This is a genomic window from Amycolatopsis acididurans (assembly GCF_012328925.1).
Taxonomy (GTDB): Bacteria; Actinomycetota; Actinomycetes; order Mycobacteriales; family Pseudonocardiaceae; genus Amycolatopsis_E; species Amycolatopsis_E acididurans.
The window spans coordinates 1-56,894 of record NZ_JAAXLS010000044.1; the positions used below are offsets into that span (position 1 = coordinate 1).

Here is a 56,894-nt window from a genome sequence, read left to right on the forward strand (position 1 = left end):
GGCCGACACCATCGCCTCGGTCCGCCAGGCCGGCGCCACCGTCGCCGTCGCCGGCGGCGCGATCTACAACGCCACCGACCCCGGCGCAGCCGCCAAGGAACTCAAAAAACGCGCCACCGCCTAACCCCCGCAGGAATTCGCGAACAAATCGAAATCATCAGGAGTGCGCGTCCATGGCAGCAAAAGAATCGATCTCCAGTCGCCGCGCGACCGAATCCACCGACGAGGTTGTTCGCTTGACCAGCAAGCGCGTCCCTGAAGACTGGACCGAGCTGGACGAGCGCGCGGTGGACACGGCTCGCGTGCTGGCCGCGGACGCGGTCGAGCATTGTGGGAGCGGGCATCCCGGCACGGCGATGAGCCTCGCGCCCGTCGCCTATACGCTGTTCCAGCGGGTCATGCGGCATGACCCCGACGACGCGCAGTGGATCGGGCGGGACCGATTCGTGCTCTCCGCCGGGCATTCGAGCCTCACCCTCTACATCCAGCTGTTCCTCTCCGGCTACGGCCTGGAGCTCGACGACCTGAAGTCGTTGCGCAAGTGGGATTCGCTGACCCCGGGGCATCCCGAGTACGGGCACACCAAGGGCGTGGAGACCACCACCGGGCCGCTTGGCCAGGGCCTGGCCAACGCGGTGGGCATGGCCATGGCCGCCCGCCGCGAGCGTGGGCTGTTCGACCCGGATGCCCCGCAGGGCGAGAGCGTGTTCGACCATCAGATCTACGTGATCGCCTCGGACGGCGACATCGAGGAGGGTGTCACCTCCGAGGCTTCGTCGCTGGCCGGAACCCAGCAGCTCGGCAACCTCACGGTGATCTACGACAGCAACGAGATCTCCATCGAGGACGACACCCGCATCGCGCTGTCCGAGGACACAGCCAAGCGCTACGAGTCCTATGGCTGGCACGTCCTCACGGTCCACGGCGGCGAGGACGTGACCGGGTTCCTGGAGGCGATCGAGCAGGCCAGGGCCGAAACCGCCCGCCCGACCCTGATCGTGCTGCGCACCGTGATCGGCTACCCGGCGCCGACGAAGATGAACACCGGCAAGGTGCACGGCGCTGCACTGGGCGCCGAGGAGCTCGCCGCCGTCAAGCGCGCCGTCGGCCTGGACCCGAAGAAGAATTTCCAGGTCGACGACGAGGTCCTGCGCCATGCCCGCGAGGTGGCCGAGCGCGGCAGGGCAGATCACGAGAAGTGGCAACTCGAGTTCGACGCCTGGGCGCAGGCCAACCCGGAGCGCAAGGCGCTGCTGGACCGCCTCGGCAAACGCGAGCTGCCGGCAGGCTGGGCCGACGATCTGCCCGTGTGGGAACCCGGCGCCAAGGGCGTGGCCACGCGCAAGGCGTCGGCCGCGGTGCTGGCCAAGCTGGGCGAGGTGCTGCCCGAGCTCTGGGGCGGGTCGGCGGACCTGGCCGAGAGCAACAACACCACGATCAAGGGTGCGGATTCCTTCGGGCCCGCCGACATCTCCACCAACGCCTGGAAAGCCCAGCCCTACGGTCGCACGCTCCACTTCGGAATCCGCGAGCACGCGATGGGCTCGATCCTCAACGGCATCGCGCTGCACGGCGGCACCCGCCCGTACGGCGGCACCTTCCTCATCTTCAGCGACTACATGCGCCCGCCGGTGCGTCTGGCCGCACTGATGAAGCTGCCGACGATCTACGTGTGGACACACGATTCGATCGGCCTCGGCGAGGACGGCCCGACCCACCAGCCCGTCGAGCAATTGGCCTCGCTGCGCGCTATTCCCGGCCTGTCGATGGTACGCCCGGCCGACGCGAACGAGACCGCGCACGCGTGGAAGGCCGTGCTGGAGGACACCAGCGGCCCGGCAGGTCTCGCGCTGACCCGGCAGGATGTGCCGACTCTGGAAGGGACCTCCGCCGAGGGCGTGGCCCGTGGCGGGTACGTGCTCGCCGAGGCATCCTCCGGTAGCCCCGAGGTGGTGCTCGTCGGCACCGGGTCCGAGGTCCAGCTCGCGGTGGAGGCCAGGAAGGTTCTCGAGGCCGAAGGCATTGCCACCAGGGTGGTCTCGATGCCGTGCGTGGAGTGGTTCGACCGGCAGGACCGGTCTTACCGGGAACAGGTGCTGCCTCCGGCGGTGCGTGCCCGGGTGGCCGTCGAAGCGGGAACGGCCCAGCCGTGGCACCGTTTCGTCGGCGACGCGGGCGAGATCGTGTCGTTGGAGCATTTCGGTGCTTCGGCGGACTTCAAGACCCTGTTCCGCCGGTTCGGCATCACCACCGAGGCCGTCGTCGAAGCGGCACGCCGAAGCCTGGCCTCCGCGCGATCGCGTTGATGCCAACCCGAAGGGGGTAGGAGGCGCCCGTCGTCAACCGGCAACCCATCGACGAGGGATGATCGGCCCTCCGAAAGGCGCGTTTTCGCGCCGGCGGCCCCGGCCAGCAGCCGGGGCCGCTCCTTTTTGCCGGTCAATATTTGTTATCCCAATTAGGGAATAGTGGTTCTCAATGTCGCGAACCTTGTTGGTCACCGCGCGCGTGGACAATCATATTGTTCTACGTAGCTGACCGGTTTTCCCGGCCCGCAAATGGAGGACGATCTCGTTGACGCAATCGACTGCGAAGAAACTCGAGGCCACACATTTCACGGACGCGACCCGTGCTGTGCTCGGTGAGGTGGACCAGGTGCGCGCGGGAGTGCATTCCGCGGCCTGGGTCCGGGCCGGCGCGTTGTTGCTCAAGGCACCGGCCGTGTTCACCATCGGCACCGGGCGCAGTGGGCTCGCCCTGCAGATGGCCGCGATGCGGTTCATGCACCTCGGACTCCCCACGCACGTGGTCGGCGAAGTGACCGCGCCGGCGATCGGCCGGCGCGACGTCCTCGTCGCGGCATCGGGCTCGGGGTCGACGGCCCGGGTGGTGCGGGCCGCCGAGACCGCTCGTGAGCAGGGCGCGGATGTGATCGCGCTGACCACCGCGGCGGACTCGGCGCTGGCCAAGAACGCGACCGAAGTGCTCATCATCCCGGCCGCGGACAAGCAGGACTTCGACGGCACCAGCTCGATCCAGTACGCGGGCAGCCTGTTCGAACAGTCCGTCCTGCTGATCACCGACGCGCTGTTCCACACGCTGTGGAAGAACAGCGGGACCCGGGCGCGTGAACTGTGGCGCCTGCACGCGAATCTTGAGTGACCGCCGCGCATCCCGAGCCACCGGCGGTTTTCCCGAGCCTGCCGCCGGGGTCGCTCGAACGCGCCGGTGCCGCGATCTCTCCGTCCTGATGCCACAGACAAGAAGAGGAGTCCGAAATGGAGTGTCAGAGTGAGGTCGCGCCGCGAACGTGCGTCGATATCCATGTTCTGGAGGCGGTAGCGCTGGCCGCCACCCGTCGCGCGGCGGTGGCCAGCTACGCCTGGGTCGGGCGGCACGATCAGAAAGCCGCCGACGCCGCGGCCACCACGGCGATGCGTCAGGCCTTGGCCGACGCCCCTGGGCGCGGAACGGTCGTGATCGGGGAGGGCGAAAAAGACGACGCCCCGATGTTGTTCAACGGTGAGATCGTAGGCACCGGCCACGGTCCGGACTTCGACATCGCCGTGGATCCCCTCGAGGGAACTTCGTTCTGTGCCAAGGATCTGCCCGGCGCGCTGGCGACGATCGCGTTCGCTGAGCCGGGAACCCTGTGGTCGCCCGGACCCGGGTTCTACATGGACAAGATCGTGGTGCCCCCGCAGGCGAAGGATGTCATCGATCTCGACGACCCTCCTGAGCGCACCCTGCTCAAAGTCGCCACCGCTCTGGGCAAGCAGATCAGCGAGCTCCGCGTTGTCATCATGGACAAGCCGCGGCACCAGGACCTGATCGCGCGGGTGGTGCGGGCCGGCGCCGCCGTGCAAACTCCGGCGGGCGGCGACGTCGGGGGGAGCCTCGCGGTGCTCCTGCCGACACTCGATGTCGATCTGCTGCTCGGAGTCGGCGGCACACCCGAAGGCGTGATGACCGCGACCGCGGTCCGTGCCCTGGGGGGCGGCATGCTGGGCCGCCTGGCCCCGCAACGTGCCGAGGAGGCGGACGCCATCCGGGCAGCGGGCATGTCCCTCGACCGGATCTACACCTGCGACGAGCTGGCCGGCGGCGATGGCTTCTTCGTTGCCTCCGGCGTCAGCGGAGGGCCGATTCTCGGACGTCCACGCCTGTCCGATGACAGGACGATCGTCGAATCGCTCTTGATCTCCCAGGGACAGGTTCGGCACCTCACCCAGACCACCTTCGAAAAAATTCCCGGATAGTCGCGCCGCGATACGGAATCCATCCCGAAGCGGGCACCAGATGACCATCACGATCAAGGAGATTCGGTGACGTTACACCTGGACGACCTCCGCGTTCGCCACCTCGGCGCGTGCCGTTACGACTCGCCGTTCTCCGAGATGCTCTCCAGCAAACAGACCTCTCCGCACTACGTCGCCGAAGGTGACCGCGTCCTGCTGGAGGACACCGTTTCCATGATTGCCGGGCACGATCTCCCGGCGGGCCTGGTGCCGAGTTTCGAGGCCGCCGGGCCTCGCCGGAAGATCTATTTCGACCCCTCGCGGGTCACCGCCGGCATCGTCACCTGCGGTGGGTTGTGCCCCGGTCTCAACAACGTCATCCGCGGTCTCGTCCAAGAGCTTTCCGTGCATTACAAGGTCAAGCGGATTCTGGGCTTCCGGAACGGTCTGCAGGGACTGACCGCCGAACACCGCGATGACACGATCGAGCTGACGCCCGAACGCGTTCGCGATATCCACAAGGCCGGCGGCACCATTCTGGGCAGCTCACGCGGCGGCCAAGATGCCGACGAAATGGTCGACAGCCTCGTCCTGCGAGACGTCGACATCATGTTCGTCATCGGTGGCGACGGGGGGATGCGCGCCGCGACGTTCCTCAGCAAGGCGATCAAGGCGCGTGGCCTCGACATCGCCGTCATCGGGGTGCCGAAGACGATCGACAACGACCTGCCCTTCACCGACCAGTCGTTCGGGTTCCAAAGCGCGTTCGCGCGGGCTACGGACTTCATCTCCTCGGTCTCCGTCGAAGCCGCGGCGAGCCCGAACGGTGTCGGGATCGTGAAGCTGATGGGCCGCCATTCCGGGTTCATCGCCAGCTACGCCGCGCTGGCCGCCAACGGGGCGGACATCGTCCTGATCCCCGAGGTTCCCTTCACCCTCGGGGGACCCGACGGCCTGCTGGCCCATGTCGAGCACCACGTGCGAGCCAAGGGTTACGTGGTCATCGTGCTCGCCGAGGGGGCGGGCCAGGACCTCTTCGACGAACACGGCCAGCCGCAGCACAACGGCCGCGGCACCGACGCCTCGGGCAACGTCAAGCTCGGAAACATCGGGGAGCTGCTCAAGGAGCGCATCACCGACCACCTGACCGCGGTCGGTCTTGCCCCCACGATGCGCTACCTCGACCCGAGCTACGCGATCCGCAGCATCGCCGCCAACGCCTACGACAGTGTCTATTGCCTGCGGCTGGCGCATGCCGCGGTGCACGCCGCCATGGCCGGTCGTACCGAAGCCGCCGTCGCGCGGTGGCGGCGGCGTTTCGTCCATGTCCCGTTGTCGTTGATGACCAGCCGGCGCAACCAGGTCGACCCCGACGGTGACCTGTGGATGTCCGTGCTCGAAACGACCTGCCAGCCGGCCGAATTCGGTTCGGCGCCGGACCGGGAAAGCATCCGCTCTTCGGTGTTCTCGGCCTGAGCGGCCGGGCCTGTCCTGCTCGGTGGAAGGAGTTCCATGCAATCGGGCAATGACCACGACCGGGCCAAGCGGGCCGCGGCGAGGTGTGCGGTCGAGACCTACGTCCTGGATGGCATGAAGCTGGGGCTGGGGTCGGGAACCACGTCGCATTGGTTCGTCCGCGCGCTGGGTGAAGCCGTGGCGCGAGGGCTCGACGTCGTGGGTGTGCCGACCTCGACGGCCACCCGGGATCTCGCGCTCGAGGTGGGCGTACCGCTGACCACGCTCGTGGAGGCCGTCCGGCTCGACCTGGCGATCGATGGCGCCGACGAGATCGATCCGCAGGGCGCCATGATCAAAGGTGGTGGCGCCTGCCTGCTGTGGGAGCGCATCGTCGCCGACGCCGCCGACCGGATGGTCGCGGTGGTGGACGAAGGCAAGCTCGTGCCCACGCTGGGCGCGTTCCCCCTGCCGATCGAGGTCATTCCATACGAGTGGGAGTCGACCCGGCGGTCGATCGCGCGCCTGCTGGAGAAACTCGGTCAGCCCGCCGCGGAACTCTCGCTGCGGATCCGCGATGGCGCGCCCGTCGTCACCGACAGCGGCAACTACCTGATCGACGCCGACCTGAAATCGATCATCGATCCGCTGGCGATCGACGGCAGGCTGAACTGGATTCCCGGCGTGGTCGAAAACGGGCTGTTCACCGGAATCGCGGACGAGATGGTGATCGGCCGCGCCGACGGCACGTGCGAGGTCCGCGATTGCAGCAGGGCGCTCACCGCCCGGCCGTCGACGACCCCGCGCGGGGACCGTTGACGGCTCCGAGCGCACGGATTGGGCAACCCGGCTAGGTGTGCTCGGCCGGTTGGAGTGTGGCTTGTCTAGGACCGGCTCCAACGCGGAGGCTCTCGTGTCACACGCTCACGCCCGCACCACGTTCCAGGGACGCCTACTGATCGTGCGACGGCATCAAGCTGGCTGGCCCCAAGCCCACATCGCGAAAGCAATGGGGATCGCCCGCCGGACAGTCAAGAAGTGGCTGGACCGCTACAACGCGGAAGGCCCGGCCGGCCTGCTCGATCGCTCCTCACGCCCACACACCGGCCCGACCCGCACCGCACCGCGGACAGAGCAGCTGATCGTCGCGACCCGCCGGCGCGAACGGCGCGGCCTGACCGATATCGACACGACGCAGGCGATCACGTTCTACCGCACCGAGCGGGGTCGCAGCGAGCACTCGACGAACCGCCGCCTCTCGCGTGGCGACTCGCCGCTGCTGGGCTACGACGCCTTCCATCTGGTCGATCGGCTCATGCCCAGCCGCTGCTCTGGAAGCTCGTGCCGAACCCGGTCGATGTGATGGTGATCGAGGGCGCCGGCCACTACGAAATTCCGACCACCTGTAATCCGGATCTCAGGTGACCGCGTTACCGTCGCGTTAACGATAAGTTCTCCGCTTCGCTGACGGTGCGTGACGGTGAACTGCTGAAAGCCGCGTTTGTCTGGATCATCGTTCCAACCGGCTTGTTTCCACCATGTTTAGACCTCCCATCAGGACGCTTCCGGTTCCGCCCCCGCCGCACCACGAACGGTGGAATCGGTTGAAGAGCAACCGGCTTATCGGCTAGCTTCACGTGCCCCTTAGCCCAAATGGCTGTACCACAGTCGGGCTGCTGCGGATCGGTGTCGCCCCGCAGAGCAAACCTGGCCGTGGAGCCAAGCTCGGAGGTCTCCCTTGACCTACCCGTCCGCCGACCATGAGGTCGTCATCGCGATGAGCCCGCTCGGGCGGCCGAACGCACGGCTGCTCGCCGCCGCGTGCCGGGCCCGCGGGCTCGGTGTGCTGGATCTCGGGACCGGTGACGTGCGGGCCAGAGAAGAGCTCGAACTCGCCCAGCGGTGGGTGCCGGGCCGGTTCGCCGTGCGGGTGACGCACGGCTGCCGGATGGATCCTCAGGATCTGCCGGATCAGGTGGACACCGTGGTGCTGGGCTGGAACTCGCCGTGGCGGATCGCCGATTTGGCCGGTGTTCACCGCGTACTGGTCGAGGTGACAGGCCTTGCCGAGGCTTCGCGGGCGGTGGACGAGGGCGCGCACGGGCTGATCGCCCGCGGGAACGAAGCCGGTGGCCGGGTCGGCGAAATGAGTTCCTTCGTTCTGCTGCAACAGCTTGTCGCGGAAAACCGGGTGCCGGTATGGGTGTGTGGCGGTATCGGGCCGCACACCGCCCCGGCCGCGGTCGTGGGTGGCGCGGCCGGGGTCGTGCTCGACACGCAACTCGCGCTGTTCGCCGAAACCGGGCTGCCGGTGGACATCACCGCGGCGATCACCGGCTCGGACGGGTTGGACACGGCGGTGGTCGACGGCTCTCGCGTGCTGAGGCGGCGCGGCTTGCCCGGCGCCGAGGCGCTGCCGGTGGGGCAGGATGTCCATCTCGCAGGCCGGTTCGCGGACCGGTTCGACAGCGTTGGGCAGGCCGTTCGCGGCATCCGCGAAACCGTGCTGGCGGCGCTGGACGAGGAGCGCGCGGGCGCCGCTGCCGCGGTACTGCATCCGAATTCCTTGCTGTGCAGGGCGATCGGCACCGAACTGCCCGTCGCGCAAGGACCGATGACGAGGGTCAGTGACCAGCCCGCGTTCGCCGCGGCCGTGGCCGCCAACGGTGCGCTGCCGTTCGTCGCGCTGGCGCTGGCGGACGAGAAGCAGACACGGACGCTGCTGGACCAGACCCGCGAGGCGATACCGGATCGCGCATGGGGCGTGGGTGTGCTGGGGTTCGCGCCGGAGGACGTGCGTGCGGCGCAGCTGAAGGTGATTCGCGCGCTGCGCCCGTCGTGCGTGATCGTCGCCGGCGGGCGTCCGGCGCAGGCCGCGGCCCTGGAGGCCGACGGGATCCCGGCGTTTCTGCATGTGCCATCGCCGGGACTGCTGCGCCAGTTCCTCGACGCGGGGGCACGCCGGTTCGTGTTCGAGGGCGCCGAATGTGGCGGGCATGTGGGGCCGCGCGCGAGTTTTCCGTTGTGGGAAGCGCAGATCGGCGTGCTGAACGACTATCTTGAACAGCATCCGGGCATTGCGCGCGACGTTCAGGTCTTCTTCGCGGGTGGCGTGCACGACGCGCGGTCGGCGGCGATGGTCGCGGTCGCGGCCGAATCCTTGGCGGCGCGGGGTGCCGGGATCGGCGTGCTGATGGGCAGTGCGTACCTGTTCACCGAAGAGGCCGTGGCACACGGCGCGGTGCGGCCGGTGTTCCAGCGTCAGGTGCTGGCGGCCGAGGCCACCGCGCTGCTGGAAACCGCGCCCGGGCACGCGACTCGCTGTGTGGCCAGCCCGTTCACCGAGCGGTTCGAGACGCTGCGCGAGGATCTGCGCGCCCGCGGTCTGCCGGACCGGCAGGTGTGGCAGGAACTGGAGGAGGTCAACGTCGGCCGGCTGCGTATCGCGAGCAAGGGCGTGCGCAGGCAGGGCGGCGAACTGGTGTCCGTAGCGGAGCCGGAGCAGCTCGCGGAGGGCTTGTTCATGGCGGGCCAGGTCGCCGTGCTGCGCTCGGCGGTCACCACGATCGGCGAGCTGCACCGGACGGTGACCGCGGACGCCGCCGGGTTCACCACGAAACGCACGCAGGCGCTGCGCGAGTGGTTCGGCGTCACCCCGGTCACCGAACCCGCCGCGCCGCCACCGCTGGACATCGCGATCGTGGGGATGGCTTGCGCGTTCGGTGACGCGCCCGACCTCGCGGCGTTCTGGGCGAACGTGGTCAACGGCGTCGACGCCGTCACGGAGGTGCCCGCGCGCCGCTGGGATCCGACGGTCTACTTCGGACACGGGGAGGGCCGCACACCGTCTAAATGGGGCGGATTCCTGCCGGAGATCCCGTTCGACCCGCTGCGGTACGGCATTCCGCCCTCTTCGCTCGCCGCGATCGAACCGGTGCAGCTGCTGTCGCTGGCGATCGCGGACCGTGCCCTCGCCGACGCCGGGTACGCCGAGGGCGGCTTCGACCGCGACCGCACGAGTGTGGTGTTCGGCGCGGAGGCGGGCAGCGACCTGTCCAACGCGACGGTCCTGCGTACGGTGCTTCCGTCCTATCTGGACAACGTTCCGGATCGGCTCGGGGAGCAGTTGCCGCGGCTGACCGAGGACACCTTCCCCGGTTCACTGGCGAACGTCATCGCGGGACGGATCGCGAACCGGCTGGATCTGGGCGGGGCGAACTACACGGTCGACGCCGCGTGCGCATCCTCGCTGGCCGCGCTCGATGCGGCGTGCAAGGAACTCGTCGCCGGAACCAGCGACGTGGTCCTCGCCGGTGGCGCGGATCTGCACAACGGCATCAACGACTATCTGATGTTCGCCTCGGTGCAGGCGTTGTCCCCGACCGGGCGCTGCGCGACGTTCGACGGCTCGGCCGACGGGATCGCGCTCGGGGAGGGCGTCGCGTGTGTCGTGCTCAAGCGGCTGGCCGATGCGGAGCGCGACGGCGACCGGGTGTATGCCGTGATCAAGGGCATCGGCAGCGGAAGTGACGGCAAATCGCTCGGTCTGACCGCGCCGCGGCCGGAAGGGCAGCGTCGAGCGTTAATGCGTGCCTACGCCAACGCCCGCGTGTCGCCCGCCGAGGTCGGACTGGTCGAAGCGCACGGCACGGGCACCGTCGTCGGCGACCGGACCGAACTCGCCACGCTGGCGGGCATGTTCGGTGAGGCCGGGGCGGGTCCGGGGCAATGCGCGATCGGTTCGGTCAAGTCGCAGATCGGCCACACGAAATGCGCTGCCGGGCTGGCGGGGCTGATCAAGACCGCGATGGCGCTGCACACCTCGACGCTGCCACCGACCCTGCACCTGTCCGAGCCCAACCCGGCCTGGGAGGCCGGGAGCAGCCCGTTCTCCTTTTCGGACCGGGCAAGGCCATGGCCCGCTCCGGCCGCGAAACGGATCGCCGGGGTGAGCGCGTTCGGGTTCGGCGGCACCAACTTCCACGTCGTGCTCGGGGCAGCCGACAGCGAGCCGGGACCGCGGCACGGCCTTGACCAGTGGCCGGCCGAGTTGTTCACCTTCACGGGCACGCGCGACGTCGAATGGCTGCTGGAACTGGCCGGCACCGGTTCGTGGCGCCTGCGAGATCTGGCGAAAACGGCGGCACGGCGGGCAGAGCGCAGTGCCGAGCCGGTGCGGGTCGCGATCGTCGCGTCCGATGTGGACGAACTGACCGCGTTGCTGCGCCGGGCGGCCACCGGTGAGCACGACCCGGCACGCGGGTTGTTCCAGGCCTCGGCGTATCCCGGCGGCAAGGTCGCGGTGCTCTTTCCCGGGCAGGGCAGTCAACGGCCGGGCATGCTGGCCGACTTGTTCGTCGCGTTCCCCGAGATCCAGCATTTCCTGCGGCTCGGCCGCGAATGGGCCGACGCGGTGTTCCCGCCTGCCGCGTTCGGCGCCGGTGCCCGGCAGGAGCAGGACCTGCGGTTGCGCGACACCCGCCGCGCACAGCCTGCTCTCGGCATCACCGGGCTCGCGGTGCACCACCTGCTGACCCGCATGGGCGTGCGCGCGGACATGTTCGGCGGGCACAGCTACGGTGAACTGGTCGCGCTCTGCGCGGCGGGCTCCTTCGACGGGGCGACGTTGCTGGAGCTGTCGGCGGCCAGGGCGGAGTCGATCCTGTCCTCGGCCGGGGCGGACCCCGGCGCGATGGCGGCCGTCGCGGCGAGCGCCGACGACGTGCGGCAGGCGCTGCGCGAGTTCGGCGACGACGTCGTGCTGGCCAACCACAACGCGCCACGCCAGTGCGTCATTTCGGGACCGACCGAGTCCATCGAACGCGTGGTCGCGAAGTTGCGCCGGAACGGGGTGTCCGCGAAGGACATCCCGGTGGCCTGCGCGTTCCACAGCCCCGTGCTCGCGGGCGCGGGGGAGAAGTTCGCCGAGGTCCTGGCCAAGCACCGGATCCGGCCGCCGGAGACCGCGGTGTGGGCCAACCGCACGGCCGCGGCCTACCCCAATGAGGCCGGCGCGGTGCGAGCGGAACTGGCCGCCCAGATCGGCGCGCCCGTCGGTTTCGTGGCCGAGATCGAGGCCATGTACGAGGCCGGCGCCCGCGTGTTCGTCGAAGCCGGGCCCGGGCGCGTGCTCAGCCGCCTCGTGGACGCCGTTCTCGGCGATCGTCCACATTCGACGATCAGCTGCGAAGGCAAGCCCGGCAAGGGGATCGCAGGCTTCCTCGGCGCGCTTGCCCAGCTGGCCGTCACCGGCGTGGACCTGCGCACCGGCTGGTTGTTCGACGGACGCGACGCCCGCGACGTCAGCGGCGAGCGCCCCGCCGAGCCCGCGGGCTGGACGATCGACGGCCACACGGTGCGCACCGCCGACGGCCGCTACCTCGCGGGCGGTCTCACGCCCGCGCGACGTGTCGAGGAGGCAGTCATGGCTTATCAGGCACCGGATGGCCGGGACGAGCTGGTGCGCGAATTCCTGCGCACCAGCCGGGAAACCGTCGCGGCCCAGCGCGACGTGCTGCTGAGCTTCCTCGGTGCCGCTCCGGCCGTACCTCCGGCGCCGGTGGCCGCGCCGCCGGTGCAGCAGCCCGCCGTCCCCGTGATCACGACCGCCCCCGCGCCGCCGGAACCCGAGGACACCGACGTGCTGGGCACGGTGCGTGCGGTGATCGGTGACCGGACCGGCTATCCGGTCGACATGATCGAACCCGAGCTGGATCTGGAGGCGGACCTGTCCGTCGATTCGATCAAACGCACGGAGATCGCGGGAGAGCTGCTGACCCGCTTCGGTCTTACCGGCGCCGATGCCGACGAGCTCGCGAAGATCCGCACGACCAGCGCCATCGCGGACTGGTTCGCCACGCGGCTGGGTACCGGTGAACCGGCGACGACGAGTCCGAGCGCGCCCGAGTGGACGAGCTCGCCGCCCCAGCGGTTCACTGTGGAGCGGACCGGGATCGACGGCGGCACCGCGGATCCCGGCGTGCTCGCGGGGCGGACGCTCACCGTCGCCGGTGGTGCGGCGGACCTGGTCGCGGCGCTCACCACGCGCCTGACGGCGCTGGGCGCGTCGGTCATCCGCGACGGCGAGTCCGACGGCTTGATCCATCTCGGTGCGCTGACGCCCACCTCGGGGGAGACGGTGCCGGACCTCGTGCCGCTGTTCCAGACGGCGCTGTCCACCGGGCCCCGATGGCTGCTCGCGGCCGCCCCACAGCGGGGTCCGGCGCACCTGGTCGGACTGCGCGGGCTGTTCCGCACCCTGGGGCGTGAGTACCCGGACATGACGGCCCGGGTCGTCGAAGTCGATCCCGCCGCGCCCGCCGATGAGCTGGCGTCCCTGCTCGTCGGCGAACTGCTCGCCGCCGACCCGGCGCCGGTGGTGATCAGCGGGAACGGCGTCCGGGAGACGCTGACCATGACGCGGACACCGCTCGGCTCGCTGGGCAGCACCGGCGCGGGACCGGCGAACGACGGCGCGGCCGAAGCCGCCGCACTCGGCCTCGGCCGCGAGTCCGTGGTGCTGCTGGCCGGCGGGGCACGCGGAATCACCGCCCGATTCGCCGGAACCCTGGCCGCCGCGAGCGGTTGCCGCATCGAACTCGTCGGCCGCACACCGCTGCCGACGGCTCCCGAGCATCCGAAGACGGCCGCGGCGGGCGATCTCGCCGGGCTGCGTTCGGCGCTGGCCGGGCTCGGCCACGGCTTGCCCGCCGAGATCGAGCGCGAGGCGAACCGGATCCTCGCCCAGCGCGAGGTGGCCGCCACCCTCGAGGCGCTGCGCGGCCACGTCCGTTACCACCCCGCCGATGTCCGCGACCGGGAAGCGGTGCACCGGGTGATCAAGGACGTCTACGCCGAGTACGGCAGGCTGGACGGTGTGGTGTGCGCCGCCGGGATCATCGAGGACAAGCTGTTCTCGGCCAAGGAACCCGGCTCGTTCCGTCGCGTTTATGAGACCAAAGTGGACGGTGCGAAGACGCTGCTGTCGGCGATCCCCGACGACGTGGAAGCCCCCGGCTTCGTCGTGTTGTTCGGCAGCATCGCCGCCGTGCTCGGCAACCGCGGCCAGGCCGACTACGCGGCCGCCAACGACGCGCTCGAGTCGATCGGTGCCGAGTGGGCGCAGCGCACCGGGAAACGGGCGCTGACCGTCCACTGGGGACCGTGGGCGCCCGACACGCGTTACGGCGGCATGGTTTCGACGGAGCTCGGGCGCAGCTACGCGCAGCGCGGCATCGAGCTGATCGACCCCGAGGAGGGTGCGCTGAGCCTGCTGCGTGAGCTGGCCTACGGCGACCCGGCGCTGCGGTCCGTGGTGTACACCGCGTCGGGATGGTGAGCGTGGTGCCGCCGGTCGCGATCGTCGGGATGTCGGTGCTCCTGCCAGGGGCGCCGGATCTGGGCACGTACTGGCGCAACGTGACCGACGGGGTGGACGCGATCACCGACCTGCCCCCGCACCGGTGGAACGACGGCTTTCCGGGCGAGGTGTACTGCCGGCGCGGCGGCTTCGTCGACCAGTTCGCGACGGTCGACGCGGCGCGTTTCGGCATCATGCCCGCGTCGGTCGAGGGCACCGAGCCCGATCAGCTGATCGCGCTGCGGGTCGCCGCCGCCGCGGTCGCCGACGCCGGGGGAGAGCTGGGCGATCGCGGCCGGGCCGGGGTCATCCTCGGTCGCGGCGGGTACCTGACGCCCGGGATCGCTCGCCTCGACCAGCGGGTGCGGACCGCGCACCAGCTTGTCCGGACGCTCGGCGAGCTGATCCCGGGTCTCGGGGCGGAGCAGTTGTCGCGGGTACGGGAGGCATTCACCGGCGCGCTCGGCAGCGACCAGCCGGACGCGGCGATCGGCCTGGTGCCCAATCTGGCCGCCTCGCGGATCGCCAACCGGCTGGACCTGCACGGCCCCGCGTACACGGTGGACGCCGCATGCGCGTCCTCGCTCGTCGCCGTCGATCAGGCGATCGGCGAGCTGGCCTCGGGACGATGCGACGTGATGCTCGCCGGCGGCGTGCACCACTGTCACGACGTCACGTTCTGGAGCGTGTTCAGCAGGTTGCGTGCGCTGTCGGCGCGCCAGCAGATCCGCCCGTTCGACCGGCGGGCCGACGGCATCCTGATCGGGGAGGGCACCGGTGTGGTCGTGCTCAAACGCCTCGCCGACGCGCGGCGGGACGGAGACCGGATCTACGCGATCATCCGGGGCTCCGGCGTGTCCAGCGACGGCCGCGGCGCGAGCCTGGTCAACCCGGACCCGCAGGGCCAGATCCTCGCCGTGCGGCGGGCCTGGGAAGCGGCCGGTCTCGACCCCGCGGAGCCGGATTCGGTCGGTCTGCTCGAAGCGCACGGCACCGCCACCCCGGCCGGTGACGAGGCCGAGCTGACGACGTTGCGCCACGTGTTCGGCGAGGGTGGCGAGCGCGCGGTGATCGGCAGCGTGAAGTCGATGATCGGGCATACGATGCCGGCCGCCGGGATCGCCGCGCTGGTCAAAGCCGCGCTCGCGGTGTACCACGGGGTGCTGCCGCCCACGCTGCACTGCGAGGATCCGAACCCGGCGCTGGCGCGGACGCGGTTCGAGCCGATCTCCACCGCCCGTCCCTGGACCGGACGAGTCCGCCGCGCCGGGGTCAACGCCTTCGGCTTCGGCGGCATCAACGCGCATCTGGTGCTCGAGCAGGCGGCGGAAGTCGCGCCCGCCCCGGTGGTGACCGTGTCCGAGCCGGAGCGAGTGTTGCTGCTCGCCGCGGACGGCCCCGGGCAACTGGCCGCCCTGCTGGACGAGCCGGATCCCGAAATCCAGGGCGGACGCTACCGGCTCGGGATCGTCGCTCCGACCGCGAAAAAGCTCGCCACGGCAAGAAAAGTCGTGGCGAAGGGGAAGGCGTGGCGAGGACGCGGCGACATCTGGTTCAGCCCGCGGCCGTTGCTCGCCGATCCCGGAGCCGGGGTGGCGTTCGTCTTTCCCGGATTGGAGGCGGAGTTCGCGCCCCGGGTCGACGACGTCGCCGACCTTTTCGACCTGCCAAGGCCCCGGCTGTCCGTGGCGGGTGTCGCCCGGCACGGTGCGGGAGTCATCGCGGTCGGCCGGTTGCTCGACACCGCGGTGCGCAAGCTGGGGATCGTGCCGGACGCGGTCGCCGGGCACAGCGTCGGCGAGTGGACGGCCCTGATCACCGCCGGGGTGCACCGGTCGTCCGAAGTGGACGAGCTGATGGCCCGGTTCGATCCGGAATCTCTGCAGGTGCCCGGTGTCGAGTTCGCGGTACTCGGCTGCGGCGCGGACCGGGTGCGGGAGGCCATTGCAGACAGGACCGACCTCGTGATCTCGCACGAGAACGCGGTGCACCAGACCATCGTGTGCGGTCCGGCGGAACCGGTGGCCGAGCTGGTCCGCCAGTTCCGCGCCCACGCGGTGATCTGCCAGGTCCTGCCGTTCCGCTCCGGATTTCACACGCCCGCGCTGCGCCCGTATCTAGGGCCGTTCGAGGCGGCGGCGAACGCACTGGGCGTGTATCCGGCCTCGGTGCCGGTGTGGTCGGCCACCACCGCAGCGCCGTTCCCGCACGACGAGGCGGCGGTCCGCGAACTCTACCTCCGGCACCTGCTGGAGCCGGTCCGTTTCCGTGCACTGGTGCAGAACATGTTCGCCGACGGCATTCGCGTGTTCATCCCCATGGGGCCTGGTCAGCTGGGCTCGCTCATCGACGACACGCTGGGGGATGGGGACCACCTGACCGTCGCCGCCAACTCGCCGCACCGGGGCGGTCTCGCCCAGCTTCGGCGACTGGCCACGGCGTTGTGGGCCGAGGGCGGCGCGCCGGACTTCGACGTGTTGGCGCGGCCGGGCACGCGACTCGACCTCTCCGCCGGGCTGGTGTCACTGGGAACCGCGGCCCACGGGCTCGTCGCCGCCGCGTCCGGCCGGTCGCGTTTGGACGAGCTGAAGGCCCGGCATCCCGAGTTCGGTTCGCTGCTCGCCGAAACGGAGGAAGCCGCCGCGGCGGTGCTCGGCGCACTGGAGCCGCGCGCGTCGGAGTCCATGCTGCGGGTGTCCACCGAGACCATGCCGTACCTGCTCGACCACAGCTTCGCCGAACAGCGCGAAGGCTGGCCGGACGAGACCGACCGGCGGCCGGTCGTGCCCGCGACCACGATGGTGCGGCACATGATGGACGCCGCGGAGAAGGCCGCGCCGGGGCTGCGTGCGGTCGGGGTGCGCGACGTCCGGCTCAACCGCTGGCTGGTGGCCGCCCCCGCGCTCGACGTCACGGTGACGGTCGAGCCGCGCGGCGACCGGGTCGAGGTCGCGCTCGGCGAGTACGCGAGCGCGGTCGTGCTCATGGCCGAGGGCTTCCCCCGGCCGGCCCTGACGCCGTGGCCGCACGAACCCGGTCGTGTTCCGACACTGACCGCGCAACGGTTCTACGACGAGCGCTGGATGTTCCACGGACCGCGGTTCCGGGGCATCACCGAGCTCACCGAGTTCGGCGACCGGCATGTCCGGGGTGAGATCGCCGTACCCACCGCGCCCGGCTCGCTGCTCGACAACGTCGGGCAGCTGCTCGGGCACTGGATCGTGGAGACCCAGCCGAGCCGGCGCGTCGTGTTCCCCGTCGCCATCGGCGGTATCGCGTTCTTCGCCGACGAGCCCGCACCCGGCACGAGAGTCACCTGCGACATCCGCGTCACGTCCATTTCGGACACCGACTTCGAGTTCGACGCGCGGCTGAGCGTGGGCGGCACGGTCTGGGCGGAGATCACCCGCTGGCGGGACCGCCGCTTCGCCAGCCATCCGGAGGAGACCGAGCCCGCCTACCGCCGGCCGCAGCGACACACCCTGGCGAAACGGCAGCCCGGCGGCTGGTTCCTGGTGGCCGAACGCTGGCCGGACCTCGCCTCCCGCGACCTCTACCTGCGCAAGTATCTCAATTCCGCGGAGCGCGCCGAGTACGAGCGGTTACCCCCGAGGGACCGGCGCCACTGGTTGCTGGGGCGGATCGCGATCAAGGACGCGGTACGCCACCGGCTGTGGGCGCGGGGCGCGGGCGACATCTTCCCGGCCGAGATCCTCGTCCGTGACGACGACGGCCGTCCGGTGGTGACGGGGTTGCACGGCCTCGACCTGCCGCCGCTCGACGTGGCCGTCGCCCACAACGGGGAACTCGCCGTGGCCATTGTGGACACGGCGGGCACCCGGCCGTGGATCCGGCTCGAAGGGCACACTACGGATCTGCCGGGCACGCGGGTCAGCAACCCGCCGGACCTGCCCGAACGGCACTACCTGGTGACGCACGGAACGGAGCACAAGTGACCAAGAGCCTGCAAACCCCGCTCGACGTGGTCAGCGGAATGCTGCACGAGATCCTCGAGGACAATGCGGTCGAGGACATCGAGATCACCCCCGCCAGCACCTTCTACGAGGGCCTGGGGCTGGAGAGCATCGACCTCGTCGCACTGGCCGGCATGCTGGCCGACCACTACGGCGAGCAGGTGAATCTGGCGGAGTTCCTGGCGGAGAAGGAACTGGACGAGATCGTCGCGCTCACGGTCGGGCAGCTCGCGGACTACGTGGCGAGCCGCGTGTGAGCATGATCGAGGTCAACGGCATCCGGACGCATTACCAGCGCACGGCGGCCAAGAACGTGGCCGACGGGACGACACCGCCGCTGATCGTGTTCGTGCACGGTCTCGCGATCGACAGTCTCGCGAGCTTCTATCTCTGGCTCGCCGCTCCCGCGGCGAACGCCGGGATGGAGGGGCTGTTCTACGACTTGCGTGGACACGGCCGGACCGCCCGGCCCGCCGACCCCTACCGGCTTGCCGATTTCGTCGCCGATCTCGACGCGTTGCTGACCGCGCTGGACATCGACGTGCCGGTGCATCTGGTGGGCAGCAGCTTCGGCGGCACCGTCGCGTTCAGCTACGCCGCCGAGCACCCCGAGCGGGTCGCGAGCATCGTCTCCCTCGACACCGGGCCCGCGACGGAAACCTGGGCCCGCCACACACGCGCCGCGTTGCGCGCGCTGGTGGACGACGCGGCGGAGAACATCTCGCGGCTGGGCGTGGACGGAACCTTCGCCTGGATCGCCGAGCACGAAGATCTGCGCGCGGCCAGGATGTTCAAGGCGGCGCACGGGCTGATGGCCGGCACCACGGTGCTGGACGACATCTTCGCGGGCCCGCTGCTCGAAGCCGGGGAGCTGCGGGACATCCGCTGCCCTGTCCTGTCCATTGTGGGCAGCGACGGCTTCCACCGGGACGACCTGACCATGCTGGACCGGGTTCTGCCGCGGTGCCGCACCGAAGTCGTGCAGGGGGGCAGTCATTTTCTCCTGACCGGTATGCCCGGCACGGTCCGGGGTCTCGTGCTGGACTGGGTCCGCGAGCGGCATCAGGTGCCCGCATGACGCGATTCCTCTTCGTGGTGCCCCATTTCGCCGGGCACATCGTGCCGCTGGTCGGCGTCGCCGCGGAACTGGGCGGACGGGGACACGAGGTCGCCTGGGCCGGCGACCGCGACGTGATCACGGCGTTGGCGGGTGACGACGCGGAGGTCTTTCCGTGCGCGCGGCCGGCCGCCGAGCCACCCGCGTGGCCGGACCGCATGGCCGGCCTCGCGGCGCTGAAGTTCGTCTGGGAGCAGGTGCTCGTGCCGATCGCCGAGGCGATGGAACCGGGGGTTCGGGCCGCCGTCGGCGCGTTCGAACCCGACTTTCTGGTGGTCGATCAGCACGCATTGGCGGGCGCGCTGGTGGCCGACCGGCTGGGAATACCGTGGGCCACCTCGGCGAGCACCTCCGCCGAGCTCGGAAATCCGCTGGCCGCGCTACCGAAGGTCGAGCAGTGGATCCAGGAGCGGATGCGCGGCCTCCAGCGACGCTTCGGCGATCCACGGATCGGCGAGGACCTGCGGTTCTCGCCCGATCTCGTGCTGGCCTTCACCACGCCGGAACTGTGCGGGGTGCTGTCGCGCCCGAACGTGGCGTTCGTCGGCGCGTCCGTCACGAGCCGTCCCGCTCGCGACGACTTCCCGTGGCACCTGCTCGATCCCGGGCGGCGCCTCGTGCTGGTGACGCTGGGGACGGTCAGCTCCGGACCACGGTTCCTCGCCGAATGCGTGCGGACACTCCAGGCGAGAAGGGACCGGATCCAGGCGGTGATCGCCGATCCGGACGGGTCGGTGGCCGGCGCACCGCCCGATCTGATCGTGCGGCCCCGGGTCCCCCTGCTGGCGTTGCTCGGCAAGGCGAGCACGATCGTGTGCCACGCGGGCCACAACACGGTGTGCGAGGCGATGGAGCATGCCGTACCGGTCGTCGTCGCGCCGATCCGCGACGGCCAGCCGATCGTGGCCAGGCAGGTGGCGCGTGCCGGGGTCGGGGTGGAGTTGCCGTTCTTCCGTGCCACCGCCGACCGGATCGGGGCCGCGATCGACACCGTCCTCGACGACGCGTCCTTCCGGGAGCGAGCAGCCGCGGTCCGCGCATCCTTCCGGCGGGCAGGGGGCGCCTGCGCCGCGGCCGATCATCTCGAAAAGCTTGCGGACGCGATGCGGTCAGGCGCGGGGAAACCGCACTGAGACGCGGGCGGGATGCCGCGTCGCCCACGTGGCCGGGATCCCGTGGTGCTGCGGCGGCCAGGCGTACACGATGATGTTGAGGTCGCGGTCGAGCTGTGCCATCAGCCGCTCGACGAAGCCGGTCGTCTGCTTGTGGTCGAACGGGCCGCGCTGGGCTTGGAAGTACACCACGCTGCGGTTGGTGACGGCGAGCAGCACGTTGACGTCGCCGAAGTAGTCGCGGAAGCCGGTGAGCAGGTTCTGCTTGCCTGCGACGGGGCCGCGCCGGGGATCGGCCGGCGCGTGCGGCCTGGTCCACGCCAGCCAGAGTGTCTCGGCGTGCGGCAGCCATTCCGCCCCGGTCCCGCCGCGCGCAGGCGCGACCGACGTGACCCGGCCCCGCATCAGTTCCACGAGCCGGTGCTCCTCGATCAGGCCCCACCGCAGCAGGTACTGGCTCACGGTCGCGGGGCTGATCCGGATGCCGAAGCTGCGCTCCACCAGGTCCGCGATCGCGAGCCGCGTCCACAGCGCGTGGGGCAGCCCGTGCCGGTCGGGTGTGCCCTCCACAATGGCTTGAATGGCGCACGCCTGTTGCTTGGGGGAGAGCGCGAGCTGCTCACCGGGTCGCCGGCCCCGCCGCTTCGGGCGCAGCGCATCCTCGCCCGATTCCTCGTAGGCGGCGACCCACGCGCTGACGGTCTTACGGGACACGCCGAACAGGCGGGCCACCTCGGCTCGCGTGGCCCCGGCCGCGATGGCCGCGATCGCTCTCCGCCGGAGCGCCTCCAGCGCCTCGGCGGAAAGACTGCGAGCGTCACGCGTTGCCATGTTCAAGCCCCAAATCCTGGCGTGGTCGCCCTCCGCGCCGCGTACAGCGAGGTGAACGAATGGTCACCGATGGCCGGGTTGGGGCGAGATTTCCGTAATGCGGGGGTAACGGCCGAGGGAGCAGCGCCGCGTCCGCACAGCCGGATGAGTCCAAAGTAGACATGAGTTGCCCCGATCGGTTGGCGGCCGGAAACCGCGACCTGGGCAATACTCCGGGCAAAGGTGACCGAGGGGTGAAGTAACCATTGAATACGCATTAAGAGGAGCACCGGAGAAACCTTCACGTTGGTGATTTCCGAAGCGGCCGGAGCAAGGATCGGCGACCTCTCGATAAATGTATCGCGACCGCGGTGAAAACCAAGATCGACTGGCGAAAATGTCACCGCAGGTCAGGCGTGCCGGCGAGTCGAATTTGTCACTCCGGCGAGTGAGTAACCTATTTGCGTCGGCGGCCCTGGGGTTCCGCTGAAGCGCCTTGGGAGTGTCGTCATGGCGCCGCTTCCGCCGCCAAATCGGCTCAATTCGGTCATAATGTGATTAATGGGCTGAAAGCTGCTCATAGAGGGCATTTGGTATGACCAGGTGTTCTGTCGGCTGATAAGCTTCTGGAATTGCCACGTCCGGCAATGGGAATTATTTAATATCAGCCCTTCTTCGATGAATATATACGCAATTAATCACTGCCGGGAAATGATTCGAATGAAGGCCTTTTAATCTTCTCGAAACGTCGTTTCCCATGCCGTTAACGGACGGCGTGATTCACTTTTGACCGTCCTGCCGACCCGGGCGGACATTCATCGTCGGCGGAGGCGGCGGGGGCCCGAAATGCAATTCGGATGCCGCCGTTTATTGGTTGTATGTCCGTTTTTTCGGAAGCAAGTCGGTCCGGACGGGCGCCGACGGCGATGGAAAGTACAGGAGAAGGGAAACTCATGTCCGTAACCGCTCCTCCGGGAGCTCGACGGAGGCGCCGGCTCAAAGCGTTGGTCACCGTGGCCCTCGCTGCGGTCGGTGCGTCCACGGCGGCCGCCATACCGGCCGCGGCACAACCACCGACGCCGGTCGGGGTCGGCCCGCTGCCGATCACTTTCCACATCACCGACCAGAACGGGAAGTGGTTCGACTCCGGGCTGAACCTCTTCGGCGACCAGTCGCTGGCCGTCGGCGTCCTGCCACGGCTGGGTATCAGCGGCGGCGGGATGATGAGCGCGGCGGACACGCAGCGCATGTTGAACACCGACACCGGTAACACCCTGACCAACCTGGTGAAGGGCGTGACCGACAAGGTGCCGACGCTGGGCAGCCTGGGCACCAGCCTGTGGAAGGCGCTCAACCTGGACAGCACGCTGTCGGCGGTGCAGCAGCTCGGGACGAACAACCCGAAGGCCGCGGCTCCGGCGATGAAGGCGACGAGCCTGCTGAACGACCTGGTCAACCAGCTCTCGTCACTGCCGGTCGACCAGCCGATCAACCTCGGGGCGCTGTCGTCCTTCGTGCAGCTGCAGGACACGCTCAACAGCTTGAAGGTGCTCGCGCCGGTGTCCGCGCCGGTGACGGTCAACTTCACGGTCGACCCGGCCGAGTCACAGGGACCCCGCGACCCGTTCGGGCTGATCGCCCCGGTCGGCGCGCAGGGCTTCCCGTGGATGCAGAGCGAGAACTACTACGGCACGCGCACGATCCAGCTCACCCAGCCGGGTCTGTACGCGTTCGCCGACGGCATGGTGCCCTACGAGCTGGGTGCGGTCGTGGTCCACGACCCGCTCACGATCGGCCTGGAGTTCGGCAAGTCGCTGCAGGTCAACTCGCGCAACCTGGTGGTGCCGTCCAATTCGGACATCGTCAACCGGCTGGTGAACACCTTCTTCAACATCACCAACCCGAACAACTGGCAGCACTTCGAAAAGGACAAGGAAAGCTCCTTCGACCCGACGGACCCGCCGGTGCCGATCCTGGAGAACGACGCCGCCGGTAACGCCGTGCTGGTGCCCAACCTGGACGCCTACTTCGACAAGAAGTTCGGCTTCCCGAAGACGCTCGTCAAGGGTGACCAGCTCCCGGCCACCCCGGGTGTCGGCGAGGTCTGGCTCGACACGCAGATGGAGGAGTGGAACGGCAAGGACAAGACCGGTTCCGCTACCAAGATCAACGCCACCGACTGGTCGATCGACCGGAAGATCGGCGCGCCGTACATCGACATGAACAACCCGCACAACATGTGGACCGACAAGGACTACAAGTACCTCTACCAGTCCGAGTGGTTCCACGACGTGGTCGACGTGTTCGACCGCAACACGGGTGCGTTCGTCCGGCAGCTCAAGGTCGGTACCGAACCGGCGCACGTCATGACCGAGACCGGCAGCGACAACCTCGTGATCGGCCTCAACGGCGGTAACGAGATGGTCGAGGCGGCCCCGGGCGCTACCAGCGTCATCCGCAAGATCCCGGTCAGCCCGACCGGTACCACCTTGCACCCGCACGCGCACTGGACCAGCGGTGACGGCAAGACGGTGGTCGCGCCCGACACCGAGAGCGGTCAGGTTTCGGTGGTCGACATGCCTTCGGGCACCGTCAACCTCGAACCGGTCGGCCAGTTCCCGATCGCGATGAGCATGACGCCGGACGGAGGCAGGTTCTACAGCGCGGACTTCCTCGGTGAGTCGCTGACGTGCGTCTCGCTGGGTGCCCCGCAATGTCACAAGGACGGAAAGTTGGTGCACAGCTCGACGATCGACCTGTGGGCGAACTACAGCCCGCAGGACGGTCCGAAGTCCGGTGCTCCCTTCGGAGGTCTGACGATCCAGCTGCCGGTCAGCCCCGACGGTCACGCCATGATCGCGGAGAACGTGCTTTCGCAGACGCTCACGATCGTCGACCCGAGGACCGACAAGATCGTCAAGGACATCCCGTGTGCGGCCGGCTGTCACGGTGCCAACTTCGGTGCCAAGAAGGGCGGCGGCTACTACGCCTACGTGTCCAGCAAGTTCGCCAACGTGATGCAGATCATCGATCTGGATCCCAACAACGACGGCGACATCAGTGACGCGAAGGAGGTCGGCCGGCTGGTCCTCGACCCGACCGCGACGACCAAGATGGACGGTTCCGTCTCCGGTGAGGCGGGCTACGGCGGGCAGGGCGTACTGCCCATCCCGCTGGTCTACAACGGCTGGGTTCAGCAGAACCAGGGCGCCTGGCGCCAGATGCTGACCTGCCAGCAGCTCAACCCCATCACCCCGTCCGCCTGCGGCAAGTAACACATCGCGGTCCGGGGCCGGGCACCAGCCCGGCCCCGGACCGTGGTCCCCGAGGAGCCTCCCATGCCCAACCGCCCCCAACGTCTCGTCCGCGCCGTGACCGTGTTGCTGACCGCCGCGATCGGCGTGCTGCTGGTGGCTCCGCCCGCAATGGCGCGAGTGGACATCGTGCCCGACCACGCGACCGGCGGCGATACCGAGACATTCGCCTTCCGGCTGGCCAACGAGCGGCAGGACACCACGAGCACCAAGCTCGAACTCGTCTTCCCGCAGGACCCGCCGATCGCCTACGCCCAGATCGACCCGTTTCCCGGCTGGACCATGAGCATCACCCCCCGGCCCTTGAATCCGCCGGTGAAGGTGGGCGACCACGTTGTCGATCAGGTCGTCGGCTCGATCGTGATCCAGGGTGGTGCCGTTCCGCCGCACCAGTTCAAGCAGTTCCAGATCACGCTGGGCCCGCTCCCGCGTGACGGGCGGCTGGTCTTCCAGTCGATCCAGACCTTCGCCAACGGTGATGTCGAGCGCCTGACCACGCCGCCGACTCCCGGCCAGACCACACCGGCAGCCCCGGTGATCACCATCGGCTCCGACACCGGTGCCGCCGCGGCGGCACCGCAGTCGGCCGCCGCGAACCAGGGTGACGCGCCTTCCGCCCTGGCGATTCCCGGCGACAGCAACGAAACCGCGTCCAGCGTCAGCAGCAGCGCCCTGCCGCTGACGCTGCTGTGGGTCGCGCTCGGGCTCGCCATCCTCATCATCGCCGCCGTCGCCTTCCGGGCCCGTAAACGCAGCCGGACGGTGACGCCCACGGACGCCGGTGACATCGAAGAGGCGCAGGACATCGAGGCGGAAGAGGTGAGCAACCGATGACCTTGCTCAAGGATCCCGCGCGCAGCGCGCTTCCTCGCGAGCACCGGCCGCCGACGCGTCGGCTCGTGGCCTTCCTCGTCCTGATCGCGGCGTGCTGGGCGACGCTGCTCGCCACCGCGCCGTCGCCGACGAGTGCGCCGGTGCTGAGGACGATCTCGCCCGGCAACAACGAGATCGTCAAGTCTCCCGACCAGGTCGTGCTGACCTTCGACAAGCCGGTTCCCGCGGGGCTGGCCACGCTGCGCATCCTCGATCCGGACGGCAACCAGATCGTCTTCGAACGGCCGGTGAACCCCCCAGGGCATCCGGAGCAGATCTCCGTGCCGATGCCGAGTCAGCGCTTCGAAGGTGTCTACGCCGTGGCGTGGACACTGCCGTCCCGCTCGCTCGAGCCTATCGGCGGCACCTCCACGTTCTTCGTGCACTCGCCCGTCGCGGCGCAGGCGATGCCGGAAATCCAGACCACGCACGACACGACCCTGGCCATCTTCATCACCGTCGCCCGGTTCGCCGCCCTCGCCGCGCTGGTGCTGCTCGTCGGCGCGGCGTTCTTCGTCGCGGTGATCTGGCCCGGCGGTGCCGAGCGGCGATCCGTGCGCAGGCTCGTCGTCGGCGCGTGGGCCGGGCTCGTCGTGGCCACGGCAGGCGTTTTCGTGTCCTTCGGGCCCTACGCGGCCTGGGCACCGCTCGGTGGTGCCTTCGATCCACGCCTGCTGTCCGGCACATTCGAGTCGGAGGCGGGCCGCGCGTTGCTCAGCCGGTTGTACGTGCTGATCCCCGCCACGCTGGGGCTTGCCCAGCTGATGACCGCGCCGCCTCCCGAGACCGTGCGCGAACGCTGGTGGCGTGGCGCGGCGGTGCTCGGCTGCGCGACCGCGGTGGCCGCCACCTGGAGCCTGCCCAGCGATCCGACGCCGCTCGCCCTCACCGTGGACACCGCGCTGCTCACCACGATAGCCGTGGCGGTCGGCGGGCTCGCGACGCTCGGGCTGTGCCGCGGCACCGACAACTCGGTGGTGTCGCGGTTCTCGTGGACCGCGGCGGTGTGTGCCGGGCTGCTGGTGGCCGTCGCCGGGTACTTCGCCGTGCGGCACGGTTTTCCCGCGAATTCCTACGGGTGGATGCTGGCCGGCACGCTCACCTTCGCGGTGCTTCTCGTCGTGGTGTGCCTGCTCGCCCGCCGGTGGCTCCGTACACGGGAGACGACACGATCGCGGAATCGGGACCTCGGCAGGCTTCGCCGGCCAGTCCTCGCCGTCACCGGTGCGGCCACACTGATCCTGGCCGCCACCGCGACGCTCGTGGTCACGCAGGCGCCGCACAGTGCGCACGCCCAGGAACCGGTGAGCCTGCCGCGATCCGTTCGTGAACAGCTGCCGCCGTCGCGGGTCGACTTCGACACCGGCAGCCCCGCCGGACAGGGATCGCTCGACTTCGTGCTCATCCTGACCAACGGCGGGCAGAACCGGGCACACGTCGACCTGCACATGTCGGTACTCGATGGCCACGACGCGACGAAGGACGACATGGCGCTGTCCGCGGTGTTCAGCCGCCCGGACCACAGCGCACCGCCGGTTCCGGTGCCGGTGAGCCGGGTGGCCGCCGGATATTCGACCGGCTCCACCACCATCCCCGGCCGCGGCCGGTGGGACCTCGCGCTGACCCTGCGCGCCACCGACGGAAGCCAGCAAACGCTCACTCAGGCGATCGACGCCAGCTGAGGCAGCCGGGCGTTGTCCGCCCCAGAGCGAGGAGTCGTCTTGTCCACGTTCACCACCGACGGTTCCCGAACCAGACGGAGGCAGAAGCCGCAGGCCCGGCCGGGAACCGCCGTACAACTACTCGCGCGGCGGCTGCATTTCGTGGCCGGGATCGTGGTCGCGCCGTTTCTCGCGGTGCTGTGCCTGACCGGGCTCATCTACGATTTCAGCCCGGAAATCCACGACAGCCTCTATCACGAGGACCTGTACGTGGCTGCGCACCACGGCGCGCCACACCCGCTGGCCGAGCAGATCCACGTGGCGCTGACCGCGCATCCCGAGGCGACGGTGGAACAGGTCATCCCGCCGCCCGACCCGCAACGCACCACCCGCGTCGTGCTTTCCGTGCCGGGCCAGAGCGACGTCCAGCGAACGGTTTACGTCGATCCCTACAGCGACTACATCAACGGTGATCTGATCACCGTCGACAACCGCCTGCCCGCGAACACCTGGTTGCGCAAGTTCCACAGCAACCTGCACCTCGGTGAGCCCGGGCGGTGGTACGCCGAACTCGGCGCGACGTGGCTGCCGCTGCTGGCATTGGGTGGTGTGCTCATCTGGCTCATGCAACCGCGCCGCCGGATGCGCGTGCGTGAACTGTTCGTGCCCAGCCTGAGCGGGAAAACGGGATGGGCGCGCGTGCGGGCCTTGCACGGCACGCTCGGGCTGTGGCTGACGGTGGGCCTGCTCGTCACGGCCGTCACCGGCCTTGCCATGTCCCAGTTCGCGGGCGGCCGGGCCAACGAGTCGGTCGATCCGATCCATCTTCGCGCGCCGACGCTCGTCGCGGCTGCGGTGTCCGTGCCGCCGAACGTCGCGCCGGTCGGCATCGACCGCGTGGTGGCCGTCGCCCACGGTCAAGGGCTCACCGGTGAGCTGATCGTGACTCCACCCGCGACACCGAGTAAGCCTTACACGGTCGTCGAAATGGGCGAGGGGCTGCCGATTCACCGCGACGCCGTGGCGATCGACCCTTACACCGCGCACGTCACCGAACGGATCGGCTGGGGTGACTACTCCCTGCCGGCCAAACTCACCGCGCTGGCCACGCAGTTCCACACCGGGACGCTGTTCGGGCTCGCCAACCAGATCGTCATCGCCCTGATCGCCGCCGCCACCTTCGTGCTGGTCGCGCTCGGCTATCGCATGTGGTGGATCCACAACCCCTACCGGCGCCGGTGGGCCGCACTGCCGCAGCCGGTGTGGCGGCAGTTGCCCCCGTGGGCGCTCGGCGTGGCCCTGCTCGGCATCGCCGTACTCGCCAGGGTGCTGCCGGTCTTCGGTGCCAGTCTGGCGGTGTTCGTGGTGATCGACAGCCTCGTCACCGTCCTCGTGCGACGCTCCCGGCGCGCGTCGCATTGATAGTCCGAAGTGGACGACCAACGAATTGAAGCGGGGCCCAGCGGGCGTTCCGCCCGTCCGCTGGACCCCGCGAAGACCCTGGTTTGTTCAGGGTTTCCCCAGTATATACGAAAATGCGGCGGAAAGCCGAGTGAAATCTTCGAAATGGTTCACTCGACAAATAGGACAGTATTCGCAATTGCGGACTATCAAGGCTTTCGTGTCGAAAAAGCAGGAACGCAGCCGGTTTCCGCCGTACTCCAGCCCAGCTTGCCGAACGCGGCGATGTCGTCGTGCAGACGGGGTAGCGGCGGTTCCATGTCGATGAGTTCGAAAATGGTCACCCCGTCGAAGCCGACGGACCGCAGCGCCTCGCCGAAACGCTCGAAGTCGACCTCGCCGCGGCCGGGTGACGTGTGCGCCCACCGCGCCCGCCAGGTGTCGCTCATGTGCGCGATCCGGATGCGATGCCCTGCCGTGCGCACGCCCTCCCAGGCGTCCTCCTGGTTGATCGTGTTCGCCACGTCGTAGGCGATCCCAAGATTCCGGTGTCCGATGTGGTCGACCAAAGTGGACAGATCACGCGCGTCGCCGAGATAGCCGTAGGGGTTGGTCTCCAGCGCGATCGTCACCCCGAGCCGCTCCGCCCGCTCCAACAGAATCCCCAGCGCCTGGTCCAGCCACCACCGGCACGCCTCGTCCGGAGCGGGCGAGAGCGCGTGCCTGCGCCCCGGCATCACGATGACGACCGGCGCCTCCAGGTCGTGCGCGAGTTCGAGTTCGTCGAGGATCGCTTCCACACTCGCGCGCCGGAAGCCGTTGCCGGGGCTGATCAGGTTGATGTCGAGGAACCCCGGATTGGTCGAGGACACCGCCAGCCCGAGCGAGCGCAGCGTCCGCAGCAGCTCGTGCCGCTCGTACTTGCCGAAACCCCGCGCCTGCAGGTGCGGCGCGGCACTGGTGATCTCGACCTGCCGGAATCCGGCGTCCGCGAGATGGCCAAGCGCCTCGGTCAGCGTGGCCTGGTGCAGCCAGCTGTAGGTGGTACCGCCGAGGGCGAGCGCGGGCGCGGTCATGAGGCGACTCCTTCTCCGGCCAGTGCGGCCATGGTGCGTGCGAGCCCGTCACGCAACGGGACGCGCGGAACGAAACCGAGCCTCCGGGCGCGGCTGATGTCCAGTGCGCCCTTGCGGGCGGCGTCGACGCCGGGCGCCATCTCGATGGGCCCGTCGCCGAGGTCCACACGCCACCCCGGGCACAGCGCGGCGATCTCCCGGGCCAGCTCACGCATGTCGATCGCGTGCCCGGTGGCGACGTTGTACGCCCGGTGCTCGAGGCGTGGAGCGCGCAGTACCAGGATGATCCCGTCCACGACGTCGTCGATGTAGGTGAAATCGATACGCTGGTCGCCGCCGCGCGCGAGGGTGCTCGGCCGTCCGGCCGCCGCGTCCCCGAGCCACGTGTGCGGCAGGCGCTGCCGGGGAAAGCCGGGCCCGTAGACCCAGCACGGCCGGACCGCGACGTAGGGCAGGCCGTGCCGGTCGGCGTAGTAGCCGCCGAGCCGCTCGACCGAGTATTTCGTTATGCCGTAGGGAGAAACCGGTACCGCCGGGTCGTCCTCACCGATCGGGTCGGCGCTGAAATGCCCGTAGGTCTCCTCCGAGGACAGGTCCACCACGCGCCGCACCCCGCCGGTGCGGCACACGGCGTCGAACAGGGCGAGCGCACCGTCGACGTTGACCTCTACGGCCTTGCGTGGCCCGGCGACGCTGGCGGTGACGCCGACGACGGCGGCGGCGTGCACGACCTCGGTCACCGCGTGGTCGCGCAGCACCCGGCAGAGCAGCGTGTCGTCGGTGATGTCGCCGACGACCTCGGTCACGGCAGGCGGCACCGGCTCCGGGGCGAGGGCACGGTCGAAGCTCACGACGCGCTCCTCACGCGCCGCGAGACTCCGCACGAGCGGCCGTCCGACGAACCCGGCACCGCCGGTCACGAGCACCGTCATCCGAGCTGCTCCTTCACCGGCCGCGCCGGGGCCGGGCTCGTGGTCCGTCCGGTGTAGTCGACGGACAGGTCGCGCCGCGAGGTCTCCGGCATGGACAGGATCGCGGCCAGACTGAGCACACCGGCGAGCACGATGTAGCACGACACCAGCCAGGAAGCGCCGCCCGCGGCGATCACGAGCGCGGACGCGATCAGCGGTGCGGGACCACCGCCGACGATGTTGGACACGTTGAGCCCGAGCGCGGCACCCGTCGTGCGGTAGCGGGTCGGGAACAGCTCGGAGTTGATCGCCGCGCCCAGCCCCCACGTGGAGCTGTGCCCGACGGCCAGCGCGAGCGCGACGCCGATCCCGGTGAGCAGCACCGATCCGCTGGAGATCAGCGCGAACAGCGGGAATGCCAGCAGGATGAGGAAGACCACGCCGGCGATGTAGACGGGTTTGCGGCCGAACCGGTCGGACAGCCTGCCGAAGAACGGAATCGTGCAGATCTCGATCGCGGCGGCCACCGACACGCAGGCCAGGATGTCGCCCTTCGCGTAGTGCTGCGAGGTCACCGCGTAGCTGACCAGGAACGTCGCCGCGATGTAGAACCCGATGTCGGGCACGAACCGCAGGCCGATCGCGGTCAGCACCTGGCGCCACGAGTACTGGAACACCTCGATGATCGGGGCCTTCGGTGACATCTCCCCGGCCGCGGTCGCCCGGCGGAACTCCGGCGACTCCATGATCTTCACCCGGATGTAGAGGCCGATCGCGACCAGGATCGAGCTGCCCCAGAACGGGATCCGCCAGCCCCAGGTGCTGACGAAGTGGTCCGAGCCGAGTCCGACGAGCGCGAACGCGCCCGAGGACATCAGCAGCCCGATCGGGGAACCGGTCTGCACGAACGAGGCGAGCAGACCGCGGTTGCCCTTCGACGCGTACTCCGAGGCGAGCACCGTCGCCCCGCCCCACTCACCGCCGAGTGCCAGTCCCTGCACCAGCCGCAGGAACACCAGCAGGATCGGGGCGAGGATGCCGGCCGTGGAATAGGTGGGCAGGAAACCGATCGCGAACGTGGCGATACCCATGAGCAGCAGCGAGAACACCAGCGCCCGCTTGCGGCCGACCCGGTCGCCGACGTGGCCGAGGACGACCGCGCCGATGGGCCGCACCACGAAGCCCACGGCGAACGTCGCGAACGCCGCGAGCGTGCCGAAGACGGGGGAGAAGTTCGGGAAGAAGAGTTTGTTCAGGACCAGCGCCGCCGCGGTCCCGTAGACGAAGAAGTCGTAGTACTCGACGGCGGTGCCGACGACGCCGGAGGAGATCGCGACACGCACGGATTTGCGGTCCGGCGCGAGTACGGAGGGGTCGTTGGGGAGATTCATGATGTGTTCCGCTCTTCCGCTTCGTTGGGGATTCACGTCGAGGACCGTGGCTCAGGCCACGGACCCGGCCAGCCGGCCGAACACCATTCCGGCGATGAGGCCGGAACCGCCGGGGTAGTTGCCGCTGAACAGTCCACCGAGCGCCTCGCCCGCGGCGAACAGGCCGGGAATCGCGCTGCCGTCCTCACGCAGCACGCGTGCGTCGTCGTCGCCCTTGAGCCCGCCGAAGGTGAACGTGATGCCGCACGTGACGGGGTAGGCGTAGAACGGCGCCTTCTCGATGGGCCAGGACCAGTTGCTCTTCGGTGGCACCACGTTCGCCCGCCGGCTGTCCTTCACCGTCGGGTCGAACGTGGCCTCGCGCGCGATGGAGTCGTTGAACTCCTTGACCGTGGACACGAACGCCGTGGCGTCGACGTCGATACCGTGTGCGAGGTCTTCCAGGGTGTCGGCCCGCACGACGCTGATGCCCGGCATGTCGTACTCCTCGGTGCGCAGCATCGGCCGCAGCGTCGCGTCGTAGATCTGGTAGGCGACGGAACCGGGCTGTTTGAGGATTTCGCGCCCGTACTTGGCATAGGTGTAGTTGCGGAAATCGGCGCCCTCGTCGATGAAGCGTTTGCCCTCGGCGTTGACGACGATGCCCAGTGGGTAGCTCTGCCGGGTCAGCCGGTTGGTCAGCTCGCGGTTGCTTTCGTTGTGCTCGGCGAAGGCGTCCCACGCCACGCTGTGGCAGCTGGACCAGTCGCCGCCGCGCGCGGCACCGAGGTCGAGCGCGGCGAAGATCAGTTCGCCGGTGTTGTACGGGGTCCCGCGGACCTTCGCCTTCGCCCAGCCGGGACCGAGGTGCCGTTCGCGCATCGGGGGGTTGGCCTCGAAACCGCCGGAGGTCAGGATCACCGACTCCGTGGTCAGCTCGCCGGTCGCGCCGTCCGCTGTCTCGAACCGCACGCCGGTCACCGCGCCGTTCCCGGTGACCAGGCCGGTGACGCGGTGTCCATATCGGACGTCCACTCCTTCATGTTCGGCGATGCGGGTGTGGTCGGCGATCAGGCCGATCCCGCCGTCGACGTTGCCCACGTGCAGCCCGCCCCAGAACAGGTAGCCGCCGTCCCGTTCGTAGGCCTGGCGTTCGTACATCAGCCGGTACCGCACGCCCTTGCCGGCGAGCCAGCGGATCGTGTCCGCGCTCCGGCTCACCAGCAGCTCGGTCATCCTGGGGTCGTTGCGGCCGCCGGTGACCCTGGTCAGATCGGCGGTGAACTCCTCGGCGGAGTAGGGCGGCACGATCGTGCGGGCGTGCCGCTCGTCCGGCTCGACGAACTCGCGCAGATCGCCGAGTCCGTTGTGGACGAACCGGGTGGCGCCGGCGGTGTAGTAGCTGTTGCCGCCCGCCTCGTCGCGCGGTGCGCGTTCCAGCAGGGCCACCCGGCGCCCGCGCTCGGCGGCGGCGTGCGCCGCGGAGAAACCGGCGTTGCCGCCACCGACCACGATCACGTCGGTGTCACGGGGTTGTCGAGTCAAGATCTCCACCTTCCGGCTGTATCGGGATTTCACAGGTGCAGCAGCACTTTCGTGGCCTGGCGGGACTCCACGAGGTCCAGCGCGCGCTCGTGGTCGGCCAGCGGCACGTGATGCGTCACGATCGATTCCAGCGCCGGTGCGGCGTGCAGCCGCGTGGGCAGCGAGTCCCAAGTGGACAGGTCGTAGGCGCGGGAGCCGAGAATCGCCTGCTCGTTCCAGGCGAGCTGCGCGGAGGAGAACCGCGCGGCTTCGGCGGGCAGGCCCACACAGACGAGCCTGCCGCCGCGGCCGAGAAGTTCGGTCGCCGTGCTGACGGCGGCCGCGGTGCCCGCGGTCTCGAACACGACGTCGAACCGGCCGCGCGACGATTCGAGGGCCTCTTCCTCGGTGGCGATCTCCGCGGCACCGAGTTCACGCGCCCTCGTCAGTTGCGTGGTGTCGCCGGCGCGGCCGACGACGGTGACCTTGCGGCCGGTGAGAGCGCCGAGGGTGAGCAGGCCGACCGTGCCGGGACCGAGTATGCACACGTCGTCCCCGGGATCGAGCCGGGCCACGTCGACCGCGTGCGCGGCGACGGCGAACGGTTCTGCGAGCACGGCCAGCCGGTCCGGCAGCCCGGACGGCAGCACGGTCAGGTTGCGCGCGGGCACGAGGAATCGTTCGGCGAACACGCCGTCCACGTCGAGCCCGAGCACCCGGCGGCGGTCGCACAACATCGACCGGCCGCGCGCGCACCACGTACACCTGCCGCACGTGAGGTGCGCACTGCCCGCGACGCGGCTGCCGACCGGAACCGCCGCACCCGCGCCGGTCTCGGTCACGCGGCCGACGTATTCGTGCCCGAGTACCAAGGGAAACCTCGGCGAGTAGCCGCTGTCCGGGCCGTACGCGCCGTGGACCATGCCGAGATCGGTGTGGCACAGCCCGGCCGCGACCAGTTCGAGCTGCACCTCTTCAGGGCCCGGCCGCGGCACCTCGCGGTCGGTCCAGGCCGGTGCGGTGGCTCCGGGCGCGGTTTTGATCAGCGCCTTCACCGGGTACCTCCCGCCGGCCTGCCGAACGAGGGCTCGGGATGGGCCAGGGGCGGCAGCTCCCACGTGGCCGTCGCGGGCGGGCCGATCGCGTCGTCGACGTGCACGTCGACGACCACCGGACGGCGCATGTCGAGCGCGGTCTTGAAGGCCGAGCCGAGGTCGGCGGCGTCGGTGACGGTGAGTCCCACGCCGCCCATCGACCGGGACAGCGCCGCGAAGTCCGCCGTGTAGGGCGTGCCGCTCGCGGCGTGCTCGAAGCTCGTGGCGAGCTGGCGGTCCGCGCCGAAGTAGAGCTTCTGCTGGTCGCGAATGGACACATAGCCGCGGTTGTTCCACACCACCCAGACCGCGGGGATGTCGTACTCCACCGCCGTGGCCACGACGTTCGGGAACATCAGGAACCCGCCGTCGCCCACGACCGCGACCGACGGCCGGTCCGGCGCCGCCAGATGCGCGCCCAGCACACCGCCGACACCGAAGCCCATCGACGCGAAACCCCAGCTCTGCAGAACAGTTCTCGGCGCGTCGGTGCGCCAGTTCTGCACGATCCAGTTGTGGTGCACGCCGACGTCGCTGAGCAGGATCCCGTCGGCGGGCAGCACGTCGCGCAGTTCGGCGAGCACCCGTTCGGGCCGGATGGGGGAGGCGCCGGAGATCTCGTGCGGCTCGATGTGTTGCTGCCACTCGGCTTTCGCGCTCACCAGCTCGTCGAGCCATTCGCGTCGCCGGCGCGCGGTGCCCTCGTCCGGCGCGAAGTCCGGCAGCCGCTCGCGCAGCTGGCGCAGCACTTCCCGCGGCGAGGCGTGGATTCCGACGGTGGGCGGGAAGTTACGGCCGAGTTCGAGCGGGTCGATGTGGACGTGCACGAGTTTCGCGGGCGGGAACGAGTAGGTGTAGCCGGGCAGCCACGAACTGGTCGAGCGGTCGTCGAAGCGGGTGCCGAACGCCAGCACGAGGTCGGCGTTGCGGGTCGCGTGGTTGGCCTGGTGGGTTCCGTTGCGCCCGGTCGTGCCGAGCGCCAGTGGGTTGCCGGTGGGGAAAGCGGACTTGCCCAGCGGCGAGGTCGCGACCGGGATCCGGTGTTCCCGCGCGAAGGCCTGCAGTTCCGCGTCCGCCTCACCGGTTTCGACTCCCGAGCCCGCGACGATCACGATGCGGCCCGCCTGCTGGATCAGCGCACAGGCCGCGTCGAGTTCGGCGCGGCCCGCCGCCGGGGCGGACACGGCGCCGGTGCCCCAGGCAGCGGGGTCGGCGACCGGCTCGTCCGTGCGGTCGACGAACACGTCCAGCGGCACGTCCAGGTGCACCGGCCCGGGACGGCCGCCGCGCATCTGCGCGAACGCCTGCCGCAGCATGAGCGGCAGCTGGTCGGCCCGCGTCGCCTGGTAGCCGCGCTTCACATACGGCCGCACGACGCTGGGAAAGTCCGCCTGGAAGTGGCGGCCGGTCTCCTGGAAGGGGCCGCGGCCGAACTGGCTCGTCGGCACGTTGCCGGTGATCGCCAGGAACGCCGAATCGTCCATCAATGCCGAGCCCAGCGCGATCGGCAGGTTCGCCGAACCGGGTCCGCACGAGGTGAACGTCGCCAGCGGCTGGTGCGCGACCCGGTAGTAGGCGTCCGCGATGAACCCGGCCACCGACTCGTGGTGCACGGACAGCGTCGTGATCTCGTCCTGCCGTTCCACGAGAGCGTCCAGCAGCCCGAGGTCACCGTGCCCGCACAGGCCCACGGCGTAGGGCACCTGCTCGCGGATGAGGTGCTCGGTGATGACCTGCGCGCCAGTGAGGCCCATGGGGCGTCCTCCAGAGTGTCATGGGAGCTATTGCGCAGAACGCAATGCTTTGCATGATGCGAGATGGTAGGTAGGCTCTGGGGCACGCGTCAAGCAGTCGAAGGAGACTCGAGTGAGCACAGCGACCCGGCCGACGGGCCTGTTCGTCGACGGTGAGTGGCGGCCCCCGCGAGGGCGCATCCTGGTGCGGGACAAGTACTCCGGCGAGGTGGTCGCGGAGCTGGCGGAGGCGACGGCGGCCGACGTGAAGGACGCCGTCGCCGGTGCGTACCGCGCCTGCGCGAAGCCGCTCGGGGAGGCCGAGCGGGCCCGCATCCTCTCCGCCGTCGCCGACTCGCTGGAGGCACGGGCCGCGGACCTCGTCGAGGACTACGTGGCCGAAACCGGGTTCACGATCGCCGACGCGCGCAACGAGGTGCGCCGCGCGGTGGCGATCTACCGGCTCAGCGCACAGGAGGCGTTGCGGATCGCGGGGGAGCAGATTCCGCTCGGCGCGAGTCCCGGCGGCGAGAGCAGGCTGGCGTTCACGATCCGCGTGCCGGTCGGTGTCGTCGTGGCGATCGCGCCGTTCAACGCGCCGCTTTCGACCGTCGCGCACAAGGTCGGCCCGGCGATCGCGGCCGGGAACACCGTCGTGCTCAAACCCGCCGAGAAGACCCCGTTGAGCGCGGTCAACGTCGTGTCCGCGTTCGCCGAGGCGGGCCTGCCACCCGGATTCCTGCAGCTGGTGTGCGCGCCGGGCAAGGTCGCCGGGCCCGCGCTGCTCGACGACGATCGGGTGCGGTTCTACACGTTCACCGGGTCCACCGCGGTGGGCCGCGCCATCTCCGCCGGGGCCGGACTCGCCAGGACGCACCTGGAACTGGGCTCGAACAGCGTGTCCATTGTGGCCGATGACGCCAGGCTCGGCGACGTCGTGAACCTGGTCGCGACCGCGGGTTTCCGTAAGGCGGGCCAGGTTTGCACGAGCGTGCAACGGATTCTCGTCGCCCGCAGCCGGTTCGACGAGCTCACCTCGGCCCTGAGCGAACGCGTCGGACAGCTCCGGGCCGGGGACCCGCGCGCGCAGGACACCGACCTCGGCCCGCTGATCTCCGAGGAGGAGGCGGTGCGCGCCGCGGACTGGGTCGAGCGCGCGGCCCGGTCCGCCCGACTGCGCCAGGGCGGCGTCCGCGAGCGCGGCCTGCTCACCCCGGCGCTGCTCGCCGATCCAGCCGCCGACGCCGAGGTGCTGACCCAGGAGATCTTCGCGCCCGTCGTGTCGATCGTGCCCGTGCGCGATCTCGACGACGCCGTCGCGAAGGTCAACGAAGGCGCCTACGGGCTGCAGACCGGGGTGTTCACCCAGGACCTGGACCGCGCGATGCACGCCGCGCGCTCGCTGCGGGTCGGCGGCGTGATGGTCAACGACACCTCCAGCTACCACGCCGACGCCATGCCCTACGGCGGCGTCAAGGACAGCGGGCACGGGGTCGAGGGCCCCCGCTACGCGGTTCACGACATGACCGACCCGCGCGTCATCGTGCTCAACCTGCGCCGACCGAAGTGAGGATCTTGCCGATGCCTGAAACGGAATTCGACGTCGTCGTCGCGGGCAGCGGCGCCGCCGGGCTGACCGCCGCGCTGGCCGCGGCCACGCACGGCGCGCGCACGCTCGTCATCGAGTCGGCGAGCGAGATCGGCGGCACGAGTGCGCTCTCCGGCGGCCGCGTGTGGCTGCCCGCCAACGGCAGGCCGGAGAACGCGGGCGACTCCGAGGACAACGCCAACACCTACCTCGACCAGATCTTCGACACCCGGTACGAGCCGATGATCCGGACGTTCGTGCGGGAAGCGCGTGCGATGGCGACCTTCGTGGAGAAGAACTCGCCGCACCGGTTCGTCGTCTGCCCGAACTATCCCGACTACCACCAGGATTACGCGGGCGCGACGAAGGGCGGCCGCTGCTTCGACGTGGGGCCGATCGACCTGAACGAACTGGTGCCGCAGGTGCGGATGGTCCGGCGGCCGCCCGGCTACAGCCCCATCACGCACGCCGAGTGGGAACGGTGGCGCTACCCGGAGAACATCGATCACGCGCTGCTCGCCGCCCGGCTGGCGGACGGGGTGCGCACCGGCGGCGTCGGCCTGGTCGCCGCGTTGCTCGACGGCGCGGTACGGGCCGGGGCCACGGTGTGGACCGGCGCCGCGCTGGAGCGGGTGTTGACCGAGGACGGGCGCGTGACCGGTGTCGTCGTGGGGGAGCGGACCATCCGCGCGCCGGCTGTCGTGCTCGCCACGGGCGGTTTCGACGCCGACGACGATCTGCGCTCGCGGCTGCTGCCGTCACGGCTCGGGGTGTCGGCCTCGGCGCCCAGCGACACCGGGATCGCCCTCGCCGTCGCCGGAAAACTGGGCCTGCCGACCGACAACCTCGGCGAGGGCTGGTGGATGCCGATGGCGCAGCCGGAAGGCGACGTCGTGGACGGCGTGCCGTACCCGCGCGGCCTGGTGCGCGAGCGCGGCGCCCCGCGGCAGATCCTGGTCGACCGGCGCGGACGGCGATTCCTCGACGAAGCCCTGCCCTACAACGAGTTCGGCAAGGCGATGCACCGCCACGACGGTGTCGCGTACCTGATCTTCGACGAGGGCTTCCGCGAGCGTTACTCGCTGCCGGGCCTGACCGCGACGGGCGGACTGCCCGCACACATCGTCACCGCGGACGACCCGGCCACGCTCGCGGGCAAGATCGGCGTCGACGCGCGAGGGCTGACGGAAACGATCGAGCGCTGGAACGGTTTCTGCGCCGAGGGAACCGACCACGACTTCCACCGCGGCGACAACGCCTACGACACCTACTACGGCGACCCGTGGCAGGACGGGAACCCGTGCCTCGGCCCGCTCGACCGCCCGCCGTACTACGCGATGCGCGTGTACTCGGGCGTGATCGGCTCGAAGGGCGGACCCGTCACCGACACCAGCGGCCGCGCACTGACTCGCGACGGGAACCCGGTGCCTGGCCTGTACGCCGTGGGCAACGCGGCGGCGTTCTGGACCCGTGACGGCTATCCGGGGCCTGGTGCGACGCTCGCGGTCGGCATGACGTTCGGCTACCTCGCGGGGCTCGACGTCTCCCGCTGACGTGCCGTCAGGAACCCGTGGCCCGCGCCCCGGACTGGTCCACCCAGTCCGGGGGCGGCGGCTGCTCGGACGGCGCGGGCGGCCAGCCCTCGGGCACGGCGAGCACGCCCCGCGCGACGCTCGCGCGCCAGGCGTGCCAGCGCACCAGGCGTGCCAGCACGTTCATCCGCTCCCGGCTGAGGCGCTGCGCCGGCCCGGAGATGCTGATGCTCGCGTCGACGGTGCCTTCGGGCGAGAAGATCGGGGCCGCGATGCACCGCAGGCCCAGCTCCAGCTCCTCGTGGTCGAGGCTGGCGCCGGTGCGGCGGATACGCGCCAGCTCCTGCCGCAGCTCCGGCACCGTCTCGATGGTGTGCCGGGTGCGGGACGGCAGGCCCTGCTCCGGGTAGCGCGCGGACAGCTCGTCGTCGGACAGGCCGGCCAGCAGCGCCTTGCCCATCGAGCTGCAGTGCGCTGGCGCGACCTTGCCGACCCACGAATGCATGCGCACCGTGTGCCAGCCGTCGACCACCTGGACCGTCTTGGTGGTCGTGCCGTCGAGCACGGCGAGGTGGCCGGTTTCCCCGGTCTGCTCGACGAGTTCGGCGAGGAACGGCGTCACCACCGCGGTGAGATCCTGCCGGGACGCGGCGAGCGATCCCAGCGCGGCCAGCCGAGGGCCGAGCGTGTAGTTGCCCGCCGACGCGGCGACCAGGTAGCCGGACGACGCGAGCGTGGCGGCCAGCCGGGACGCGCTGGACTTGTGGATGCCCAGCTCGACCGCGATCTCACCGATGCCGATCACACGGCGGTCGGCGCGGAACATGTCCAGGATGTCCAGCCCACGCCGCAACGCGGTGATCACGTTCTGGCCGGAATGCGTGGCCTGCGGAAGCGGCTGGACCATAACCGGATCCTAGTGCGGCGTCGCGACCGGCGCCGATGCCTGGTCCAGCAGCGCGACGTCGTCGGCGCTCAGCCGGACCCGCGCCGCGGCGAGGATGTCGCTCAGCTGCGCGGTGTTACGCCCCGACGCGATGACGCCGCCGACCTGGGGGCGGGTGGCCAGCCACGCGAGTGCGATCGCGGCGGGCACGGTGCCGTGCCGGGCGGACACGTCGTCGAGCGCGGCGAGCACGGCGCGGCCGCGGTCGTCCAGGTATCCCGCCGCGATTCCGGCGCGCGGGCTGTCCGCCACCGGGGTGTCGTCGCGGTACTTGCCGGTGAGGAAGCCGCGGCCGAGCGAGTAGTAGGTCAGCACGCTCAGGCCGTGCTCGCGGGCGAGCGGGACGATGTCGGCCTCGATACCGCGCTCCACGAGGCTGTACTCCTTCTGGATCACCGTCGGCGCGTGCCAGCCCTCGCGCTCGGCGATCTGCAGCCAGGCGGCGATGCGGTCGGCGCTGAAGTTGGAGACGCCGATCGCGCCGATCAGCCCCTCCTCACGCACCCGCGAGAACGTGCGCGCGATCTCCTCGATCGGGCGGTCCTCGTCGTCGAAATGCGCGTAGTACAGATCCAGCGAGTCGCGGCCCAGGCGCCGCAGCGAGTCCGCGAGGGCGGCGCGGATGTTGTCGGGGGCCAGGCCCGGCCGGTGCTTGGACTGGCCCACCTTGCTCGCGATCGTGGTGCCGGCACCGTGGTCGGCGAGCCACGCGCCGAGGATGGTCTCGGATTCGCCGCCCTCGTTGCCCGGCGCCCATTGCGAGTACGAATCGGCCGTGTCGATGTGGGTGCCGCCCGCCTCCACGAAGGCGTCCAGCACCTCGAACGACGTCTCGCGGTCCGCGGTCCAGCCGAACACGTTGCCGCCCAGCACGAGCGGGAAATCGGGTTTCTGCATGATTGCATCATGCACAACCTGTTGCCTATCGTGCAATACATGGATCTGTTCGCGCCATTGTCGCTGCACTGCGGGGCCGTGCTGCCCAACCGGATCGCCAAGGCCGCCATGGAGGAGAACCTCGCCGGGCCCGGGCAGCTTCCCGATCACCGGCTGCGCAAGCTGTACCGGGCGTGGAGCCACGGCGGTGCGGGTCTGCTCATCACCGGCAACGTCATGGTGGACGCCCGCGCCGTGACCGGTCCGGCCGGGGTCGTGCTGGACGCGCGTAGCCCGCTGGAGCCGTTCCGCGCGTGGGCCGCGGCGGCTCGGTCCGGGGGAGCGGTGGCGTGGATGCAGCTCAACCACCCGGGCAGGCAGGTGCGTGCCGATCTCGGCGGCGTCGCGTGGTCGCCCTCGGGGGTGGGCATCGGCGACGGCTTCGCGGTGCCGTCGGCGATGTCCGAGGACGAGATCCGCGCGCTGACCGGGATGTTCGCCGCCTCGGCCGCCCGGGCCGTGGAGGCGGGCTTCGCCGGTGTGCAGATCCACGCCGCGCACGGGTATCTGCTCTCGCAGTTCCTCTCGCCGCTGGCGAATCGGCGCACGGACCGGTGGGGTGGCTGTCTGGAAAACCGCGCCCGGCTGCTGTTGGACGTCGTGCGAGCGGTGCGCGCGGTACTGCCCGCCGGAGCCGCGCTCGGGATCAAACTGAACACCGCGGACTTCCAGCGCGGCGGTTTCGGCCGCGAGGACGCGCTGCGAGTGGTGCGGCTGCTGGCCGATGAGCCGGTGGATCTGCTGGAGTTGTCCGGAGGAAGCGCGCAGCGACCGGTCATGCACGGCGCGGGGCTGGACGAGCGAACCCTCGCGCGCGAGGCGTACTTCCTCGACGTGGCAAGGGAAGTCCTCGCCGCCGCGCCGATGCCGGTCATGCTCACCGGCGGGATCCGCACCGCGGCGGGTGCGCGCGAAATCCTGGACGCGGGTGTCGCCGTGGTGGGGCTGGGCACGGCGCTCGCGCAACGCCCGTCGCTGCCTCGGGATTGGGTGGCGGGTCGTCCGGGTCCCGCGCCGCTGCCGCCTTCCGCGGCCCGCGACAAGGCGGCGGTTTCGGCGGCGAAGCAGGCCGCGGTGCGGCTGCTCCTGCGCCGCACCGCGGCGCGCGGCCATGCGCCGGAGGCCACAGACCCGGATGCGGCGCTCCGCCTCGACCGCAGACGGCGCGCGACCCTCGTGCCGCGGTACCGGGCCTGGCTCGAGGCGCGGACGTGACCCTCAGCCGGCGCGGTCGTAGACGGTGTGGATGGAGTAGTCCTTTTGCGGCCCCGTCACGTGCATCCGCACGGTGAACCGGTCGTTGCCGGGGAACTCGTACTGTCCCGTATAGGTGTCTTCCCCGCAGAGATGCACGTCGGACGCGGACCCGGTGCCGCCCGGCCGCAGCACGTGCAAGGTTCGTGGCGGCCCAGGGTCGGCGAAGCAGATGCGGATCCGGTCGTGTTCGAGCCGGTAGTGGTATTCCCGGTAGACCTCGAGCACCTGCCCGTTGTCGAGCGTGAAGGTGCCGTCCTCCCGGTAGTGCAGGAGCGCGGGTTCGAGCGCGCTGAACCGCGCGGTGCCGCGAACCCGCCCGATGCCGGGCAGGGTGCGGGCCAGCGTCCAGTCCCCGGCCAGGGCGGCGAACAGCCGGGAGGTGTCGTCCACAGGCGGTCAGGCTACCGCGTGATCGTCTTCGCGAGCAGATTTAACAGCCGACCTGCTGCGCGCGAGAGATGGCGTGCCCACCTGATCAGGCGTCCGCCACGTACGTCGGATCGGTCCGGTGCACCCGGGCGGTTTCGCGCATGCAATCCAGCAGTACGTCGTTGTATTTGGTGTCGGTGTTCGCCCACGCGACCCAGGTGCGCATCCAGTGCTCGGGGCGCTGGTCGTTGAGCGGAAGCCACGGCCAATCGGGAAACCATTTGCGGGCCGACGCGCTGCCGATCAGGACCGCGTCCACACCGGAGCTCTTGGCGATCAGCTCGCTGTGTTCGGAAAAGGCGCGGAACAGCCAGCCGACCTGCGTGCCGCTGGCGGCCGCGAGAGAGCGCAGGCTGATCTCTTCGCCTTTGGACGAATGTGCCATGACACGCAGGCCCGCGAGGTCGGTGACGTCGATCTCGGTCCGGTCCACCGGGAGGGTGTCCTCGCGGAAAACGCAGCCGAGGCGTTGCCGGAACAGCATTTCCGCGTGCAGCTCGGGCGGTTCGGTGTGCATCAGGCTCAGGTCGAGCAGGCCGGTGTTCAGCATCCGGCGTTGTTCCTCGCTGGTGGCCTCGACGATCGCGAACCGGATTTCCGGCGCCACCGCGGCTACCGATGCCAGGTACTGCTCGATCCATCCGTGCGGAACCCCGGAGGGCACTCCGAGATGCACGAGGTGCCCGCCGGCCGATGCGGACTGAAGCACCTCCGGGACGCGGTCGACGAGTTCGAAGATCGACAGCAGGTGGGTGCGCAGGCCTTCTCCGACGACGGTCAGTTTGGTGCCGGTCGGTGTGCGGCGCAGCAGCTTGTATCCGAGGTTCTTCTCCAGCTGCGCGATCTGCCTGCTCAGCGTGGGCTGGGTGAGGTGCAGGGCGGCCGCGGCGCGGGAGATCGAGCCGAACTCGGCCACCGCGCGGAAGTAGTCGAGCTGACGCAACTCAAACATGCCGTGATGATATGCCTTGTGGGCATGGGTACCGCCGATGATGGGCATTTGCTAAATACCCGCTGGCAGCTGACGATCTGAGGGCGCAGAAGTTTCCCGGAGAGGACCCTATGAACGCCGAGATCATCGAGCTGGCTTTCGAGCAGTTCCGCGGCGCGCCCGCGCCGTTCACGTTCGTGCTCGTCCACGGCTGGGCCCGGTCGCGTTCGGACTGGGACCCGGTCGTCGAAGGCCTGTGCGGCATCGCTCCCGCCGTCGCCGTGGACCTGCGCGGGCACGGCGCGTCCAGACAGGGGAAGGAAATGCGGCTCCCACAGGTCGCGGCCGACGTCCGTGCCCTGATCGAGCGGCTCGGGCTCACCCGCGTCGTGCTTGTCGGGCATTCCGCGGGCGGCGAGGTCGTGGCTTTCCTGGCTCGGCAGGAACCAGAGCTCGTGGCCGGTCTGGTCGTCATCGATCCGGCGTTCGGGCTTGCCGACGAAGACCACGCACGGATCGAGGCGCTCGCCGAGCGGCTGTGGCGGGAAGACCCCGTCACCGTCGCAGCCGAGCACTTCCTGAAGTCCGGGCCCAGCCCGTTGCCGCGCACCGGCGGGCCGGTATCGGCCACGCCGGAAGCGATTCGCGATCTGTTCATCGACTTCGCTTTCGCGCCGGAGAGTTTGCACTTCCAAACGCAGACCACCGCGTTCTTCGCCGGTTTTCCCGTGCCGGTTCTCGCGTTCTACCGGAACGGGGAACGCGCGCAACTTGCGCGGGAAAGCCTGCCCAACGCTGACATCCGGGTTCTGCCGGGCGGTCATTGGACGCATCACGAGTATCCCGGCGAGGTCGTGGCCGCGATCGCCGACTGGCTCCGCTGACCGAACGTTCTCGAAAGGAAAGAAAAGCACATGACCGACCCGCAACGCGTCGCCATCGTCACCGGCGGCGCCGGGAAACTGGGCAGCGCCATCGCCGCGCGTCTCCTCGAAGACGGTGTCGCCGTGGTGGTGGCCGACGTGAACGCGGACGCCGCAGCCGCGACCGTCGCGGGCTTCCGCGCGCGCTTCGCCGCCCCGTCCCACAGCGTCACGGCCGATCTCGGCTCCGTCGACTCGATCGAGTCACTGGCGCGCGAGGTGGGCGAGAGGTTCGGCCGTCTCGACATCGTCGTGAACAACGCCGCGGTGAACCGCCGCTCGACCTTGTCCGAGCTCACCCCCGAAGCCTGGGACGTCATGAGCGACGTGAACCTGCGTGCCCCGGCGATTCTCGTCAGCCGGGTGCTCGGCTTCTTCAAGGCGCAGAACGGCGGCAGCGTCGTCAACATCGCCTCGCGGAACTGGGTTTCCGGCGGCCCGGTCGCCTACACGACCATGAAGGCCGGAATCGTCGGCATGACCAGGTCCTTCGCGACCGAACTGGCGAAGTACAACGTCACCGCCAACGCCGTGGCGCCCAGTTTCATCGAATCCGACTTCACCAGCTACGACCGTGACGACGAGCAGATGCGCCGCCTGATGGAGCAGTACCAGGCGATCACGCCGCTCCCGCGCATGGCCGAACCCCGCGACGTCGCGAACGCCGTAGCGTTCCTCGCCTCGCCGGCCGCGTCCTTCATCACCGGCGAAGTCCTGCACGTCTGCGGTGGAGCGCAGCTCGCGCCGCTCCCGCGAACCCCGCTTGCCGTCGAACACCCGGAACGGCGATGAAGTTCGGCGTCGCGACGATCTCCCTGCCCAGCCTGAACATCGGTGAAGCCGTCGCGGAGATCGCCGCGGCCGGGTTCGGCGGCATCGAATGGCGGGTCGAGCCGAGGCCCGGCAGCATCCGGGACGCCACACCGGCGCACCCGTTTCTCGTGAATCACCGCTCGACCATCCCACTCGACGTGGCGGCGGCCGCCGAGGTGGCACGGGAAACCCGTGCGGCAGGACTCGAAATCGTCGGCCTGGCGCCGTACATCGAAGTCGGTGACACCGGCACGCTGCGCCTGGCCTGTGAAATGGCTGCCGCTGCGGGTGCTCCGCAGATCCGGGTGCAGGCGCCGAGGATCTCCCGTACGCACAATCCGTACTCCGTGCTGTACGAGGAAACCGTCGCGTTCTTCGGCGAAATCGAGGCCGCCGCGAGGGCAACGGGCATCCGAGTGCTGCTGGAGATCCACCACAACACCATCTGCTCCAGCGCGGCGCTGGCACACCGGGTGGTCGCGCGGTTCGCCCCTTCCCACGTCGGTGTCATCTACGACCTCGGCAACCTCGTCTTCGAAGGCTATGAAGCGCACGAGATCGCGCTCGACCTGCTCGGCGACCATCTCGGGCACGTGCACCTGAAGAACGCCGCGCATTTCCGTTCGCCGGGAGGCGGATGGCGGCCGGACTGGACGCCGCTCGAGGACGGCGAAGTCGACGTACCCCATGTTCTCGAACTCCTCGACCAGCGCGGCTACCGCGACTGGGTGTCCGTGGAGGACATGAGCCTCGATCGCGAACCACGCGCTGCCTTGCACCACAACGCGGCTCAGCTGCGCGAGTGGGGCCTGCTGCGCTGACACATCGACGTACCGGACAAGGAGGTCCACAATGGATACCACGGAGTCGTCTCCCGGCGAAGCCCTGCCGGCCACCTCTGGCTACCGCTGGGTGATCCTCGCCATCTGCTGGCTGGCGTTCACACTCATCTACATCAACCGCACCGCGTGGTCGGTGGTCGCGATCGATGCCTCGCATTCCCTCGGACTTTCCGTGGCGCAGCTCGGTATCTTCGCCACGGCGCTGTCCATCGGCTACGTCGTCACCAACATCCCCGGCGGTATCGTCGCCGACCTCATCGGTGGCCGGATGGCGGCTGGAATCTCCCTGGTGGCGGCGGGATTGCTGACGCTGGCGTTCGGCACCGTGACGAACGTCGGCGTGGGGATCGCGCTCCAGATCCTCATCGGACTCGTCAGTGGCGCCGACGTCGCGTCCTTCACCAAGCTGATCAGCCGCTGGTTCCCGCCTGCCGACCGTGGCACGGCCTTCGGCCTGTACATCACCTCGACCGCGTTGGGCAGCGTGATCGCCAACGCCTCCATTCCGGAGCTGCTGGCGAAACTGCATTGGAACGGGGTCTACTATGTGCTCGGCGTGCTGACCATCGCGATCGGTGCGGTGTGCTGGACATTCCTGCGGAACAATCCGCCATCCCCGGTCGAACCCGCCGCCGAAGCTTCGGCATCGGGCGGGCGGCTCGGTCTCCGCGCGATGGTCGGCAACCGCAACCTTCTCTCGCTCGCAGCGGCAGGCCTTGGCATGCAGTGGGCGACGCTCGGTTTCCTGGCGTGGGGCAACTCGCTGATGGTCAAGGCGCTCGGCCTCTCCGCAGGCAAGGCCGCGCTGGTGATGGTCATCGTCAGCACCACGGCCATCGGCGTCAAACCGCTGGTGGGTTTCCTGTCCGACCGGGTGCGGGGCACACGCAAGGCGCACCTGATGGTGCTCAGCGGGTACTTCGTGATCATCCTGATCGTGTTCGGGCTCCTCCGGAATTACTCGGTGATGCTCGCGCTCGCGCCGTTCCTCGGGCTCGGTGTCTACGGCTACACGGTGCTGACGAACTCGACCGTGCCGCAGTATGCGGATCCGCGGTTCGTCGGCGGGGCCTTCGGCTTCGCCAACACCGCGTGGCAGCTCGGTGGTGTCTTCGCGCCGATCGCGGTGGGCGCGGTTTTCAGCGCCACCGGTTCGCTGTTCCTCGCGCTCGCCGTACTGGCGGTCGGCCCGTTGCTGGGTGTGTTCCTGCTCCTGCCCATCCGCGAGCGGACGCCGGTCCCGGTCGCCGATGAACGGCGCGACAGCGTCCCGACAGGCTCTGACGTGCTCGGCGACGGGAAGCGTTGAGCCGGTGAACCGGTGCGTCAGCCCGGAAGCCCTCGCACGACGGGGTGATCGGCGCCCGGCTCGAGTCCCAGGGCGAAGACGCCGGCGTTGATGTCGCGGAAGCGTTCGCGGTCGGCGGGAAGTTCCTCGTCGAAGAAGATCGCGCCTTGTGGGCACACGGATTCGCAGGCGCCGCAGTCGATGCAGTCGTCCGGGTTGATGTAGAGCATCCGCCCGCCCTGCTGGATGCAGTCGACGGGACATTGGTTCAGACAGCTGCGGTCCATGATGTCCAGGCAGCCCTCGGTGATCACGTAAGCCATGTCGGTCCTCCTCCGGTGCCGATCTCCACCAGTCGGGCGAGATCGGCGATCTTGGTCCGGGTGCGGTCGTTCTGCGCGCCGAGTGCGATCTCGGCCGCGTCGATCGCCAGCCAGCCGCGCCAGGTGACGACCCGGGTGCCGTGCGCGGCGAGGGTGGCGTCGATGCCGGGTTCCCGGTCGTCGACGGGCAGGTCGGCGAGCAGGCCCTCCACGGTCTCGATGGCGCAGGCCTTGTTCGTGCCGATCACCCCCGACGGACCCCGCTTCGCCCAGCCGGTGACGTACAGGCCCGGGCCGACTCGCCCGCGCACGTGCGGGATGCGGCCCAGCCGCGGATCGAACGGCACGCCCGCCAGCGGTTCGCCGCGGTAGCCGATGGCGCTGACGACCAGATCGGCCGGCACGCGTTCACCGCCGCGCAAGCGCACCTGCTCGACGCGGCCGGTTCCGGTCAGTTCCTCCGCCGCCTGCCGGAACCGGAAGGTCAGGCTGCGAGGTGCCCCGGTCCGCGGACGGGTGCTCCACCGCCGGAACGCCTCGACCCGTGCCGCCACGGTCCGGTCCGTCTCACAGCGTGCGCGGTCGTCCTCGGTCAGCGTCAGCTCGCCGGGGTCGACGACGATGTCGAGGTCGGCCAGCTTGTCCAGTTCGAGCAGTTCGGCCGGGGTGAACTTCGTATCGGCCACGCCGCCGCGGACGAGTACTCGCACCTCGCGGACCGGATTCCGGTTCAGCACATGCAGAACCGCGTCGGTGACGTCGGTATGGGCCAGCCCGCCGCCGCGGAGCAGGACCCGGGCGATGTCGAGTGCGACGTTCCCGGCCCCGATGACGACGACGCGCCGGGCCTGCGCCGCCTGGCCCGCGGCGGGGCGGCCGTTGTACCAGTCGACGAGTGTGCCCGCGCTGACGTGACCGGGGAGGTCCTCGCCCGGGATGCCCAGCCGCCGTGGCCGCGGTGCGCCCGTGGCGAGCACGACGGCCGCGTACTCGCGGTCAAGGTCGTCCAGCGTCAGGTCCCGGCCGAGCGTGACGTTTCCCCGGAACGTCACGCGCGGGTCCGACATCGTCTTGTGCAGCGTGCGGACCACCGATTTGATCTTCAGGTGGTCCGGGGCGACGCCGTAACGAACCAAGCCGAACGGGGTCGGGGTGCGGTCGAAGACGTCGACCCGGACGTCGTCGCGCTTGAGCAGTGCCGTGGTCGCGAAGATCCCGGACGGCCCCGCGCCGACGACGGCGACGTGCGTCATTGCGCACCCGCCTCGGACGACCACCTGTGCAGTGACGGATCGAGCAGTCTGCGCAGGACCGATTCCGGTGCCCAGGCCAGTGTCTCCAGCAGGAGTGCGTCGAAATAGGCGGTGTGCCCGGTGTTGTTGTCCACAATGCACAGACGGGTGTCGTTGCCCTCGTGGTCGATCGACACGGTCACCGACGCGAACTCGTTCGCGATGACGTGCATGGCAGGCTCCCGCTCAGATCAGGAAGGACATCGTCGGAATGGGCTGGTCGCGGTTGACCAGCAGGACGACCTTGCGCGACATCCGGATCTCGCCATCGACCCTGGTCAGTGAGTGCCGGACGGACCCGGCCCAGGTCGTCAGGCCGCGCAGCCGGGACTCGACCGCGATGAACGTGGCACGCGTTTCGGTGCCGTGCTCGCCGGTCCCGACGACTTCTACATTGGACACCAGGTGAGCGACCTTGCTCGCCGGGTCCTGTGAGTGCCGTTTCCCGGTCTTGAGCTGGGCGACACGCAGCGCGATCCGGGAGCGGTTGTCGTAGATCACGGAGATGTGATTGTCCGGATCGGACACCGACTCGGGACCCGCCGGCAACCAGTACAGGGCTTCGTCGGTCCAGAGCGCTTCCCACTCGTCGTAGCGGCACTCGTCCGCGAGGCGTGCCTCGGCGAAGAGGAACTGCGCCGCCTCCCGTGCCGTGATCGCGCCGGTGGTGGTGGACGCCGTCATGCCTGCTCGCCTTCCGTCATCAGATGCTTGATATGCCGCCAGATTCCGCGCTGCGTCGTCTCGTCGGTCGCCGCGCCGGCGAGATGCCCTTCGGCGTCGGCCCGTTCGCGGTGCAGGCCGCGCCGCAGCACGAGCCATTCCGGCACCCGGCTCGCGACACCGCGCTGGTTGCGCTCGTACATCTCGGAATCGTCGGCGAGCAGGAATCCCGCGGGCCCCACGGAACCGCTGACCTGGTGCAGGAGTCGTTTGTTCAGATCCGGGGCGCCCTTGAACTGCAGTGGCGTCACGTGCTGGATCGTGTGATCGACCGCGAGCGGCTGGATGACGAACATCTGGATCTCGGCGATGAACAGGTTCGGGAAGATCATCACGTGCGGCGAGCCGTCGACCAGGATCTCCCGCGCCGTCGCGTCCCCGTGCACCTCCCGCATCGCGCGCACGTAGTCGGGGAGCCGGTCCACGGTCGTGCCGAACCAGCCCAACGGCACGTCCTCGGCGCGGAACTGCGGCCGCAGGTCGTGTTCGGTGTGCCCACCGCCGAGATCGCGTGCCGTGGCGGCGGACTTCTCGCTGTACATGGCGGCCACGTGACTCTGGCCGACCTCGAAGATCGAGGCGTGCACGAACTGCGGGTGGTAGCCGTCGGTTTCGTTCTCCACCAGCATTTTCCAGTTGGCCCGCACCTCGTGCCGCAGCCAGCCCGCGGTCAGCCGCACCTCGTTCTCGGGGGACAGGCGGACGACGCGGTCGAGTACGTCGGTCGCGGCGCCGAGGTGTTCACGCAGGGTCGGGCCGTCCGCGGCGAAGCTGCCGAAGACGAATCCCTGGTAGGAGTCGACCCTGGTGACGCGGCCCAGTCCGAGTGAGGCTTTGGCTTCGTTGCCGTCGTAGCCCTGGCGGAAGGGATAGCCGAGCAGGGAACCGTCGGTGCCGAAGGTCCAGCCGTGGTACTGGCAGCGCAGCGCGCCGGTGTTGCCACGCGCGGCCTCGCACAACTGGTTGGCCCGGTGGCTGCAGCGGTTGAGGAGCAAGTGGACGGTGCCGTGCCGGTCGCGGGTCATGATGACCGACTGCGGCCCGATGTTCTTGACCACGTAGTCGTTGGGTTCGGGCACTTCGCTCTCGTGCCCGACGTAGACCCAGGTCCGGTACCAGATCCGGGCGAGCTCGTCGGCGAAGATCCGGGGATCGGTGTAAAGCGATCCGTGGACCCGGTCGGCCTGGATGAGCCGGGCGTAGTCCGGGCGTCCGACGGTGGGCGCGGTCATCAGCATCTCCTTCGAGCGGTGCCGGGAGGGGCATCACCAAGACGAGGGCGCCGGGCGAGCGACGCCGCCTCGGGCTGCTCATATAATTACCGAACGATCGGTTTATTTCAAGGGGTGATCGCGAACCGGCTGGATCGGGGCGGAAATGGCGGACGGGCCGCGGCTCGAGCGGCGTCGGGAACGGGGCCCGGCTCAGGGGGGCCTCGTCCGGCGGCGCCCCGCGAACGTCACTCGGCCCGGCGGCGCCTGGCGTAGCGGGCGGCGCGCCGCGCGAACGGGACTCCGGCTCGGCGGCGGCCGGCGGCCGGTGGCGAGCGGGCGGCCGGGCAGTGCCTCGTGAACGGGACTTGATTCAGCGGCGCGGCGGCGGGCGGCAACGCATGCGCCTCGTGAACGGGGCTCGACTCAGCGGCACTCAGCGAGCGGTCCCGCCAGTGCACCCCGAACGGGCCGCGCGGCAGCTTCCCGACGAGGAGCCCGCCGTTCAGCCGTTCCTGGCGAACGGGCCGCCGCTCAGTGCGTCCCGGCGACGGGCTCGGCCGCGGGGGCGGCGACGGGGGAGTCGAAGATCAGGCTTTCGACCGCGTCGGTCAGCCGGTCCGCGGAGACGCGCCCGGACGGCCGGTACCACTCGACCACGGACACGGCCGCGCCCAGCGCCAGCCGGGAGAACAGCCCCGGATCCATCGTCAACCGCAGCCCACCCTCGTGGACGGCCTGCTCGACCAGTGCGGTCATGGCCTGGTCGAACTGCTTGCGGCGGCGCATCGCGCGCTCTTCGGCCGGCGTGTTGCCGTGGGTGCGGACGAGCAGCGCGACCTCCGGCAGCCGGGCGGTGATGATCTTGACCATCTGCCGGATGATGTGCCGCACGCGGTCGGCTGCGGGACCGCTCAGCGCCTCGGGCTCCTTGAGCACGCCGAAGAGTGCGTCCAGCGCGCGCCCGACGCCGAGTTCGAACAGCTCCTCCTTGGAACTGACGTGGTGGTAGAAGCTCGATTTCGTGATGCCGGCGGCCTTCGCGAGGTCGCTCATCGAGGTGGCGTCGTAGCCGTGCTCCAGGAACGCCCTGACCGCGATGTCCACGATTTCGTCGAGCCGGAACGGTGGGCGGACCGAGTTGCTGACGCGCCCCAAAGCTGTACCTCCTCGTTCGGCGCCGACGAGCCCGGCACCCACCGGTCAACGATAGCCGCGGCCCCGGTTCCGGTTTTGAGGCTTGACGGAATCGGGCGGCCGATGCCAGTCTACTATCCGAACGATCGGTTGATTAACTCCGACTGACTGGCAAAGGGGCCAACCGTGACCACCACCTACTGGTCTCCGCCGCTCGAAACCGCCGCGCCGGACGAGATCCGGCGCCTGCAGGAAGACGGGCTGCGCCACACGCTGCGGGCCGCCCTGCACGTGCCGCACTATCGCGACCGGTTCGCCGAGGCGGGGGTCGACGTGGCCGCGATCCGCACGGCGGACGACCTCGCCGCCGTCCCCTTCATGGACAAGGAGCAGCTGCGCGACCTGCAGCCCTGGGGAGTGCGCGCCGCGCCGCTCGCCGACATCGTCCGGCTGAACGCCACCACCGGCACGACCGGGCTGCCGTGCAACATCGCCTTCACCCGCCAGGATCTCGCCAACATCGGCGAACTGGGCGCGCGGAACCTCACCGCGATGGGCGTCGGGCCCGAAGACATCGCCTGGCAGTGCTACGGATACGGGCTGTGGATCGGGGGCAGTTCCCTCGACCGCGCCTACGAGCAGGTCGGCGTCACCGCGTTCCCGGCGGGGCCGGGACGGACGTCGCTGGCCGTGCAGCGCCTGCGGGATCTCGGCGTCACGGTCATTTCCTGCACGCCCACCTTCGGCCTGTTGCTCGTCGAACGGGCGCGGGAAGCGGGTATCGATCCGGCGACGGACTGGCGCCTGCGGGTCGGGATCTTCGGCGGCGAGACGATGAGTCCCGCGGCGATGGCCCGGCTGTCCGAGGCGATGCCGCCCGGCTTCCGCCCGCACAATACCTACGGCACAACGGAACTCGGTGGCCCGTTCGTCGCGAGCACCTGTGCGTACTCGCGGGAACAGGGCACGTTCCACGTCTGGGCGGATCACTATCTGATCGAGATCATCGACCCCGAATCCGGGCAGCCGATCACCGAACCGGACGTGCTGGGCGAACTCGTGGTCACGACGTTGCGGCGGGAAGGCTCGCCGATGGTGCGGTGGCGGACCCGCGACCTCACGTCCTGGGCCCCGGACGCCCACGACTGCCCGTGCGGCCGCCGTGGACATCCGAAGATCGCCTGGATCTCCGGCCGCAGCGACGACGTGCTCAAGGTCCGCGGCAGTCTCGTGATGCCGTCCCAAGTGGAGGATGTCGTGTGCGCCGCGGTGGGTACCGGGGCGGGCTGGCAGCTGGTCGTGGACAAGGATCCGGACGGCCTGCGGGCCACCGAGGCCACGGTCGTGGTCGAGATCGCCGACGGCCTGCGCGAAACCGTCGTGTCCGAACTGGCCGGAGGGCTGCGCGACCGGCTCGGCATCGGGCTGCCCGTCATCGCCGCGGGTACACAGGAACTTCCCCGCTACGAAGGCAAAGCGCGACGAGTGCTCACCGTCGAAGAGTTCGCCGCGGTGGCGCCACTGGTCGATCTGGGCCCGGTGACGACAGCGGTGACCACGTGAGCGACGTCCGCTGTCGCGTCGACGGCCCGGTCGGGCACGTCCTGCTGAACCGGCCGCAGGCCCGCAACGCGGTCACCGTCGGACTCGCGCGCGAGCTCGCCACCGCGGTCGAAACACTGGCGCACGAGGTGCGGGTCATCGTGATCCGGGGCGCCGGGGCGGACTTCTGCGCGGGCGGAGACGTGCGTGCGCTCGCCGAGTTGCACGAACGGGGCCGCGCCGCGATGGCCGAGCTGTTCACCGAGTTCCGGCGTGCGCTGACCACGATCACGTCCGTGCCCGTTCCGGTGGTCGCGGCAGTGCACGGGCACGCGGTCGCCGGCGGATTCGAGCTGATGCAGGCCTGCGATATCGCGGTGGTGCGCACCGACGCGCGGATCGCGGACATCCACAGCCGCTTCGGTCAGGTTCCCGGCGGCGGCAGCACCCAGCGCCTGCCCCGCATCGTCGGGCGCCAGCGCGCGATGGGGCTGATCCTGACCGGCGACGAAATCACCGGAGCGCAAGCGGTTGCGTGGGGGCTGGCCTACCGCGCCGCCGAACCCGGCCGGTTCGACGAGGAGGTCGACGCGCTGGTCGCGCGGTTGCTGGCCAACCCGCCCGCGGCGCTGGCACACAGCAAGTTCCTGGTCGGCCAGGCCCTCGAACGTCCGCTGGCCGACGGGCTGCCGATCGAGACCACGCGCGTACTCGACCACCTGGAGGCCGAGGGCCAGGCGGCCTTCGGCGCGTTCACCCGACGAAAGGCGACCACATGACTCCCGTGATCGCGCAAGGCGACGTCCTGCTCGACATCGCCGACGGGATCGCCACCCTGCGCATGAACCGGCCCGACGCGGCCAACGGCATGTCCGTGGAGTTCCTGCGTTCCTTCCACGAAGCCATGATGACCTGTCACCGCACACCCGGCCTGCGCGCGCTGATCATCAGCGGCAACGGCAAGCATTTCAGCGGGGGCGGGGACGTGCGGGACTTCGCGTCGAAAGGCGCCGCGCTGCCCGACTATCTGCGGGAGGTCACGTCGTGGCTGCAGGTGTCGGTCTCGGCGATGATCCGGCTGCCGGCCCCCGTGATCGCCGCCGTGCACGGGTACGCCGCCGGTGGAGGCGGGTTCGGGCTGGTGTGCGCCGCGGATTTCGTGATCGCCACCGAAAGCGCTCGTTTCCTGCCCGCGGCCACCACCGTCGGAATGGCGCCCGACGGTGGGACGACGGTGACGCTCAGCCGGATCGTCGGCATCCGCAAGGCGATGGAGATCGTGCTGACCAATCCGCGCCTGACCGCGGACCAGGCGCTCGAACTGGGCATCGTCACCGAGGTCGTGCCCGACGCCGAACTCGGCAAACGGGCACTCGACCTCGCGCGCACGCTCGCGGCCGGTGCCCCGAAGGCGATCGCGGCGACCAAACGCCTGATGTGGGACGGCGTGGGCCGTTCGGTCGAGGACGCGCTGCCCGACGAGGCGCGCACCGTCGCCGAACTGTCCGGCACCGCCGACGCGCGCGAAGGCCTGGCCGCGGTGATCGAGCGCCGCGAACCGCTCTTCACCGGCCGATGACCGGCCGTTTCGCGGGGCAGCGCGCGGTGGTCACGGGTGCCGCGAGCGGGATCGGCGCGGCGATCGCGCGGCGGCTCGCGGACGAGGGCGCCGGTGTGCTCGTCGCCGACATCGACGCGGACGGCGCGGCCACGACCGCGGGACAGATCGGCGGGAGCGCGGTGCCGCTGGACGTCACCGACCCCGCGGCGGTGCACGAGGCACTGGGCGGCGAGCCGTTCGACGTCCTGGTCAACAACGCCGGTCTGGACGACTTCGGGTGGTTCACCGACATCGAGCCCGCGCGCTGGCGCCGGATGCTGGCGGTCAACGTCGAGGGCGTGCTGGCCTGCACGCAGGCGGTGCTGCCCGGTATGCAGGCGCGGCGGTACGGCCGCATCGTCACCGTGACCTCGGAGGCGGGCCGGATCGGGGCGAAGGCCAACGCCGTGTACGCCACGACCAAAGCGGCGCTGACCGGGTTCACCAAGTCCATCGCACGGGAGAACGCGCGGTTCACCATCACCGCCAACTGTGTCGCGCCCGGACCGACGGAAACCCCGATGGTGCAGGCGATCCGGGACCGGGGCGAGCGTGGCGCCGCGACGCTCGCCGCCATGATCGCCGGCACCCAGCTCGGCAGGCTCGGCACACCGGAGGAGGTCGCGGCCGCCGTCGCCTTCCTCGCCTCCCCGGAGGCTTCCTACATCACCGCGGAGACGCTCGGTGTCTCCGGCGGCATGGGGCTCGGCGGGTAGCCGCCGCGCGAATCGTCACCGTCAGCAAGGAGTTTCGCCATGACGCAAGCACCAAGCACGATGATTTTCGCCGAACCGCGCGTTTTCGACTCGGTCGAGGAGGAACGGCTCGACCGCAAGCAGCGGCTCGCCGTCGCGTTGCGGGTCTTCGCCCGGTTCGGCTTCGACATGGGGGTCGCGGGCCACATCACCGCGCGCGATCCCGAGTATCCCGACCGGTTCTGGGTCAACCCGTTCGGGCTGCACTTCGGCGCGATGCGCGCGTCGGATCTGATCCTGGTCGACCACGACGGCCGGGTCGTGGAGGGCGACGGGATCCTCAACACCGCCGCGTTCCGGATCCACTCGGAGGTGCACGCCGCGCGGCCGGACGTGGTCGCGGCCGCGCACGCCCACAGCGTGTACGGATCCGCCTGGTCGGCGATGAACCGTCCACTTCAGCCACTCACCAACGAAGGCTGCATGTTCTTCGAGGACCACGTGATCCACGACGAGCACACCGGCGTGACGCTGGAGGACCTCAAGGCCAAGGCGATCGCGCAGGATCTCGGCCCGCACCGCGCGGCGGTGCTGCGCAACCACGGGGTCGTGACGGTCGGCCGGAGCGTGGACGAGGCCGCGTGGTGGTTCATCGCGTTCGAGCACAGCGCGCATGTGCAGTTCCTCGCCAAATCCGCCGGCCCGCCGCGGCCCGCCGAACCGGAAGACGCACGAGCCGTGCGCGACACGATGGGCACGCCCCGTGCGGCGTGGTTCAGCTTCCAGCCGCTGTATCAGGAGATCGTCCGCAACCAGCCCGACGTCCTCGACTGACCCGCCCCACGGCCCGAAGGAGTGCCATGA

At 69.9% G+C, this 56,894-nt stretch carries 43 protein-coding genes and 1 pseudogene; 27 read left to right on the top strand and 17 right to left on the bottom strand.

Annotated features, from left to right (window positions below; genetic code table 11):
• Window positions 1-173 precede the first annotated feature (173 nt).
• From tkt to HFP15_RS34025, 11 genes are all read left to right on the top strand, one after another.
• Window positions 174-2,306 carry a transketolase gene (gene tkt / locus HFP15_RS33975; protein ID WP_210718234.1) on the top strand — a complete coding sequence of 711 codons (2,133 nt, stop codon included), beginning with the start codon at window positions 174-176 and terminating at the stop codon, window positions 2,304-2,306.
• Window positions 2,307-2,574: 268 nt separating this feature from the next.
• On the top strand, window positions 2,575-3,162 hold the full coding sequence (gene hxlB, locus HFP15_RS33980; RefSeq protein ID WP_168521188.1) for a 6-phospho-3-hexuloisomerase: 588 nt from the start codon (window positions 2,575-2,577) through the stop codon (window positions 3,160-3,162).
• A gap of 116 nt (window positions 3,163-3,278) precedes the next feature.
• Entirely contained in the window at window positions 3,279-4,259 is a 981-nt protein-coding gene (locus tag HFP15_RS33985) for a fructose-bisphosphatase class II family protein (protein WP_168521190.1), read from the top strand.
• A 66-nt stretch (window positions 4,260-4,325) separates the two neighbouring features.
• On the top strand, window positions 4,326-5,714 hold the full coding sequence (locus HFP15_RS33990; protein WP_168521192.1) for an ATP-dependent 6-phosphofructokinase: 1,389 nt from the start codon (window positions 4,326-4,328) through the stop codon (window positions 5,712-5,714).
• Window positions 5,715-5,750: 36 nt separating this feature from the next.
• Window positions 5,751-6,512: a ribose-5-phosphate isomerase RpiA gene (gene rpiA, locus HFP15_RS33995; RefSeq protein ID WP_168521193.1), complete on the top strand. Its 762-nt coding sequence runs from the start codon at window positions 5,751-5,753 to the stop codon at window positions 6,510-6,512.
• A 94-nt stretch (window positions 6,513-6,606) separates the two neighbouring features.
• On the top strand, window positions 6,607-7,056 hold the full coding sequence (locus tag HFP15_RS44225; protein ID WP_210718235.1) for a leucine zipper domain-containing protein: 450 nt from the start codon (window positions 6,607-6,609) through the stop codon (window positions 7,054-7,056).
• Window positions 7,057-7,470: 414 nt separating this feature from the next.
• Window positions 7,471-14,031: a type I polyketide synthase gene (locus HFP15_RS34005; protein WP_168521249.1), complete on the top strand. Its 6,561-nt coding sequence runs from the start codon at window positions 7,471-7,473 to the stop codon at window positions 14,029-14,031.
• The gene (locus tag HFP15_RS34010) at window positions 14,025-18,008 is read left to right on the top strand and encodes a beta-ketoacyl synthase N-terminal-like domain-containing protein (RefSeq protein WP_168521195.1); all 3,984 of its coding nucleotides are present in this window, start codon (window positions 14,025-14,027) and stop codon (window positions 18,006-18,008) included. The genes HFP15_RS34005 and HFP15_RS34010 overlap by 7 nt, the downstream gene beginning before the upstream one ends.
• Window positions 18,005-18,283: an acyl carrier protein gene (locus HFP15_RS34015; RefSeq protein WP_312871886.1), complete on the top strand. Its 279-nt coding sequence runs from the start codon at window positions 18,005-18,007 to the stop codon at window positions 18,281-18,283. The genes HFP15_RS34010 and HFP15_RS34015 overlap by 4 nt, the downstream gene beginning before the upstream one ends.
• Before the next feature lie 2 nt (window positions 18,284-18,285).
• Entirely contained in the window at window positions 18,286-19,104 is an 819-nt protein-coding gene (locus tag HFP15_RS34020) for an alpha/beta fold hydrolase (RefSeq protein ID WP_246272284.1), read from the top strand.
• A complete protein-coding gene (locus tag HFP15_RS34025; protein WP_168521199.1) occupies window positions 19,101-20,276 on the top strand; it encodes a glycosyltransferase in 1,176 nt (391 codons plus the stop codon). Before HFP15_RS34020 ends, HFP15_RS34025 begins: the two co-directional genes overlap by 4 nt.
• On the opposite strand, the gene HFP15_RS34030 is transcribed toward HFP15_RS34025, so the two are convergent.
• Complete coding sequence (locus HFP15_RS34030) at window positions 20,253-21,086, bottom strand: helix-turn-helix domain-containing protein (protein WP_168521201.1); 834 nt, start codon at window positions 21,084-21,086, stop codon at window positions 20,253-20,255. The genes HFP15_RS34025 and HFP15_RS34030 overlap by 24 nt on opposite strands.
• Window positions 21,087-22,078: 992 nt before the next feature.
• On the opposite strand from HFP15_RS34030, the gene HFP15_RS34035 reads away from it, so the two are divergent.
• The 4 genes from HFP15_RS34035 (at window position 22,079) to HFP15_RS34050 (ending at window position 28,335) form a co-directional block, all read left to right on the top strand.
• Entirely contained in the window at window positions 22,079-24,340 is a 2,262-nt protein-coding gene (locus HFP15_RS34035; protein WP_312871887.1) for a YncE family protein, read from the top strand.
• A gap of 63 nt (window positions 24,341-24,403) precedes the next feature.
• Window positions 24,404-25,213 (top strand): DUF1775 domain-containing protein, encoded by an 810-nt coding sequence (locus HFP15_RS34040; RefSeq protein WP_168521204.1) that lies wholly within the window; start codon window positions 24,404-24,406, stop codon window positions 25,211-25,213.
• Window positions 25,210-26,934: a copper resistance CopC/CopD family protein gene (locus tag HFP15_RS34045; RefSeq protein ID WP_168521207.1), complete on the top strand. Its 1,725-nt coding sequence runs from the start codon at window positions 25,210-25,212 to the stop codon at window positions 26,932-26,934. Before HFP15_RS34040 ends, HFP15_RS34045 begins: the two co-directional genes overlap by 4 nt.
• A 39-nt stretch (window positions 26,935-26,973) precedes the next feature.
• Window positions 26,974-28,335: a PepSY-associated TM helix domain-containing protein gene (locus tag HFP15_RS34050; RefSeq protein ID WP_168521209.1), complete on the top strand. Its 1,362-nt coding sequence runs from the start codon at window positions 26,974-26,976 to the stop codon at window positions 28,333-28,335.
• Window positions 28,336-28,523: 188 nt separating this feature from the next.
• Here the strand turns inward: HFP15_RS34050 and HFP15_RS34055 are convergent, their stop codons facing one another.
• Genes HFP15_RS34055 through HFP15_RS34080 form a run of 6 tightly spaced genes read right to left on the bottom strand, consistent with a single transcriptional unit; the run spans window position 28,524 to window position 36,043 of the window.
• On the bottom strand, window positions 28,524-29,390 hold the full coding sequence (locus HFP15_RS34055) for a sugar phosphate isomerase/epimerase family protein (protein WP_168521211.1): 867 nt from the start codon (window positions 29,388-29,390) through the stop codon (window positions 28,524-28,526).
• The gene (locus HFP15_RS34060; protein WP_168521213.1) at window positions 29,387-30,322 is read right to left on the bottom strand and encodes an NAD-dependent epimerase/dehydratase family protein; all 936 of its coding nucleotides are present in this window, start codon (window positions 30,320-30,322) and stop codon (window positions 29,387-29,389) included. The genes HFP15_RS34055 and HFP15_RS34060 overlap by 4 nt, the downstream gene beginning before the upstream one ends.
• Window positions 30,319-31,692, bottom strand: coding sequence for an MFS transporter (locus tag HFP15_RS34065; protein ID WP_168521214.1), 1,374 nt, complete (start codon window positions 31,690-31,692; stop codon window positions 30,319-30,321). The genes HFP15_RS34060 and HFP15_RS34065 overlap by 4 nt, the downstream gene beginning before the upstream one ends.
• Window positions 31,693-31,743: 51 nt before the next feature.
• The gene (gene tcuA / locus HFP15_RS34070; protein ID WP_168521216.1) at window positions 31,744-33,216 is read right to left on the bottom strand and encodes an FAD-dependent tricarballylate dehydrogenase TcuA; all 1,473 of its coding nucleotides are present in this window, start codon (window positions 33,214-33,216) and stop codon (window positions 31,744-31,746) included.
• Window positions 33,217-33,245: 29 nt separating this feature from the next.
• The gene (locus HFP15_RS34075; RefSeq protein WP_168521218.1) at window positions 33,246-34,250 is read right to left on the bottom strand and encodes a zinc-dependent alcohol dehydrogenase; all 1,005 of its coding nucleotides are present in this window, start codon (window positions 34,248-34,250) and stop codon (window positions 33,246-33,248) included.
• A complete protein-coding gene (locus tag HFP15_RS34080) occupies window positions 34,247-36,043 on the bottom strand; it encodes a thiamine pyrophosphate-binding protein (RefSeq protein WP_168521220.1) in 1,797 nt (598 codons plus the stop codon). Before HFP15_RS34080 ends, HFP15_RS34075 begins: the two co-directional genes overlap by 4 nt.
• Before the next feature lie 112 nt (window positions 36,044-36,155).
• On the opposite strand from HFP15_RS34080, the gene HFP15_RS34085 reads away from it, so the two are divergent.
• Together HFP15_RS34085 and HFP15_RS34090 are read left to right on the top strand one after the other, a co-directional pair.
• On the top strand, window positions 36,156-37,592 hold the full coding sequence (locus tag HFP15_RS34085) for an aldehyde dehydrogenase family protein (RefSeq protein WP_168521222.1): 1,437 nt from the start codon (window positions 36,156-36,158) through the stop codon (window positions 37,590-37,592).
• A gap of 11 nt (window positions 37,593-37,603) precedes the next feature.
• Complete coding sequence (locus HFP15_RS34090) at window positions 37,604-39,163, top strand: FAD-dependent oxidoreductase (RefSeq protein WP_168521224.1); 1,560 nt, start codon at window positions 37,604-37,606, stop codon at window positions 39,161-39,163.
• A 7-nt stretch (window positions 39,164-39,170) separates the two neighbouring features.
• Here the strand turns inward: HFP15_RS34090 and HFP15_RS34095 are convergent, their stop codons facing one another.
• Together HFP15_RS34095 and HFP15_RS34100 are read right to left on the bottom strand one after the other, a co-directional pair.
• Window positions 39,171-40,049 carry an IclR family transcriptional regulator gene (locus tag HFP15_RS34095; RefSeq protein ID WP_168521226.1) on the bottom strand — a complete coding sequence of 293 codons (879 nt, stop codon included), beginning with the start codon at window positions 40,047-40,049 and terminating at the stop codon, window positions 39,171-39,173.
• Between the two features lie 9 nt (window positions 40,050-40,058).
• Complete coding sequence (locus HFP15_RS34100; protein WP_168521228.1) at window positions 40,059-40,985, bottom strand: aldo/keto reductase; 927 nt, start codon at window positions 40,983-40,985, stop codon at window positions 40,059-40,061.
• A gap of 39 nt (window positions 40,986-41,024) precedes the next feature.
• Between HFP15_RS34100 and HFP15_RS34105 the strand changes: the two genes are divergently transcribed.
• Window positions 41,025-42,239 carry an NADH:flavin oxidoreductase/NADH oxidase family protein gene (locus HFP15_RS34105; protein WP_168521230.1) on the top strand — a complete coding sequence of 405 codons (1,215 nt, stop codon included), beginning with the start codon at window positions 41,025-41,027 and terminating at the stop codon, window positions 42,237-42,239.
• Between the two features lie 3 nt (window positions 42,240-42,242).
• Here HFP15_RS34105 and HFP15_RS34110 read toward each other — a convergent pair whose 3' ends face one another.
• Both HFP15_RS34110 and HFP15_RS34115 read right to left on the bottom strand, forming a co-directional pair.
• Window positions 42,243-42,671, bottom strand: a complete 429-nt coding sequence (locus tag HFP15_RS34110; protein WP_168521232.1) for a DUF6314 family protein — start codon at window positions 42,669-42,671, stop codon at window positions 42,243-42,245.
• A gap of 85 nt (window positions 42,672-42,756) precedes the next feature.
• Complete coding sequence (locus HFP15_RS34115) at window positions 42,757-43,662, bottom strand: LysR family transcriptional regulator (RefSeq protein ID WP_168521233.1); 906 nt, start codon at window positions 43,660-43,662, stop codon at window positions 42,757-42,759.
• 110 nt (window positions 43,663-43,772) lie between these two features.
• Between HFP15_RS34115 and HFP15_RS34120 the strand changes: the two genes are divergently transcribed.
• Genes HFP15_RS34120 through HFP15_RS34135 form a run of 4 tightly spaced genes read left to right on the top strand, consistent with a single transcriptional unit; the run spans window position 43,773 to window position 47,528 of the window.
• The gene (locus HFP15_RS34120; protein ID WP_168521234.1) at window positions 43,773-44,525 is read left to right on the top strand and encodes an alpha/beta fold hydrolase; all 753 of its coding nucleotides are present in this window, start codon (window positions 43,773-43,775) and stop codon (window positions 44,523-44,525) included.
• A gap of 30 nt (window positions 44,526-44,555) precedes the next feature.
• Window positions 44,556-45,356, top strand: coding sequence for an SDR family NAD(P)-dependent oxidoreductase (locus tag HFP15_RS34125; protein WP_168521235.1), 801 nt, complete (start codon window positions 44,556-44,558; stop codon window positions 45,354-45,356).
• Entirely contained in the window at window positions 45,353-46,198 is an 846-nt protein-coding gene (locus HFP15_RS34130) for a sugar phosphate isomerase/epimerase family protein (protein WP_168521236.1), read from the top strand. Before HFP15_RS34125 ends, HFP15_RS34130 begins: the two co-directional genes overlap by 4 nt.
• A 31-nt stretch (window positions 46,199-46,229) precedes the next feature.
• The gene (locus tag HFP15_RS34135; RefSeq protein WP_168521237.1) at window positions 46,230-47,528 is read left to right on the top strand and encodes an MFS transporter; all 1,299 of its coding nucleotides are present in this window, start codon (window positions 46,230-46,232) and stop codon (window positions 47,526-47,528) included.
• Between the two features lie 17 nt (window positions 47,529-47,545).
• Here HFP15_RS34135 and HFP15_RS34140 read toward each other — a convergent pair whose 3' ends face one another.
• The 6 genes from HFP15_RS34140 to HFP15_RS34165 all read right to left on the bottom strand — a co-directional run bounded on the left by HFP15_RS34140 (window position 47,546) and on the right by HFP15_RS34165 (window position 52,214).
• On the bottom strand, window positions 47,546-47,830 hold the full coding sequence (locus HFP15_RS34140) for a ferredoxin family protein (RefSeq protein ID WP_168521238.1): 285 nt from the start codon (window positions 47,828-47,830) through the stop codon (window positions 47,546-47,548).
• Window positions 47,818-49,083, bottom strand: coding sequence for an FAD-dependent oxidoreductase (locus tag HFP15_RS34145; RefSeq protein WP_168521239.1), 1,266 nt, complete (start codon window positions 49,081-49,083; stop codon window positions 47,818-47,820). The genes HFP15_RS34140 and HFP15_RS34145 overlap by 13 nt, the downstream gene beginning before the upstream one ends.
• Window positions 49,080-49,295, bottom strand: a complete 216-nt coding sequence (locus HFP15_RS34150; RefSeq protein WP_168521240.1) for a hypothetical protein — start codon at window positions 49,293-49,295, stop codon at window positions 49,080-49,082. The genes HFP15_RS34145 and HFP15_RS34150 overlap by 4 nt, the downstream gene beginning before the upstream one ends.
• A 13-nt stretch (window positions 49,296-49,308) precedes the next feature.
• Entirely contained in the window at window positions 49,309-49,806 is a 498-nt protein-coding gene (locus HFP15_RS34155) for an aromatic-ring-hydroxylating dioxygenase subunit beta (RefSeq protein ID WP_168521241.1), read from the bottom strand.
• Window positions 49,803-51,077 carry an aromatic ring-hydroxylating oxygenase subunit alpha gene (locus HFP15_RS34160; protein WP_246272283.1) on the bottom strand — a complete coding sequence of 425 codons (1,275 nt, stop codon included), beginning with the start codon at window positions 51,075-51,077 and terminating at the stop codon, window positions 49,803-49,805. The genes HFP15_RS34155 and HFP15_RS34160 overlap by 4 nt, the downstream gene beginning before the upstream one ends.
• A 513-nt stretch (window positions 51,078-51,590) precedes the next feature.
• Window positions 51,591-52,214, bottom strand: a complete 624-nt coding sequence (locus HFP15_RS34165) for a TetR/AcrR family transcriptional regulator (protein ID WP_168521243.1) — start codon at window positions 52,212-52,214, stop codon at window positions 51,591-51,593.
• Between the two features lie 165 nt (window positions 52,215-52,379).
• Between HFP15_RS34165 and HFP15_RS34170 the strand changes: the two genes are divergently transcribed.
• From HFP15_RS34170 to HFP15_RS34190, 5 genes and pseudogenes are all read left to right on the top strand, one after another.
• Entirely contained in the window at window positions 52,380-53,756 is a 1,377-nt protein-coding gene (locus HFP15_RS34170; protein WP_168521244.1) for a phenylacetate--CoA ligase family protein, read from the top strand.
• On the top strand, window positions 53,753-54,514 hold the full coding sequence (locus tag HFP15_RS34175) for an enoyl-CoA hydratase/isomerase family protein (RefSeq protein ID WP_168521245.1): 762 nt from the start codon (window positions 53,753-53,755) through the stop codon (window positions 54,512-54,514). The genes HFP15_RS34170 and HFP15_RS34175 overlap by 4 nt, the downstream gene beginning before the upstream one ends.
• Entirely contained in the window at window positions 54,511-55,314 is an 804-nt protein-coding gene (locus tag HFP15_RS34180) for an enoyl-CoA hydratase/isomerase family protein (protein ID WP_168521246.1), read from the top strand. The genes HFP15_RS34175 and HFP15_RS34180 overlap by 4 nt, the downstream gene beginning before the upstream one ends.
• Complete coding sequence (locus HFP15_RS34185; protein WP_168521247.1) at window positions 55,311-56,051, top strand: SDR family NAD(P)-dependent oxidoreductase; 741 nt, start codon at window positions 55,311-55,313, stop codon at window positions 56,049-56,051. Before HFP15_RS34180 ends, HFP15_RS34185 begins: the two co-directional genes overlap by 4 nt.
• 33 nt (window positions 56,052-56,084) lie before the next feature.
• Window positions 56,085-56,864: pseudogene (locus HFP15_RS34190) on the top strand (class II aldolase/adducin family protein); the annotation flags it as partial.
• Window positions 56,865-56,894: the final 30 nt, after the last annotated feature.

Coding starts and splice junctions, on each gene's coding strand:
- HFP15_RS34020 (WP_246272284.1), top strand. CDS start 18,286: ATGATCGAGGTCAACGGCATCCGGACGCATTACCAGCGCACGGCGGCC.
- HFP15_RS34065 (WP_168521214.1), bottom strand. CDS start 31,692: ATGAATCTCCCCAACGACCCCTCCGTACTCGCGCCGGACCGCAAATCC.
- HFP15_RS34060 (WP_168521213.1), bottom strand. CDS start 30,322: ATGACGGTGCTCGTGACCGGCGGTGCCGGGTTCGTCGGACGGCCGCTC.
- HFP15_RS34005 (WP_168521249.1), top strand. CDS start 7,471: ATGAGCCCGCTCGGGCGGCCGAACGCACGGCTGCTCGCCGCCGCGTGC.
- HFP15_RS34040 (WP_168521204.1), top strand. CDS start 24,404: ATGCCCAACCGCCCCCAACGTCTCGTCCGCGCCGTGACCGTGTTGCTG.
- rpiA (WP_168521193.1), top strand. CDS start 5,751: ATGCAATCGGGCAATGACCACGACCGGGCCAAGCGGGCCGCGGCGAGG.
- HFP15_RS34105 (WP_168521230.1), top strand. CDS start 41,025: ATGGATCTGTTCGCGCCATTGTCGCTGCACTGCGGGGCCGTGCTGCCC.
- HFP15_RS34185 (WP_168521247.1), top strand. CDS start 55,311: ATGACCGGCCGTTTCGCGGGGCAGCGCGCGGTGGTCACGGGTGCCGCG.
- HFP15_RS34030 (WP_168521201.1), bottom strand. CDS start 21,086: ATGGCAACGCGTGACGCTCGCAGTCTTTCCGCCGAGGCGCTGGAGGCG.
- HFP15_RS34125 (WP_168521235.1), top strand. CDS start 44,556: ATGACCGACCCGCAACGCGTCGCCATCGTCACCGGCGGCGCCGGGAAA.
- HFP15_RS34130 (WP_168521236.1), top strand. CDS start 45,353: ATGAAGTTCGGCGTCGCGACGATCTCCCTGCCCAGCCTGAACATCGGT.
- HFP15_RS34055 (WP_168521211.1), bottom strand. CDS start 29,390: ATGACCGCGCCCGCGCTCGCCCTCGGCGGTACCACCTACAGCTGGCTG.
- HFP15_RS33985 (WP_168521190.1), top strand. CDS start 3,279: ATGGAGTGTCAGAGTGAGGTCGCGCCGCGAACGTGCGTCGATATCCAT.
- HFP15_RS34010 (WP_168521195.1), top strand. CDS start 14,025: ATGGTGAGCGTGGTGCCGCCGGTCGCGATCGTCGGGATGTCGGTGCTC.
- HFP15_RS34095 (WP_168521226.1), bottom strand. CDS start 40,049: ATGGTCCAGCCGCTTCCGCAGGCCACGCATTCCGGCCAGAACGTGATC.
- HFP15_RS34135 (WP_168521237.1), top strand. CDS start 46,230: ATGGATACCACGGAGTCGTCTCCCGGCGAAGCCCTGCCGGCCACCTCT.
- HFP15_RS34115 (WP_168521233.1), bottom strand. CDS start 43,662: ATGTTTGAGTTGCGTCAGCTCGACTACTTCCGCGCGGTGGCCGAGTTC.
- HFP15_RS34025 (WP_168521199.1), top strand. CDS start 19,101: ATGACGCGATTCCTCTTCGTGGTGCCCCATTTCGCCGGGCACATCGTG.
- HFP15_RS34080 (WP_168521220.1), bottom strand. CDS start 36,043: ATGGGCCTCACTGGCGCGCAGGTCATCACCGAGCACCTCATCCGCGAG.
- HFP15_RS34145 (WP_168521239.1), bottom strand. CDS start 49,083: ATGACGCACGTCGCCGTCGTCGGCGCGGGGCCGTCCGGGATCTTCGCG.
- HFP15_RS34100 (WP_168521228.1), bottom strand. CDS start 40,985: ATGCAGAAACCCGATTTCCCGCTCGTGCTGGGCGGCAACGTGTTCGGC.
- HFP15_RS34140 (WP_168521238.1), bottom strand. CDS start 47,830: ATGGCTTACGTGATCACCGAGGGCTGCCTGGACATCATGGACCGCAGC.
- HFP15_RS34150 (WP_168521240.1), bottom strand. CDS start 49,295: ATGCACGTCATCGCGAACGAGTTCGCGTCGGTGACCGTGTCGATCGAC.
- HFP15_RS34155 (WP_168521241.1), bottom strand. CDS start 49,806: ATGACGGCGTCCACCACCACCGGCGCGATCACGGCACGGGAGGCGGCG.
- tkt (WP_210718234.1), top strand. CDS start 174: ATGGCAGCAAAAGAATCGATCTCCAGTCGCCGCGCGACCGAATCCACC.
- HFP15_RS34160 (WP_246272283.1), bottom strand. CDS start 51,077: ATGACCGCGCCCACCGTCGGACGCCCGGACTACGCCCGGCTCATCCAG.
- HFP15_RS34045 (WP_168521207.1), top strand. CDS start 25,210: ATGACCTTGCTCAAGGATCCCGCGCGCAGCGCGCTTCCTCGCGAGCAC.
- HFP15_RS34090 (WP_168521224.1), top strand. CDS start 37,604: ATGCCTGAAACGGAATTCGACGTCGTCGTCGCGGGCAGCGGCGCCGCC.
- HFP15_RS34180 (WP_168521246.1), top strand. CDS start 54,511: ATGACTCCCGTGATCGCGCAAGGCGACGTCCTGCTCGACATCGCCGAC.
- HFP15_RS34120 (WP_168521234.1), top strand. CDS start 43,773: ATGAACGCCGAGATCATCGAGCTGGCTTTCGAGCAGTTCCGCGGCGCG.